The organism is Sporosarcina sp. E16_8 (assembly GCF_017347095.1).
In the GTDB taxonomy this organism is placed as follows: Bacteria; Bacillota; Bacilli; order Bacillales_A; family Planococcaceae; genus Sporosarcina.
The window spans coordinates 1-57,671 of sequence record NZ_JADPRZ010000019.1; the positions used below are offsets into that span (position 1 = coordinate 1).

Sequence of the window (57,671 nt, forward strand, 5' to 3'; positions counted from 1 at the left end):
AAGAGGTCACACCCGTTCCCATCCCGAACACGGAAGTTAAGCTCTTCAGCGCCGATGGTAGTTGGGGGTTTCCCCCTGCAAGAGTAGGACGTCGCCGGGCACCATGGATAACACAAAACGAGATGATTCTAAAGAATCATCTCGTTTTGTGTTATCAGCATGTTTTTTTAAAAAAATCAAAGCACAAATGCATAGAGAAAATGTAGTCATTACCAGCGAGTGGGTAATGATTTTTTGTTTGTCTAGACTCCAGTGCCTAGCCCCTCGAGTCGCTTTTGTCCTGTAGTAAAGGCAAAAACACCTTTACTACAGGTCTTTCAGCGCTTGTCGGGGCTAAACAGGCGCTTGCGCTTTTGTTCTTAGTCGTGATTAGTTTAACTGAAAGTGAGCCGGAAACATACTAGTCCAAATGAAGACTATTGAGCCTCCCTTACCAGTATATTGTGTAAGTAAATGGTTAATCGACAGACGTTGGTTGTACTGGTTATATGATCGGTCTGAGATACTATATAATAGAAGGAAAGGAAGCGTGATTTACAATGAAAGATCCTAGTCGGCCGCTAATTGAAGCGTTAATTAAATTCAAAGAAGCAGATCCGATTTCATTCCACGTGCCTGGGCATAAGGGGGGAATACTTTCTGGTTTACCGACCGAGTTACGAGCGGCTCTTCAATATGATTTCACTGAGCTAGAGGGTCTTGATGATCTTCATGAGCCGAGTGGTGTAATTGAAGAGGCGCAGCGAAAGCTGTCATTACTCTACGGTTCGGATCAGAGTTTCTTTCTTGTGAATGGTTCAACGGTGGGGAATTTGGCGATGGTTTATGCGGCGTGTCGTGCGGGTGAAACGGTTATTGTTCAGCGCAATGCACATAAGTCGATTTTCCATGCCATTGAGCTGACTGGCGCAAGGCCGGTGTTTGTGTCACCGGTTTGGGATGTGTCTACAAAAACAGCGGGGGGCGTGACGGCTGTGCAAGTCGGTGAGGCACTCAAGGCTAATCCTGACACCAAGGCTGTTATTCTTACATATCCGACGTATTATGGCCTAGCAGGGAACGAACTGGAAGAGACTATCAATCTTTGTCATACATATGGAGTTCCGGTCTTGGTAGACGAGGCACACGGTGCGCATTTTGTTGTAGGAGAACCATTTCCTCGTTCGGCGCTTCAGATGGGGGCGGATGTAGTTGTACATTCAGCACACAAAACACTGCCTGCGATGACGATGGCTTCTTTTTTACATGTACGCTCAGATTTTATAGCTACAGAAAAAGTTGCCCGTTATTTAGGGATGCTACAGTCCAGCAGTCCATCTTATTTGTTGATGGCCTCACTAGATGATGCACGAGCCTATGCGGAGTCTTATAATGAAGAAGATAAAAAATACTTCGCGGAACAGCGGGTGGCTTTTATTAAACAACTAAAACTCATTCAAGGACTTCAAACGGTTGAAACGGATGATCCGTTAAAGCTCATTTTGCGAATTAAAGGTTATTCCGGTTTTGATATACAAAAAAGGCTGGAAGCGGAAGGGATATACGTGGAAATTGCAGATCCTTATCAAGTGCTATTCGTGTTACCGTTACTTAAAGTGGAATCGACCTATCCCTTCGATGAAATTCACGAGAAAATGAAAACTGCGGTTGCTTGTTTGAATCAATTGGATAAGATAATAAGTACAGTAGAAGCACCATCACTTGGAGAGGGACTATCTTGTCTGGCTTACACGTTCGAGGAAGTGGCGAATATGGAGGTGGAGTGGATTCCTTATGTAGATTCTGTAGGTCGTGTGGCGGCTGCTTCCATTATTCCCTATCCGCCGGGTATTCCGCTTTTAATCGCCGGAGAGATTGTAAAGGATAAGCATGTTCACACTCTTGGAGAGTTGCTTCAAATGGGGGCGAAGTTTCAGGGCAAGATTCGAATTAATGAAAAACAGATAGTTGTAGTAAAGAATAGAGTGGAGGAATAACATGATACAGAAAGGTGTATTCATCACATTTGAAGGGCCTGAAGGGGCTGGAAAAACAACAGTCATCAAAGAATTATATAAACGTATGGAAGAACAAGGATTGAAGGTTATTCTTACGCGTGAACCGGGTGGAATTCGTATTGCGGAGAAAATCCGTGAAATCATCCTCGATAATGATCATCAGGAAATGGATGCGAAGACGGAAGCGCTTCTCTATGCAGCTGCAAGAAGGCAGCATCTCGTTGAAAAAGTAGTTCCTGCACTTGAGGACGGAATGGTTGTCTTATGTGATCGTTTCATTGATAGTTCACTAGCCTATCAGGGGCATGCGCGCGGACTTGGAATCGATGAGGTTCTATCTATTAATGAGTTTGCTATCAGCGATACGATGCCGGATCTGACGGTCTTTTTTGATATCAAACCAGAACTAGGACTAGCGCGAATTGCGGCAAATGATAAGCGTGAAGAAAATCGATTGGATAATGAAAGTATCCAATTTCATCAACATGTTTATGAAGGTTATCAGGAGCTCATCCGCCGTTACCCAGAACGGATTCGATCAACGGATGCTTCGCTCTCTAAAGAGCAAGTAACGGAAAATGTTTGGGAAATCATATGCTCCCGACTCATTAAATAGACTGATTCATGATATAATGGTTGGAAAGCGGAAAAGGGGAGATTATCGTGAAATTGATTGTGGCAGTTGTACAGGACCAAGACAGTAACCGGTTATCTACGGCTTTGACCAAAGGTGACTTCCGAGCGACGAAATTGGCTAGTACGGGAGGATTTTTAAGGTCGGGGAATACGACGTTTCTAATTGGTACCGATGAAGCCCTCGTTCCGAAGGCACTTGAACTTATTCGAGAAAATTGCCGTTCACGAGATCAAATGGTAGCTCCAGTTTCTCCGATGGGTGGAAATGCAGACTCTTACATTCCTTACCCGGTTGAGGTCGAGGTTGGCGGTGCCACCGTATTCGTCCTTCCAATTGAACATTTCCATCATTTTTGATGTTTTGACGAATAAGAGGTGAACCTAAGTGAAAGTCAATAGTGACTATCGGTCAGGCCTCGATAAGATGAGGAACGACCCTTTACATTCATCTCAAGGTGGAGCGCGGTTTGGCCAAATGGTTGTAAAACAAGAGCAGCGCCTCCAAGGAGAGCAAGTTACTAAGCTCCTCGGCGATATTTCATCAGCAGGCGACAGAATAGCCCGTTCACGCAATTTGCGTGATATGGCTAAATTTAAAATGCTAGTTCGACGTTTTCTTAAAGAAGCCGTTGAATCAGGAATGGGACTTAAACAGTCTCATACATGGAATCGTTTCGGTGAGGGACGCAGGTTGAAAATTGTCGAAACGATAGATGAGAGGCTTATTGAGTTGGCAGAAGACTTGTTGAATGAAGAAAAAACATCTGTCGATCTATTAGCTAAAATTGGTGAGATTAAAGGGTTACTCATCAATCTATACATGTGATTCCGTGTTTTCTGTCGTTTAAGAAACACGGTTTTTTTGAACACGGAGGTGTGTGCTTATGCAAGATGAAATGAATAACCGGCTTGTAGTTGAGCAAAAAAAAATAACTGAACGATTAAGTTCTTCCTATAAAAATGGGCGAATTGGACATGCATATATGTTTGACGGTGAACGTGGAACAGGAAAAGAAGCAGTTGCACTTTTTTTTGCCAAACTCCTTCTTTGTGCTAGTCCTGAAAACTTTGTTCCATGTGAAACATGCCATTCTTGTCGCCGAGTGACGTCTAGTAATCATCCAAACGTAACGCTTATTCGGCCGGATGGGCAGGATATCAGAAAAGAACAGATGTCCAATCTCGTTTATAGCATGACAAAAAAGGGTTACGAGGCAGGTAGGAAAATATATATCATTTCCAGGGCAGATAGGATGAACGTTGCTGCGGCAAATACGCTTCTCAAGTTTCTTGAAGAACCTGAAGGTGATGTAACGGCAATTCTTTTAACGGATTCGTATCAATCGATATTACCGACGATCCAATCACGTTGTCAGCGCTTATCTTTTCTACCACCATCTAGAGAAATGATGATTAGTGAGCTAGTCGAAAAGGGTATTACGTCTTCAATGGCAGCGACAGTTACGATGGTCACAGCTAATCTGGATGAAGCTTTTCGACTTGCCGGAGATGATCAATTTGCACACATGCGAAAAACAGTGTTAAAATTGGTTGAAGCATCGGATAGACATGTCCATGAAGCGTTGTTATTCATTCAATCGGAATGGGCCCCTTTATTTAAAGAGAAGGAAGAGACTGAGAGTGGACTGGATTTACTGCTTTATGCTTACCGAGATGTGGTGGCATCCAAAGCAGGTTTGCAGTCAACAGCGGCATTTCCTGATCAGCAAGAACTAATTAGAGGCCTTTCGATGAAGATGACATATAGCCGGTTGTCTGCTAATATGGAGGCAATATTGCAGTCGAAAAAGCAATTGCACGGCAATATGAATCGCATGCTTTTAATGGAACAATTGGTGCTCAGCATGCAGGAGGGGTTACTTGTTGTATAAAGTTGTAGGTGTCCGTTTTAAGAAAGCGGGTAAAATATATTATTTCGATCCACTTGAATATACGCTCGACGAAGGTGACTATGTCATCGTTGAAACAGCACGTGGAATTGAATACGGTAAAGTTACAGGTAAGGTAAGAGAAGTCGGTGAGAATGATGTTGTATTGCCACTCAGAAAGATCATTCGTCCGGCGCAAACGGAAGACCTCGAAAAAGTAGAGGAGAATCGTCTTGAGGCTGAACGGGCTTTTAGTACAGGTGTAGAAAAGATTATAGAACATGCGCTAGAGATGAAGCTGGTTGATGTCGAGTATACATTCGATCGAAACAAGATTGTCTTTTACTTTACGGCTGAAGGCCGAGTTGACTTTCGAAATCTTGTTAAAGATCTTGCCTCGATATTCCGAACACGTATTGAACTGCGACAGATTGGTGTACGTGACGAGGCGAAAATGCTTGGTGGCATTGGACCATGTGGTCGAATGCTTTGCTGTTCGACATTCCTCGGTGATTTTGAACCGGTTTCGATAAAAATGGCAAAAGATCAGAACTTATCACTTAATCCATCAAAAATATCAGGTTTATGTGGACGTCTTATGTGCTGCCTGAAATATGAGAACGATGATTACGAAGAAGCGAAAGCGCTTATGCCAGACGTAGGAACACGCGTCCAAACACCTGAGGGGCCTGGAAAAGTAGTTGGTTTGAATCTACTTGAACGCCTTCTACAAGTAAGCATGGCAGAGCAGGATCTGGTACTAGAGTATACGTTGGAAGAAATAATGGAACAACAAAACAATATGGCTCAATTGATTAAATAATGAGGTGGGATAGTTGAAAGAAAAGAGTTTTCTGGATAGGGTTATGGAATTCGAGCAAGAACTCGAATCTATGCAAAAGCAATTCCGCGAATTGATTGGATTCGTCGCGCAGATGACGGAAGAGAACCATTCGCTTCAACTCGAAAACCATCATTTGCGCAAGCGGCTTGAAGAAATAGACAAACAAATTGATGAAGAAGCACAGACAATCAATACAAGGCAACATCGGAAGAAAACGAATAAAATAGACGTTGGAGAAGGCGTTGATAATTTAGCGCGCCTATATAATGAAGGATTTCACGTCTGTAATGTCCACTACGGTGGTATTCGTAAAGGGGAAGACTGTCTGTTCTGCCTCTCATTCTTAAATAAACAAAACGTGTAAAGCCAGCCGATCCTATTGCAACGTAGGCATCGGCTTTTCTTTTATTGTAGGCGCACTCGTGGTGAACTTAAGTTGTGTTCCTTAATTCCGCGCCTTACGCATTTCTATTATGGAGGAAAGTATTATGGATGAAATTTTACAGGATGATGAACGACTTGATTACTTATTAGCGGAAAGTCTGCGGATTATTCAAAGTCCGTCAGTATTTTCATTTTCTTTGGATGCGGTATTACTAGCGCGATTTGCATATGTCCCGCTACAACAGTCCGGGAAAATTGTAGATATATGCGCAGGTAACGGAGCAATTCCGTTGTTTTTAAGTGCCAGAACAAACGCTACTATTATTGCCATTGAATTACAGGAACGGCTTGCAAATATGGCGGAAAGAAGTGTCCAGTATAATGGATTGGAAAGTAGGATCCAAATCATTAATGGCGATGTCATTGGTATTGCGGAAAAAATCGGCTATGAAAAATACGATACAGTAACATGTAACCCTCCCTACTTCCCAGCGCACGAGGCAAGTGACAAGAACTTGTCGGAGCATATGGCAATTGCCAGGCATGAAATCCATCTAACACTTGAGCAGGCCATCCAGTCGTCAAGCGAATTGTTAAAGCAGGGCGGCAAAGCGGCGTTTGTCCACCGGCCAGGGCGTTTACTCGACATTGTCACTGCAATGCGCGCAAATCGACTGGAGCCGAAACGGATACAGTTTATTTATCCGAAAGAGGGTAAAGAAGCAAATACCTTGCTGATTGAGGCGATTAAAGACGGTAAGCCGGATTTAAAAGTATTACCTCCTCTCTATGTGTATGGTGCTGATAATGAATATACGGAAGAAGTGAGGCTCCTCCTTTATGGACAAAATGGGTGATCACTTATTTTATGTATTAGAATGCAAGGATGGGTCCTACTATGCTGGTTACACGAATGATTTGGAAAAGCGTATTCGTGTACATAATGAAGGCAAGGGCGCTAAGTATACGCGTGCAAAACTACCTGTGCAATGTATTTACCACGAAAAATTCGAAACGAAACGCGAAGCTATGCAGGCAGAGTATCAATTTAAACAACTGAAGAGAAATGCAAAAGAGATTTATATTGGAAAGGGGCAAAACGTAAATGAAGTCACAGAAAAGTGCTGAACCAGGTGGCGGAAAACTGTTTCTGGTTGGGACACCAATCGGTAATCTTGAAGATATGACATACCGAGCGATTCGTATCCTTAAAGAGGTCGATATGATTGCGGCAGAAGATACGCGAAATACAATCAGATTATGTAACCATTTTGAAATTAAGACATCGTTAACGAGTTATCATGAACATAATATTGAAGTCGGCGGAGAAAAGATTTTGGCAATGCTGGCGGATGGAAAGACAGTTGCACTCGTGAGTGATGCAGGTATGCCATGCATTTCTGATCCAGGAGCGGACATTGTAGCCAAGGCAATTAGTGCGGGGTATGACGTAGTTCCTGTTCCAGGTGCGAATGCAGCAATCAGTGCGCTAGTTGCCTCTGGGCTAGTACCGCAACCATTTATGTTCTTTGGATTTTTATCACGACAGAAGAAGGCCCGGAACATTCAATTAGACGATTTAAAACAACGAGAAGAGACGGTCATTTTGTATGAGGCACCTCATAGGCTAAAGGAAACCTTACGTGCGTTACAAACGAGCTTCGGTGGGACACGCTCTATTGTCCTTGCAAGGGAATTGACAAAACGTTTTGAGGAATTTCTTCGTGGAACGCTTGAAGAGGCTGTTTTATGGGCAGAATCAAACGAAATACGTGGCGAGTTCTGTATTGTTATCGAAGGCAGTGACGGGGTTATTGTGGAAGAGAAAGAGGAGTGGTGGAACGACTTAGAAATCCGTGATCACGTGACAGAATTGATGGAAAGAAAAGATCTTCGTTCAAAAGAGGCAATCCGTGAAGTAGCAAATTCTCGTGGGTTGAGCCGCCGCGATGTTTATAAAGAATTTCATGTTGAAGATGAATAAACGGCATTTGTTTTTAGCTTAGGAAACAATAAAACCATGTACTGTGGATAAGCTGCAATATAGAGATTTCACGTCCAGACTCCAGCGCCCAGAGGGTTGGGTCATAAGTCAGTCCGTCTGTGTGACAAAGAACGCCGCTTCGCCAGCCTGTCTTATGCCTGTCGCATCTGATCAGGCGCTTGCGCTTTTGTTCTTTTCAATGTAAAAAATCCAGAACGGTTAACCGGTCTGGATAGTAGTAGTATAAACTTACTTTTTCAAGCTATCTTCAATTTCAGTGATGAGTTGTTTTGCGCCTTCGGGGCTCAAAATTAACTTACCGCCAATAAGACTCAAATTATCATCAGACACATCGCCCGTAATCGAGCATGTCATATTCGGCATATATTTCTTTAGGATGATTTTATCTTCATCAACGTAAATTTCCAAAGCATCTTTTTGTGCAATACCAAGCGTACGGCGTAATTCAATTGGAATTACTACACGTCCAAGTTCATCGACTTTTCTTACAATACCAGTTGATTTCATTATATTAACTCCTCTCATACATTTAGTTTCGTCAAAATTCGACAAAATTCTCTTAACAACTTTTATCATACCAAGTCTTCCAATTAACGTCAATGCCACAAGCTTAAAACTATGAGAAAAATAGTAGTTATTTAAAAAGAAGCGCTTAAATTCGACAAGAATAGACTAATAGACATGAAAATAACGATGACGTTAGCTATTGTCGAGGAATATCATTGTATCGCGAGTAGGCTTTAGATAGAATAGATAATACATACTTATACACTGGAGGAATATTCGTGGCTGATAAGAATAAGACTTTTTATATTACAACGCCTATTTATTACCCAAGCGGCAAATTTCATATTGGTACCGCATACACAACTGTGGCTTCTGACGCGATGGCTCGTTACAAACGACTGCGCGGGTATGATGTCCGTTTCCTTACTGGAATGGATGAGCACGGTCAAAAGATCCAGGAAAAAGCGCAAGAAGCTGGACTACCACCTCAGGAATTTGTAGACGGTATCGCAGAGACAGCGAAAAAGGTTTGGAATACAATGGACATTTCATATGACGACTTCATCCGTACGACGGAAGAGCGCCATAAAGTCATTGTTGAAAAGGTCTTTAAAACATTCCTTGATAATGGCGATATTTATAAAGGGGAGTACGAAGGATGGTATTGCCTGCCTTGTGAAACATACTTTACGGAAGGGCAGCTTGAAAATGGCAACTGTCCTGATTGTGGACGCCCTGTCAAAAAAGTGAAGGAAGAATCATATTTCTTCAATATGAAGAAGTATGCCGGAAGACTACTGAAATTTTATGAAGATAATCCAAAGTTTATCGAACCGGAATCGCGTAAAAATGAGATGATTAATAACTTTATCAAACCGGGGCTGGAAGACTTATCTGTTTCCCGTATGTCGTTTGATTGGGGAATAAAAGTTCCGGGGGACCTGAAGCATGTCATTTATGTATGGGTCGATGCGTTGACAAACTACATCACGGCGCTTGGCTATCAGTCAGATGACGATTCGTTATTCAAAAAGTATTGGCCGGCGGATGTCCATGTTGTTGGAAAAGATATCGTTCGTTTCCATACAATTTATTGGCCGATTTTCTTAATGGCACTTGATTTGCCGTTGCCGAAGAAAGTATTTGCACATGGTTTCATCATGATGAAAGACGGGAAAATGTCGAAATCTAAAGGTAACGTTGTCTATCCCGAAATGCTTGTTGAGCGCTACGGACTTGATGCGACACGTTATTTCCTTCTTCGAGAATTGCCGTTCGGGCAAGATGGTGTATTCTCACCCGAATCATTTGTAGAGCGGACGAATTATGATCTAGCAAACGACCTTGGAAACTTATTGAACCGATCAATTTCGATGATCAATAAATATTTCGACGGGGAGATTCCGACACAAGCTCTTGTCGCTACAGACTTCGATGACAGCTTGACAAACTTCATGACAACTACGGTTGGAAAATACGAAGCGTCAATGGAGAAGATGCAGTTTAGTGCTGTCCTTGGCGATTTATGGGCTCTTATATCACGGACCAACAAATACATCGATGAGACGTCTCCGTGGGTACTGGCGAAGGATGAGGCGGATAAAGGTAAACTAGCGTCTGTGATGATGCATCTAGCAACGTCACTCCGTCACATTGCTGTATTATTGCAACCGTTCATGACGGAAGCGCCTAAACAGATCATGACGCAACTGGGGCTGGATGAAAAACTGCTTGCTTGGGATACGCTAGGCAATTTCAACGCCATTCCAACTGGCACAAAAGTCGTAGAAAAAGGTGTTCCAATCTTCCCACGCCTGGATGCGGACGTTGAAGTAGTTTATATCCGTGATCAGATGGCAATTACTGCACCGGCTGAAAATACGCCTGCTGAGCAACCTGCAAAAGTGGAGGTTGAAGAGGCAGTAGCAGCTGAGATTTCAATCGATGATTTCCTAAAAGTCGATTTACGCGTTGCGACAGTAACTGCTTGTGAAAGAATTCCGAAAGCAGATAAACTGCTCAAGCTCCAATTGGATATGGGCTATGAGCAGCGACAAGTTGTATCAGGCATCGCAGAACATTACGAACCCGAGGCACTTGTCGGACAGAAAGTAATTGTTGTTGCTAACTTGAAACCTGTAAAATTACGCGGGGAGCTATCCCAAGGCATGATTTTAGCAGGAAAATCGGATGGTATTTTGAAACTTGCATCAGTTGACCAGTCACTTGAAAATGGTGCACAAGTTAAATAACAATAGAAACGGCGTCCCTCATGGAAACGCCGTTTTTCTTTTTTATAAGTAATTCCCTATATAGAATATATGTCTAAAAGTAGGAACTGAGCGAAGGCTCCTTACAAGGGGAAGCCGAAGTGGATTTGAAGGAACTCTTTATGTAACTAATATAGAAAGCGATAGAAGTCTTAATTTGTTCGATTAAAACAAAACGATTGTGAGGCGAAAATAATGTTTATAGATACACATGTCCATTTAAATGCAGACCAGTATGAAGAAGATATAGGTGAAGTGATTCAACGTGCCCAAGAGGCCGGCGTTGTCAAGATGGTGGTTGTCGGATTTGATCGCAAGACGATTTTGAAGGCGATGGAACTGACTGAACAGTATGCTTTCATTTACGCCGTTGTCGGTTGGCATCCCGTAGATGCAATTGATTGCACGGAAAAAGACTTGGAATGGATTGAATCACTCGCCGCACACCCTAAAGTGGTCGGTATTGGGGAAACAGGACTTGATTATCATTGGGATAAATCACCGCGAGATGTGCAGCAGGAAGTGTTCAGAAAACAGATTCGGCTTGCTCAGAAAGTGAACCTGCCGATTATTATCCATAACCGGGACGCAACGGCGGATGTCGTTCGTATCTTGAAAGAAGAAGAAGCTGAAAAAACAGGAGGAATTATGCATTGTTTTGGTGGAAGTGTCGAGACCGCAAAAGAGTGCATAAATATGAATTTCATGATTTCATTGGGGGGGCCTGTTACGTTTAAAAATGCAAAGGCGCCAAAACAAGTTGCAACGGAAATTTCGCTTGATCATTTATTAATCGAAACAGATGCGCCTTACCTCGCACCTCATCCATACCGTGGAAAAAGGAATGAACCGGCATGGGTGACGCTTGTAGCGGAAGAAATAGCGAGACTAAAAAGTATTCCTGTTGAAGAAGTTGCAAAAAGAACGACAGCAAATGCTTTGAATATATTTAACATAACATGAATAAGATGTTAGGTGGTTTTCCATAATTTTCATATAAGGGGCCCCCTAATTTTGTTATGCATCAAAGCCAAACGGGTTGACATGACGAAGAGTACCCTTTATAATCAGCCGAGTGATGAAGGAGGAGTTTTTTTCGTGCCAAAAAATACCATGAAAAACCTGTTCTATAAGTCATTGAGGAGTAAAAAAGTAGCGATTACCGCAGTTTTGCTAACGCTATTTGTTACTGTTATTTCACTTGTTCTCTTTGAAGGAACAAAAAAATCGATCACGCTGGACGTGAACGGTGAAGAACTTAACATTAAAACGCACGCACATACAGTTGGCAACCTGCTTTCCGAACAGGAAATTGAAGTTGCCAAACATGATCTAGTAATGCCCTCAGTGAATACACCTATCGAAGATGGTCTATCGATTAAGTGGGAACAGTCGCAACAAGTTGTAATAAATGTCGATCAGGATACCAAATCCATTTGGACGACTAATCATAAGGTTAAAGAGGTGCTTGCTGAAGCGGGTATTGAAATTTCCAAGAATGATGTTGTAAACCCAGTGCTGGATGAACGGCTAGGGAAAGAAAATAGCATTACCGTCCAAAAAGCTTTTGAAGTTACGTTGAATGACGGCGGGGAAGAAAAGAAGGTCCGGTCAACTTCGACTACGGTCGCTGACTTTTTAAAGAGAGAGAACATTCATTTGAATGATGACGATCGTCTGAATAGAAAGGCAGATGGGTATCTAAAGCCTGGTTCTATAGTGGAGGTCGTACGAGTGGAAAAAGTCACCGATGTAGTGGAAGAACCGGCGAACTTTGCAGTTGAAACACGCAACGATCCATCTTTACTGAAAGGGCGCGAAAAAATCGTCCAGGCGGGAAAAAAAGGAACGGTTTCACGGAAGTTTGAAATTGTTAAAGAAAATGGGAAAGAAGTTTCCCGTAAGTTGCTAGAAGAGAAGTCAATTAAAGAACCACAAACAAAAGTCGTTGCAATCGGCTCGCGGGTGATGGTTGCAAGTGCATCAGTAGGGATGTCTAATTCGAAAACTGTATCGCGTAATGATTCATCTGCGGAAGGCGGGGAGTTCTACGTAACCGCTACGGCCTATACAGCGCATTGTAATGGCTGTTCTGGAATTACACGTACAGGTATTAATTTACGTGCGAACCCCAACTTGAAAGTCATTGCAGTCGACCCAAGCGTTATCCCGCTCGGTTCTAAAGTGTGGGTTGAAGGATACGGCTATGCAGTCGCAGGGGATACAGGCGGCGCAATCAAAGGCAAGAAAATTGACCTGCATGTACCGACAAAAAGCGATGCCTATAAATTCGGCCGACGCCAAGTGAAGATTAAAATCATCGATTGACATATACATCCGCAGGACTGAAATTAGTCCCGCGGATTATTGTGTTAGAGCTTGCTTCTGCTGAAGTAAGCTCAGCCTCCGGTGTGTGTCCCAAATGTTGAATTGCGCCGAGGCCTAATTGATCACCCACCCATCTGTACATCCGCTTGCGGTCAGAGTAGAATTAGGGGAAGAATGCAATGGGAATGAGGATTTTTGTGAACATTAAGGAAATTATTGTTGTTGAGGGCAAGTCAGATACAGTCGCCGTAAAACGGGCAGCGGGTGCAGATACGATCGAAACGAACGGTTCTGCAATTGACGAGTTAACACTCACGCGTATTCGTCATGCACAGGAAACACGAGGCGTCATCGTATTCACGGATCCCGACTATCCTGGGAGAAGAATCCGTGCCATTATTGAAGAGCGTATTCCGGGCGTTAAACACGCTTTTCTTGAAAAGAAGCTGACGATTGCCAAAAATGGATCGGGGCTTGGGATTGAGCATGCGCATGATGAGCATATACGGGCGGCGCTAAGTGCGGTTTACACAGTGGATGACCAGCCTGTTGTTGATATTCCACTAGCTGACTTGATGACGGCTAGGCTTATCGGGCATCCCGATGCAAAAAGGCGGCGTGAACGCTTAAGCGAGCTGTTGCAAATCGGTCAAGTGAATGGCAAAGGATTAAAGAAGCGGTTGGAAATGTTCCGAATTGGATATGATCGATTGGGAGAAGTATTAAAGGTTCTAGACGAGGAGGAAACGGAAAAAAATGAATAAAGATATCGCGACTCCGGTCAGGACGAAGGAAATTCTCGCTAAATACGGTTTTTCGCTCAAAAAGAGTTTAGGTCAAAACTTCTTGATTGACCCCAATATTTTACGTAATATCATTTCGCACGCAGGTTTATCCGAAAAAACGGGTGTTATTGAAATTGGACCAGGAATTGGTGCACTAACAGAACATCTTGCAAGAAGCGCGGGGAAAGTGGTCGCTTTTGAAATTGACGGACGCCTCCTTCCTGTATTGGAAGATACCCTGTCGCCTTATGATAATGTAACAATCGTTCATCAGGACATATTGGAAGCTGACCTTCTACAAGTAATGCAGGATCACTTCGCGGATTACGAGGATGTTGTTGTCGTTGCAAACTTGCCTTATTATGTGACGACGCCAATTATCATGAAATTCTTGCTCGGCAAAGTTCCGGTAGCAGGTATGGTAGTGATGATGCAGAAAGAAGTGGCAGATCGCATTACAGCGGTTCCTGGGACAAAAGCATACGGTTCTCTGTCCATTGCAATTCAGTACTATATGGATGCGGAAGTGGCTATGATTGTACCGAAGACGGTATTCATGCCGCAACCAAATGTTGAGTCAGCTGTTCTGCGTTTGACGAGAAAAGAAACAGCACCAGCAAAAGTAATAGATGAAGACTTTATGTTTGTAGTGTCTAGGGGTTCGTTTGTCCAGCGCAGGAAGACAATCTTGAACAACTTGCAATCGTCACTTCCGAATGGCAAGTTGAAGAAAGAAGTGATATTGAAAGCTTTCGAACAAATCGGCATGGATCCTGGCCGACGCGGGGAAACACTGTCAATAGAAGAGTTTGCCAACCTGTCAAATGTCTTGTATGAGGACTTCTTTGAGGAAAAGAAAAAAAGACAGAGTTAGAACGATTTTAGTAGATAAATACCCTTTTTTCTAATAAAAAGATTGACAAAGTAGACAAGCAATTGTTAAAATGAAGATTTTAATTGACAGAAACTTTTAAAAGTGTTATGCTTATACTTAGTGAGGTGTAAGCGACGTGCCAAAAACATTAGCGGACATTAAGAAGTCATTGGATTCTCATCTGGGAAAACGTTTGCACTTAAAAGCAAACGGTGGACGGAAGAAGACAATCGAGAGAGCGGGAGTGCTGCGAGAAACATATCGTGCAGTATTCGTAGTTGAACTTGACCAGGACGAAAATGCGTTTGAAAGAGTATCTTACAGCTATGCAGATATTTTAACCGAAGCGGTTGAAATAACAATTCTTGAGGGTGCAGATCCTACTGCATTCATTATCAAATAATTACGGCATTTATGATTTAATTCATTTTTAAACAACATCTGTGCGAGCATTCTGAAATTGAATGTCTTGTACGGGTGTTTTTTTATTCATTTGGTTCATACTACGATTGTCAGCCAAAAGGAGGAAAACCGAATGGCGAGAAAACGTGGCATAATGTCTGAAGGCTTGAAAGTAGAAATTGCGAAAGAGCTTGGATTTTATGATGTTGTGGAGCGAGAAGGTTGGGGCGGCATCAAATCACGCGACGCAGGCAATATGGTGAAGCGAGCAATTGAAATGGCCGAACGAGGAGTAGCACAAAAGAAATAACGCTATGAATTACCCATTATCCAACTAACAGGCTGACAAAAGAAGAGCTGGATCCGGGGGCATCAAAACATCCGGTTCAGCTCTTCTTTTCATTGCTTAAAAATTTGTAGTTATAGATATGATAGATTGTGTTTATGCTTGATAGGCGTTTTTAAATGGTCGGTCGCGTATCCACATTTGTTATGAAAACGAGGCTTTCAAAAATCAGTTACCCAAATATTATCATTTCACAGCGCAAATAATTCACCCTATGGTAAAATAGAGGGACACAGACTAGCTGGAAGGGAGGGAGCCGGATGCTTTATGAAAAGGCACCTGCAAAAATCAATTTAACACTCGATGTACTACATAAGCGCCCGGATGGTTTTCATGAAGTCGAAATGATTATGACCACGGTCGATTTAGCGGACAGAATCTGGCTTCGTCCGACAGATAACGGAAAAATTATCATCAAGGCATCAGAACGGCATGTACCCAATGACCGAAAGAACTTGGCTTATCAAGCAGCTGAATTGTTACAAATTGAATGTGGGATTACAAATGGTGTTGAGATTACGTTAGAAAAAAGTATTCCAGTCGCTGCTGGGCTAGCGGGCGGAAGTTCGGATGCCGCTGCTACATTACGGGGATTGAATAGGCTATGGGATTTAAGGTTAAGCGTCAAAGAACTTGCGAAGCTCGGTGCGCGGATTGGTTCGGATGTTTCATTCTGTGTACACGGTGGAACAGCACTCGCGACAGGTCGCGGGGAAATAATCGAAACTTTGCCAGCTCCACCAAACTGTTGGGTTATCCTTGCCAAACCGGCAATTTCGGTTTCGACAGGAGATATATATGGAAATCTAGACTTATCTACGATTGATCATATCGATACGTTAGGCATGATTGAAGCATTACGAGCGGGAGATTACGATGAAATGTGCATGTCGGTCGGGAATGTCTTAGAAACCGTCACAATGGATCTGTATCCGCAAGTAGTCGTTCTGAAAGAGCAGATGAAAAGGTTTGGTGCGGATGCGGTTTTAATGAGTGGTAGCGGCCCGACGGTTTTCGGTCTCGTTAAACACGAATCCAGGGTGCCGCGAATTTATAATGGGCTAAAAGGGTTCTGTCCAGAGGTATATGCGGTTAGAATGGTCGGTGGACATACAATTCTTGATTAAACACGTACGATTGTGGTAATGTACATTAAAATATTCGGATTTAGGAGATGATACTATGAAGTGGAAAAGGAGCGAGCGGCTTGTAGATATGACTAGCCAATTGTTGGAATCACCACATGAACTTATTCCACTGACCTTCTTCTCCGAACGTTATCAAGCAGCAAAATCCTCAATTAGCGAGGATTTGACGATTGTAAAAGAAACGTTTGAGGAAAAAGGCACAGGGAAACTGGTGACGGTTTCCGGAGCGGCGGGAGGAGTGAAGTTCATCCCGAAGATGGCAGAACCTGACGTTCGTGAAGTGATGTCGATTCTAATGGAGAAACTTGGTCATTCGGATCGATTGTTGCCAGGCGGTTATTTATTCATGACGGACCTTCTTGGCAATCCGCGCATTATGGATCGCGTAGGTAAAGTATTCGCTTCAGCGTACGCGGAGACAGACATTGACGTGATTATGACGGTCGCGACAAAGGGAATCCCGATTGCCCATGCAATTGCGCGTCATCTGAATGTCCCAGTCGTTGTCGTGCGCCGCGATAGCAAGGTGACTGAGGGACCAACAGTGAGCATCAATTACGTATCTGGTTCAAACAGGCGTATTCAAACAATGGTATTATCGAAGAGAAGCATGCAAAGTGGGCGTAAGGTCCTCATTACAGACGATTTTATGAAGGCAGGCGGTACGATGCTTGGCATGAAGAGTCTTCTCGAAGAGTTCGGTTGTGAGCTGGCGGGTATTGCCGTTCTAGTAGAATCCGATCATGCCGGAGAGATTCTGGTCGATAACTACCTATCTCTCGTCAAGCTTCATGCAGTAAATGAAAAGAATGGCACCATCGAGTTAGAAGAAGGAAACTATTTTGTGGAAGGTGGAAAATAATATGAATTATGTAGCGACAGAAAATGCACCACAGGCTATTGGACCTTATGCACAAGCGGTTAGTGTGAACGGAATGGTATATACATCCGGACAAATTCCATTGACGCCGGAAGGATTGCTTGTTGAGGGGACTATCGAAGACCAAACACACCAAGTGTTTGCTAATTTAAAAGAAGTGCTGAAAGCAGCAGGTTCATCTCTGGATAAAGTAGTCAAAGCGACTGTTTTTATTAAAGATATGAATGAATTTGTTGCTGTCAATGACATTTATGCACACCATTTCGGGGCTCATACACCTGCACGATCAACTGTTGAAGTTGCTAGACTACCGAAAGACGTAAAAATTGAAATAGAAGTTATTGCTCTAGTAAGCGAATAACAGATACCCACCCAAATACCACTTGGGCGGGTTTTTTATTTGTGTGTCATTCGAAATGTTTAAATAATTGTGATTATAAAGAAGGGAAACGCTTACTTTTGTGGAATATAGTCGTCATGCGCTGTAAAGACAAAAGGAGTGGTAAGAGATGGAAGTAACAGATGTGAGGTTGCGGAAGATGGAAACGGATGGAAGGATGAGGGCGATTGCTTCGATTACGATTGACGATGAATTTGTCGTACACGATATTCGGGTTATCGATGGAAATGAGGGATTGTTCGTAGCGATGCCGAGTAAACGGACACCTGATGGGGAGTTTCGTGATGTAGCACATCCGATTAATACAAGTGCTCGAACAAAAATCCAAGATGCGGTAATGGCGGCATACCACCTGTCCGCAGAAGAAGTAGTATTTGAAGGGGCTGGCGCATGATGTGGCGTCCTCGTTTCCATTCATGCTTATCATGAAGTAATATAGACCGCCAGTGGTTAAAAGGGTAGTTTTTTCTTTGCTTAAGAAACGATAAAGTTTTGTACTGTGGATAGTTTACAACGATAGAAGTTTCACGTATAGACTCCGAGTACCTAATTCTCGGAGGCCTGCAGAATGTGGGTTACGCAGCGAAGGGAGATTAAACTACATTTCTCTTTGTTGCCACGTGACGTGGCAAACTTAGGCTGTGTTCACTTGCAGATGTCCTGCGCTTTGTTTTACATGGGGATTTTGTGGTTTTCAAAAGCGAAGAAAAAAAGAAAAAAATAATGATAAAAGATTGTAATCAACTTGTCAAGAGTTATGAGGTTGAAAAATAGCCCGTTTTCAGCTATAGTCAATAGTGAAAACATTAGAGGGGGATTCGCCTTCATCCCTCATTCACGGGGGCTATTAAATGACAAATACATATGCCGTTGTCCTGGCTGCAGGGCAAGGTACACGGATGAAGTCCGATTTATATAAAGTGCTGCATCCCGTTTGTGGAAAACCAATGGTCGAACACGTAATTGATCATATACGCGGTCTTGGTATCAGTCGAATTGTTACGATAGTTGGACATGGTGCAGAAACGGTAGAAGAAACGCTTGGGGAGAAAAGTGAATATGCCTTACAGCAAGAGCAATTAGGTACAGCACACGCTGTCCAGCAGGCTGAGAGGCTTATTGGTGACTTAGATGGCACTACGATGGTTGTATGCGGAGATACGCCGCTCATTCGCTCTGAAACGATGGAGGCATTGATTGCGCATCATAAGGCAACGGGCGCAAAAGCAACAATTTTGACGGCTTATGCGGATGATCCAACAGGATACGGGCGCATTATCCGGGGAGAGAATGGTCAAGTTCTCCGAAATGTTGAACAGAAAGATGCAACTCCCGAAGAGCAAAAAGTAACGGAAATCAATACAGGGACCTATTGCTTTGACAATCGGACACTTTTCGAAACGTTGAAAAAAGTGAAAAATAATAATATGCAGGGAGAATACTATCTCCCAGATGTAGTTGGTATTTTGCAATCCGAAAGTGCGCTCGTTTCAGCATACGTGACGGGGGATTTCAGTGAGACACTTGGTATCAATGACCGGGTAGTCTTGGCAGAAGCAGAGTGTGTCATGCGCAGACGTATTGCTGAAAAGCATATGCGTAACGGTGTTACTATAATCAACCCTGAAAACACCTATATAAGCGCGGAGGCTGAAATTGGCCGAGATACAGTTCTTCAACCTGGAACGATGATTGAAGGGCATACTGTTATCGGTAACAAATGCGTAATCGGACCGAATAGCCAGATTGTTAATAGTGTAATTGGTGATCGTACAACCGTGCATTCATCTGTTGTTTTGTCTAGCAGAATTGGATCGGTTACGGCAATCGGACCGTTTGCACATATCCGCCCGGATTCTAATCTTGGTGATAGTGTGAAAATCGGTAACTTTGTAGAAGTGAAAAAATCGACACTAGGTGAAGGCAGCAAAGTGTCACATTTGAGTTATATAGGTGATGCCAAAATTGGATCGCATGTAAATGTGGGGTGCGGTACAATTACCGTCAATTACGACGGCAAGAATAAACACCTTACAACGATTGAAGACGATGCGTTTATCGGGTGTAATTCCAATTTAGTCGCTCCGGTTACAGTTGGAAAAGGTGCATATGTAGCAGCTGGATCGACAATTACTAAAAGTGTGCCAGAAAGTTCACTTGCAATTGCACGTGCGCGCCAGGAGAATAAAGAAGGATATGCAAACAAACTAAATCTCAATTAAACAGGGGGAACATGATGGCTAATCACTATCCTAACGATAAACTAAAGATATTTTCTTTGAATTCGAACCAAACACTTGCGGTGCAAGTAGCGGAAAAAATCGGACGCCCACTAGGCAAATGCTCGGTCAAGCAATTCAGTGACGGGGAAGTCCAAATCAATATCGAAGAAAGTATCCGTGGCTGTGATGTATTCGTCATCCAGTCGACATCGTACCCTGTCAATGAAAATTTGATGGAACTTCTTATTATGATTGACGCTTTGAAACGCGCATCAGCACGCACAATCAATGTTGTTATGCCTTATTACGGCTACGCGCGCCAAGATCGTAAAGCACGTTCACGTGAACCGATTACAGCGAAACTTGTTGCGAATTTACTTGAAACAGCGGGAGCGCATCGCGTCATTGCAATAGATCTGCATGCACCACAAATCCAAGGTTTCTTCGATATACCAATCGATCATCTCGTAGCTGAGCCAATCCTTACAGAATACTTTAAAGGAAAAGGCTTTAACATTGATGAACTTGTCATTGTATCACCGGATCACGGCGGTGTAACGCGTGCGCGTAAGATGGCGGATCGCATGAAAGCCCCTATAGCGATTATTGACAAACGTCGCCCACGTCCAAATGTTGCTGAAGTGATGAATATTGTAGGCAATGTTGAAGGGAAAACAGCAATCCTAATTGATGATATTATCGATACAGCAGGGACAATCACAATTGCGGCGAGCGCATTAATCGAAAGTGGAGCAAAAGAAGTGTATGCTTGTTGTACACATCCAGTGTTATCAGGACCAGCAATCGAACGAATTGACAATTCCCAAATCAAAGAATTGGTTATTACAAATTCAATTGAGCTTCCGGCAACGAAAACATCTCCAAAAATCAAGCAACTTTCCATTGCTTCATTGCTTGCAGAAGCAATCGTGCGTGTGTTCGAAGAGAAATCTGTTAGTACATTATTTGAGTAAATTGAATTTAGATGTTTCATGTCGCTTGTCATTGGGTATTTATTAATCAACACAACTTTTTTTAAAGAAGGGTGATTAAATAAAATGAGTACAACTATACAATCAGAAGCGAGAGTACCATCAAATCAATCAACACTAACTGAATTACGTAAAGAGGGCTATGTTCCAGCAGTCGTCTACGGTTATAAAACAGAAGCGACATCGATTTCAGTAAAAGAGAGAGATTTACTGAAGACATTACAAATAACAGGCCGTAATGGCGTTATTAAACTTAATATTGACGGGAAGGACATTAATGTTGTCCTAAACGATTATCAATCTGACGTCTTAAAAGGTGAAATCCAACATGCGGACTTCCTTGCTATCAATATGACAGAAGAGCTTGAAGTAGATGTACTGGTACATCTTGTAGGCGAATCTGTAGGCTTGAAAGAAGGCGGAGTACTTCAACAGCCAAACCGTGAAGTGACTATCAAAGTTAAACCTTCAGACATTCCGGAGACATTCGATATTGATATTTCAAACCTTCAAATTGGAGAATCGATTACAGTAGCTGAAATTCGTGCGAAATCAAAATATGAAATTTTAAACGAAGATGATCATGCACTCGTTCTAATTTCTTCACCGCGTACAGCTGCGGAAATGGAAGAACTTGAGAGTGAGGCATCTGAATCAGTAGAGCCTGAAGTAATTGGTGAGAAGAAAGAAGCGAAGTAATACAAACATGAGCGCACGGAAATCCGTGCGCTTCTTTTCTATTTCAAAGGTAAGCAGTTATAAGTTTTTTTATAGCTTGGAATCTATAAAATCACGTACTATGGATAAGCTGCAACATAAGGATTGCACATCCGACTCCAGCGCCTAGAGGCTCGGAGGTCCACAGGATGTGGGTCACGCAGCTGGGAGGGATTGAACTTCATCCCTCCTTGTTACGACAGGCCGTCGCGCACTTAGACTGCCTTTTTTGCACTCTTTAAACCCGTTTTATTTGTAACGGTGCCTCATACTCTTTGTAATTACTTAGTGTAAAAGGAAGATGAAATCTATGAAAATGATAATAGGACTCGGAAATCCGGGTAAACAATATGAAAAAACACGTCATAATGTGGGGTTTCAGGTCATTGACGAGCTTAGCGCACGTCTGCCAATCACTGCAGTACAATCGAAATTTGGCGGCATGTATACGGTTGTCCATCGTCCAGAAGGAAAAGTAATGCTTGTAAAGCCACTTACGTATATGAACCTTTCGGGTGAGTGTGTCCGTCCATTGATGGATTACTTCGATATCGACGTAGAAGATATCGTTGTTCTGTATGATGATCTTGATATTGCTCCTGGGACAATTCGACTGCGTCAAAAAGGGAGTGCAGGTGGCCATAACGGCATGAAATCACTTATTGCACATCTTGGCACGGATCAGTTCAATCGAATCCGTATCGGTGTTGGACGTCCTATCGGTGGTATGAAAGTAGCTGATTACGTTCTGGCACCTTTCGGCAAAGATGAAAAACCATTAATTGAAGACATGGTGAAAAAAAGTGCATCCGCATGTGAAGCGTGGCTGAGCAAACCATTTAATGATGTCATGAACAACTTTAATGGTGTATAAGGAATAATAAAGCCGTCTTACGCCTATACTTTGAGAAAAGGGGCGGAGACAAAATGGCGATCCGTTATACTTGCAGGCATTGTGAGACTGAAATTGGTACACTTCCGTTTGAATCTGCGAAGGAGACTATCCTTCTGCTGCAAAAGATGGACGAAGAGGAAGTTGAGCATTTTCTGACGTATGAAAAAGACGGGGCATTGACGGTAAGATGCATATGCGAACATTGTGAGCAATCGCTCCAACGATTCCCGGACTACTATACACTTAACAAATGGCTTCAATAAGATGTACGCTTTGGCGCTAGATGCGTCCAAAGCTTTTTCTGTTTTTTTGTCTAAAGGTAGTTGTGTTGAAATAAAGAAAACCATTGAATTCACCGCGGCGTTATGGATATGCCTCCCGCCCTAAGCAAGGTGGATTTGCCACAAGCCCAAGGCCTTCAGCTACCCTGTGTCCAGTTACTAACACAATTTACGTTGTTCAAATTGTGACAGCAACTGGCATCGACAGGCGCCTTCATTGGGCTTATAGAGGTATTTGTTTTCCCAATATATGAATATAGTTCGGACTTGGCGCAATTGAATGGCCTAGCCCTTTTTGAACGCCTACTATTATTATGAAAGCAAGGATGTGTAGCATTGGAATCACTTATAGATTTGTTTTTACAAGAGAAAGAGATTGACGAACTAGTGGGAGAGTTGGAGGCGGGGATAGACCGTCAACTTGTCGCAGGATTGTCAGGTGGGGCAAAGTCAATCCTTTTCAAAGTGCTTCAGCAGTCGAGTAAACGGCCCATTCTTATTGTATCCCCGAATTTATTGCAAGCACAGCGTACATATGAAGACCTCGTCAAAATGTTGGGCGAGTCGCTCGTCCACCTTTACCCTGCAGAGGAACTCATTGCTGCGGATTTTTCTGTTTCGAGCTATGAACTTCGCGCCCAGCGTATCGATACGTTAGATCATATGGTACGAACTGGGAAGGGGATTTATATCACGCCGATTGCAGGCATGAAAAAACTATTACCAGAAAAAGAACGCTGGCTATCCAATTTATTAACAACGAAAATAGGCGCAGAAATTAATATGACAGAATGGCTTGAAAGACTTGTATCGATGGGTTATACGAGACAATCAATGGTAACGGCGCCAGGTGAATTTGCGTTGCGCGGGGGTATCCTGGATTTGTATCCACTGAATTTGGAAGAACCGGTGCGGATTGAATTATTCGATACAGACGTCGACTCCATTCGCACATTTTCGGCTGAAGATCAGCGTTCAACGGGTAAGTTGGAAGACGTGTCAATTCTTCCTGCGACTGAATTTGTTTGGCAGGCTAAAGATCTAATGATCATAGCTGAAAAACTGGAGCATGCACTTGGTGTTAGTTTGAAGAAGATGAACGATGCGGAAGCGAAAGAACAGTTAACCATTAATATGACAAGCGATATTGCTTTAATGAGGGAAGGATCCACTCCAGAAAATATGTTGAAATATGCATCATTTTTAGCTGGAACGACTTCCCTTGAAAGTTATTTCCCAAGTAACGGAATCGTTTTATTTGATGAAATCGGACGGGTTCTTGAAGTTGTTGCATCACTTGAGTCGGATGAAAAGGAATGGATGGTTGGCCTTCTTCAAGAAGGGAAGATTGTTCATGATGCAAAAACATCGTTTTCATTCGAAGAGGTGCATGGAGCATTAAAGCAACGAAAAGTGTATTTTTCTCTTTTCGTCCGCTCCGTTCCAGGAATTGTTGTGAAGAAGACAGTAACGTTTTCTTGTAAACCAATGCAGCAGTTCCATGGGCAGATGAGTTTATTGAAAAATGAAATAGAACGGTGGCACCAAGGGCGTTTCAATATTTTCATTATCGCAGACGGCAATGAGCGGATGCAAAAGGTTCAATCGATTCTTGAGGATTATGATATGCAATCTGCTTTGTCTGGAAAACCTTCAGCGGCAGGCGGCATAATTGTTATAGACGGTGATTTGTCTGCTGGCTTCGAGCTTCCGTTTCAACGGATGGCGGTTATAACAGATTCTGAACTCTTCAAAGGGACGCCGAAACGGAAAGCGCGTCCGCAAAAGATGACAAATGCAGAGCGTATCAAAAGTTACTCGGAGATCAAGCCAGGTGACCATATTGTTCACGTTAATCATGGGATTGGGAAATATTACGGGGTTGTAACGCTTGAAGTAAGTGGTATTCATAAAGATTACCTCGACATTCGGTACCGTGGTGAAGATAAGCTGTTCGTTCCCGCTGACCAGATAGATTTGATCCAGAAATATGTCGCTTCCGGTGAAAAAGAACCGAAACTGCATAAGCTAGGCGGCACAGACTGGAAGAAGACGAAAACTAAAGTTATTGCAGCTGTTCAAGATATCGCGGACGACCTGATTGAATTGTATGCCAAACGGGAATCGGAAAAGGGACACGCTTTTGCGGCGGACGACGACATGCAAATGGCATTTGAAAATGCGTTTCCTTACGATGAAACCGATGATCAGCTCAGATCCATTGCTGAAGTGAAGGTGGATATGGAAAAAGAACGTCCAATGGACCGATTGTTATGCGGGGATGTGGGCTATGGTAAAACGGAAGTCGCAATCCGTGCTGCATTCAAGGCTGTATCAGACGGCAAGCAGGTAGCGTTCCTTGTGCCCACGACAATTTTGGCGCAACAGCATTACGAAACAATGAAAGAGCGCTTTTCCGGATTTCCAGTTGAAGTTTCCCTCTTAAATCGTTTTCGGAAAAAGAAGGAACAAACCGAGACGTTGAAAAGATTGAAAGCGGGAACTGTCGACGTTATCGTTGGTACACATCGCCTCCTATCTAAAGATATCGCCTACCATGATCTTGGTTTACTCGTTGTCGATGAAGAACAGCGATTTGGCGTAACGCATAAAGAAAAACTTAAACAGTTAAAAACACATGTCGACGTGCTGACCTTGACGGCAACGCCAATTCCACGGACTCTCCATATGTCGATGCTTGGTGTTCGTGATTTATCCGTTATTGAAACGCCGCCGGCAAACCGTTTTCCTGTCCAGACTTATGTCATGGAACAAAACTTTGCGCTCGTCCGCGAAGCTATTGAAAGGGAGATGGGCCGCGGTGGGCAAGTATTCTACTTGTATAACCGAGTGGAAGATATGGAAAGGAAAGTCGATGAAATCAAGCAGCTTGTGCCTGAAGCACGTGTTGGATTTGCCAATGGTCAGATGGGCGAATCGGCACTTGAGTCGGTGATTTTAAGTTTCCTTGAAGGGGAATATGATGTTCTTGTAACGACAACAATCATTGAAACGGGTATTGATATTCCGAATGTCAACACACTTATTGTTCAAGACGCTGACCGCATGGGTTTATCACAGCTCTACCAACTACGTGGGCGCGTTGGACGTTCGAATCGTGTTGCCTATGCCTACTTCCTTTATCAGCGTGACAAGGTGCTCACAGAGGTTGCGGAAAACCGTCTTCAGGCGATTAAGGAATTTACGGAACTTGGCTCGGGCTTCAAAATTGCGATGCGCGACTTGTCGATCCGTGGTGCGGGTAATTTACTTGGTTCCCAGCAACATGGCTTCATAGACTCGGTCGGATTCGATCTTTATTCTCAATTGCTGCAAGAAGCTGTCGAGCAGAAGCAGACAGGTATCGTAAAAGCGGATATACCAGACTTGGAAATTGCATTACCGCTTAATGCGTATATTCCAGATGAGTATGTACGTGATGGATTCCAAAAAATTCAAATGTACAAAATGGTCAAAGCGATTGAAAATGAAACGGACTACAATGAACTTGTCGATGAAATGACAGACCGATTCGGTGATATGCCGCTCGAAGCTGACTTGTTACTACGTGTTGCGCGGGTAAAAGCTTGGGGACGTATCGCAGGTGCTGAATCCATCAAGAAACAACAAGCGCTTATTGAAGTTCGCATATCGCCTGAAGGAACTGCAAAAACAGATGGAGCTAAACTTGTATCCGATTCAATGGCATTTGGTCGTGCAGTTGGGTTCACGATGGAGAACGGCTGTCTCATCATGAGGATTGATGAGCGCCATACGGGGAAACAGACAGCATTCGATGTGCTTGAAGAAATGATGAGGATTCTTCATTCATCTGTAAAGGAAACTGTTGTTAGTGATTCCGTCTAAAGGGTATGTTGCATATTTTGTCCATACTTGATGCATACTACAAAGGAAACGAAGTTAACGTTCAATTTTGTGGAAAGTGAGGCATCATGTATGAAGGCAACGGGAATCGTCCGCAGAATCGACGATCTTGGCAGGGTAGTTATCCCTAAAGAGATTCGAAGGACACTAAGGATTCGTGAAGGGGATCCACTTGAAATTTTTACCGACCGGGATGGCGAAGTGATTTTGAAGAAATATTCGCCGATATCAGAGCTCGGGCAATTTGCAAAAGAGTATGCGGAAACATTGTACGAAACACTAGGCACGCCTGCACTCATTAGTGACAGGGATGAAATGATTGCCGTGTCCGGGTTATCTAAAAAAGATTATTTGAATCGCCAGTTGTCGCCTGATCTTGATGAAATCATGACAGGCCGTAAAATCATTACAGAAAAACTCGAAAAGGCGATTGAATGGGTACCTGGACAAGTGGAGCAGGTGAAGTCTTATTGTATTGCGCCCATTATTTCTGCCGGAGATACGATTGGTGCTGTTTACTTGTTATCAAAGGTGCACTTTATCGGTGAAACCGAAATGAAAGCGGCGGAAACAGCTGCCCACTTTTTAGCGAAGCAGATGGAACCATAAAAACAGCCCACTTGGACCGGATATAGACGGTTTAGGTGGGCTGTTTTTTTAGTTTTGGAGAAGCATTGTTGAATTTTACGCTAGCGTTGTTAAGTTCTGAGGACAATACGGACACTTATCCGTATTTGGAAGTTCTTTATACAAACAACATGTCACCCGTTTATAATTTGCCATTGCATCTAATGCTCGTTGATTGTTCAAGTATTGTTTGAAAGGGGAACGACGCATCGCAGGTTTCCATGTTTCATCTACCAATAAGATATCCAAATCAGGTTGCGCAAAAGATGAATTTTCTTGAAGTACCATCGTGTACATCCATAAGACGTATCCCCATATGTTCTCCCACAAAATTAACTTCGCAATTTTCGCATGCTTGCTTAAATAATCAACGACAGGGTGCCCGAAAGTCTCAAGAATAAAGCGGATATCTTCTTCACGATTTTGTACTACCCTAAAGCCAGAAGACGGAACAGAAAAAAGGATTGTATCATTTTCGATGAATAACGACACATCTTGCAAATCGCCAGCCCACAGTAAATTATGTTCGCATATTAAATGCAGTTGGGCAGTTATGAAAAAACCGTGCCTTCTCATATAGACAGATGTGGCAACAGTTTTTGTTGGAGCATCTGACAAACGTTGAACCATTTCAAATAGCTTGCTGCTTCCAGATTCGGTTAACATATCTGCAACCGATAAAAATGTGTTTGGCTGTTCACCAATATGTACACTGAAACGTTCCAGTGCAGCTAGGTGTTCAGCCTGTAAATTAGGCACCAGTATTTCCTCGAAGTTCTGACACGATGCAGCGGCCACGACCATAAGGAACGCAGTGCGGTGTGCCGAAAAGTGGATCCGTTGAAACTTGGCATTCCATTCCAAACACAGCACGGACTAAGTCGCAGGTAATAATATCTTCTGGTTTACCTTGTGCATGGACACCACCGTCTTTAATGGCAACAATATTGTGCGCATAGCGAGAGGCTAAATTTAAATCGTGCAGCACCATGACAATCGTACGACCTTTTTGTTCGTTTAATTCAAATAGCAGATCAAGAATTTCAATCTGATGTGTCATGTCGAGGTATGTTGTTGGTTCATCCAATAAAATGACGTCTGTATCTTGAGCGAGTGTCATTGCAATCCATGCACGCTGCCGTTGACCACCTGATAGTGTGTCGATCGATTGATCTCGTAGATCACTTATCCTAGTCGCTGTCATTGCAGCTTCTGTTTTCTTCGTATCCTCTTCAGTCCATCTCGAGAGCCACGATTGGTGTGGATAGCGTCCTTGTTTTACAAGATCATGTACCGTCAACCCTTCAGGCGATACGGGACCTTGCGGAAGAATGCCCATTTTTTTTGCAACATTACGCGAAGATAGTGAATGGATATCCTTGCCTTCAAGTAAGATAGAGCCGTCAGAAGGTTTTAAAAGACGGGCAATTGAGCGGAGTAACGTAGATTTACCACAGCCGTTGCTACCGACGAAAACAGTGATTTCACCTTTTGGAATCGATAAATTCAGGTTTTCGAAGAGGAGATTATCTTGATAGCCAATCGACAGGTTTTCGGCTTTTATTGAGGTATGCATTGGAATGCCTCCGTATCTATAGTAAATCTAAATGATTTTCATTTTCAATTAGAGATAAGCATAGCATATTTAGCTTCCATCTGAGAATGATAATCATTTATTTCGTAAAAAACTTTACAAAACTGTACAATCAAGTTTAAACTACTAAATGAGAATGATAATCAATAAGTGAGTAAATGGAGGAATGTTTAATATGAATAAATCTTTGAAATTACTGCTTGTTTTAGCGCTTTTTGCAGTATTGTTAGTCGGTTGCTCTTCGAAGAAAGATGAAGATAAAGCGGTAGACAAGGGGAAAACAGAAGGAAATATAACAATTACAGGTGTTAACGGTGAAGTGACACTTAAAGAGCCTGCGAAAAAAGTCGTTGTTTTGGAATGGACATATGCAGAAGATTTATTGGCAGTAGGTGTTCAACCTATTGGAATGGCAGATATAGAAGAATATCATAATTGGGTGAATATTGATGTAGAGTTAAGCAAGGATGTAGCGGATGTCGGAGGTCGCCAAGAACCGAATTTAGAGGCGATTGCTGCATTAGAGCCAGACTTGATCATCGGTACAAGCTTCCGTCATGATGGAATGATTGCAGATTTGGAGAAAATTGCGCCTACGGTCATTTTTAATCCCTATCCTGAGGATGAAAAAATGGATTTGTATCAAGAAATGATAACAACATTTAACGAAATTGCAAAAGTCGTTGATAAAAAGGATGAAGCGAAACAGGTGTTAGCTGACTTGGATAAAAAATATGAACAAGCGAAAACAACTATCGATAATGCTGGTTTGAAAACGAAAGATGTTGTCTTAACACTTGCTTACACGGGACCTCAAGCACCTGAAGTTCGTGTATTTACACCGAATTCAATGGCTTCAATTATGTTAGAGAAAATCGGTTTGAACAACATCCATATCCCGGACCAATTTGAACTTTACGGCTCTAGTACGTATAACGTGGAAGGGTTAACGAAGTACGAGGATGCAAATTATTTGTATATCGTTCAAGCCGACGACAATATTTATGAAAAACAGTTAAAAGATAATGCAGTTTGGAAGAATTTGAATTTCGTGAAAGAAGATCGTTTGTATGATCTGGGTGGGGATACTTGGTTATATGGAGGTCCTCTCTCGGCAGAAACATTGCTTAACAAAATTACAAGCACGATGGTAAGTAAGTAATGGCAAAAAAGACTTCAGGAAAACGATCCTTTGTAGTCATGATTATCGGATTGTTCCTGTTAGTTTTATTGTCTTTTATTCACTTAACACAAGGTCAAGCGGATTATACGGTTGCTCAATTAGTAAAAGAAGTGTGGACTGAGGGGCGCGTGCAGGACATCGTGCTCTCTCTTCGACTTCCGCGTTTAGTAATTGGGATTCTTGCTGGTGGGGCCCTTGCGGTGGCGGGGGCTGTATTGCAGACGTTGACGAATAACCCATTAGCATCTGCAGGCACACTAGGAATTAATGCGGGAGCGTATTTTTTCGTCGTTGTTTCGATGATTTTCTTTCCATCGCTACTCGGTAATTTCCCGTTTATTGTTGCATTGGCGGGTGCTGTACTGTCATCTGTTCTCGTTGTGATGCTAGCAGGCAAGCAAATGGAGCCCGTGCGTGTTGCGCTGACAGGGATGATTATTTCGTTATTATTTGCGTCAATGACAGGTTCTTTGCAGCTATTATTCGAAAATCAGACGAACGGTCTTTTTTTATGGGGCTCGGGGACACTTGTTCAATTAAATTGGGACGGTGTATCGTTTGCGGGGCCGGTTATCATTGTGTTCTTCGTCCTCGCATTAGTATTGGCAAAGCCGTTGGATACGTTATCGTTGGGTGAAGATATCGCGTCGTCTCTTGGACAGAATGTTAGGTTTGTTAAATTACTCGCATGGGCTGTTGCAATTGTCCTTGCGGCTACAACAGTAAGTGTTGTCGGACCAATCGGTTTTATCGGATTAATGGCCCCACATATTGTTCGGATGCTTGGTGTTCGCGGGCATTTGAACATTCTCCTCCAGTCATTTTTATGGGGAAGTGTCATGCTGATCGGAGCGGATGTGTTAGGGAGATTGATTCAACCTGGACAAGAAGTTCCGGTTGGTGCAATGACCGCGTTAATTGGTGGTCCGTGGCTGTTGTATTTGGCATGGAAAACCGCGAAAACGCATAGTCGAGGCGACCGTCAAATGGGTGGTACATCGAAACCGGTGAAACTGTCGGTTGTCATCACAATCGTTGTTGCACTCATAGTTGTTATTATTTCATTGGCTTTATCATTTAATGGCACTGCATGGACGACCGAATGGTTGAAACCTGTTGTGTGGAATTTCCGAGTTCCGCGCGTGTTAACGGCGTTCATTGTCGGCGTTATGCTCGCGGTTGCGGGGGTATTATTGCAGGGGGTATTACGAAATCCATTGGCGGATGCAAGTATTTTAGGTGTCACATCAATGGGTGGTGCTGGGGCGATGATGCTTCTCGTGTTATTTCCCGCCATTCCAGTTAACTATATGCCGCTTGGTGCGGTGGTGGGGGCTGCCATCGCACTTGGTATTATTTTAGGAACATCGTGGAAAAATAACTTCCAACCGATGCTCGTTGCACTTATGGGGATTGCAATTTCCGCGTTCGGTTCAGCCGCCACACAAGTACTCGTCGTGAAAGCGAAACTCGCTGTAGCGGCTGCGCTCGTCTGGCTATCGGGAAGTACGTACGCAAAAGGATGGGACGATGTACAGCTAGCCGTTTTATTATTTGCATTGTTTATCGGACCAGCCATTTATTTGACGCGCAGCTTGGATACATTGACGTTCGGGGATGATGTTGCCGCAGGTCTTGGACTTTCTGTGAAGTCGACTCGTGTTTGGGCATTGATTGTTGGTGTCGCGATAAGCACGGCAGCCGTTTCAATTGTTGGGACGATCGGTTTTGTTGGGCTTGTTGCACCTCATATTGCACGTAGATTGGTTGGTTTCCGTCATCTGCCTTTGCTTGTCGTATCAGGATTATTAGGTGGGCTACTTCTTGTCACCGCCGACTTTGTCGGAAGAATTTTAATCGCGCCGAAAGACATTCCGAGTGGGTTGATTGTCGCGCTGATCGGTACACCCTATTTGCTATATCTCCTACGGAAAATGAAATGAAAAGAGTTATAAACTATTAACAGGCTTAAGAGTTTCCTCGTCAATATCCTATTAGAACACAAAAAGCATCGCACTTAGCGATGCTTTTTGTGTTGATTATAGAAAGAGGGTTTAAATAATTAATGTTGAATTTGACAGTGATAGGAAGTAATTGGGAGGCCGTGTTTAAGTTATTAATAAAAGTCATGTCAAATTTCTTTTAGGTGGGATAAAATGAGTTTTATAAAATCAAAGAAGATCTTCCTAATTGTTTTAGTAGTAGTAATTGGTGCAGGAATTTTGTTTTCAAGGGATGATAATGCATTAGTAATTACTGAAGTTGAGAATAGTTGGGTTATCACCAATTTGTATCATATCGAACTATTTGATGATAAAAAAGCAGTAGTCTTTTTTGAAACTATTGACGGTTCAGAAAGGGAAGTGTATCTAGAAAAAACAATTTTTAAATGGCATGAGAGACGCGGTTATATGCATGAACCAGAGGGGATAGATGAACCTCTTCATTTATCATTTTCAGAATCCCCATTTAAAAATGAGGAAGATTTAGAACTTGTGGTAATAAGGGTATATGATACGAAAATAAATAATGTCGAAATTAGAACAACTAAAGGTTTACTAAAAAACATAAAAATACAGCCCAAGCGTGTAGGGAAGACTGTGGGATTTGGACTGGTCAGAATAGACGATAAGGACATTTTAGAAGCTGAATTTGTTTCTTACAATGCTGAAGGGAAATTTTTATATTCGGTTAAACTAGAAAGCTAAATTAAATTAAGTTGATGCCTCAAGGCAATTAAGTTTCTCATAGTATTCGGAACATTCGTACCTATCAATTTAGAATTGACGTATAATGGAATTATATAACTCATTCTTGCTACCTCTATTAACTTTATTAAATTTAAGTGTTTTGTAATTAATTATCGGTTTTTTTCTTGTAAAGAAAAACAATAGATTTCAGGAGGTATTCATCGAGTGTAAAACTACCCTGTACTAATCAGAATTAAACTTTGATTGTAAAGGGGTAGTAAGAATGAAAAGTCAGACTTTCCGTTTTCTTTGGATTGGTCAGTCAATGGCCAATTTGGGTGATATCTTTTATATTGTGGGGCTTATTTCAATTTTATATGCTTCGACAGAGTCGCCGTTTGTATTAGCATTGGTACCGTTTTTCAGTATGTTTGGTCGTTTTAGTAGCGGTATGATTTCCCCATTATTGTTAAATCGATATCCACTAAAGACACTGCTTGTTTATTCTCAAGTGAGTAAGACATTATTATTGTGTTTGCTAGCGCTTATCTTAGTACTTCACATAACGTCGAGCATATTCGTTATAATAAGTTTCGTATTTATGATAGCTTTTTTAGACGGTTGGGCAGCGCCAGCGAGCCAAGCAATGTTGCCGCGTTTGGTGCCGAAAAATGAACTTGTGAAAGCCAATAGCTTCTTCTCCATCATTTACGAAACAGTAAATTTAGGTGGATGGGCAATTGGAGGGCTACTTGTTGCATTTTTAAGCGGTCAAAATGTTGTTTTGATTACGGTGGTATTGTATTTGGTAGCTTCTTTACTGATGACTAAAATTGTTGACCCTACCGAATTTCGTAGAAAAGCTTCCGAAGGTCGTAAGAGTGGTGAGCTAAAAGAAGGTTGGCAAATAGTCTGGAGTAATCCACTGTATAAGAGTCTTTATGTGCTTACCGTATTTGAAGCCATTGCAAATGTTGTATGGATTGCCTCTATACTTTATGTCTTCGTGACGGAAGTACTTGGTGAAACTGAAGCTTGGTGGGGATATATTAATACATCATTTTTTATAGGTATGGTCGTTGGTGGGATCATTTGTTCTCGTTTTACCTTGGTTTTCGAGAAAAACTTAAAGTTTGTTTTGATTACTTTTTCTTTTGGAATCAGTATCCTGACACTTCTTTTTGGTTTAACGACAATTGCTTGGTTGTCCCTTATCTTTATGGGACTTAATGGGGTTTTTCAACAACTAAAAGCAATTGCTGCGAACACATTTCTTCAAAAGTCAGCAAGTCCTGAAGAACTTCCTAAAATTTATGCTGTAGAAAGTGCCTTAGTGTCGTTATTATTTGCGGTTTCCTCTTTACTGTTTGGTGCACTTGCTGAAATATGGGATGTGCGAATCACATTTGTTATTTCAGCAATATTGTTAGGGGCGGCAGCAATTTATGCTGCGATTCAACATCGTCGTTTTTATGTAAAGGAATCATCGAACAATCAATAACGGTGAAAAGCGCGAAAAAGGAGCTAAAACCATAGCGGTTTTTAGCTCCTTTTGCCGTGTTATATATGTTGTAGTATTGAATTCGGTGTCAGTTACTGCCACAATTCAATGGGCTCATATGATGTCAGTAACTGGAACTGGAATATGTATGTGAACCCAGCGTAGGCGCATTACAGGGGTAGCCGAAGCCCTAAGCGCCGAAGCGTTATTCAAAGGAATCGTTTATTCAACTCATATAGTTAATTATTTGTATTCAGAGGATGGTATTTTGTCGAGTCACTGTATAGCCCGGATCCCCTGATACCTATTCAGTAATGTATCCAGCTCTTGACTGCATGCGACGACAACCGGATGACTCAAACCAAAAACATTTGCCTTCGCATACATAGCATTTCTTTTTAATTTTATTAGTACCGATAGAAATCGCTTTTTGGGAATTGTTTTTACCATCCGTGGTCCCTCCTTATTTACTTTTTTCATTATTTCTATTTTCTTGATATAATTTACAGTAAGATACTTACAAATCTTATACCTATGTCTTTCCCATAAAGTTGAACAACTAAACCTATTCTTGATTTAAATATGAATAGTCGATGTTTTTTTGGAATCTAGCCGTTATTCATTCATGATATAATGGGTGTACTATGCACGAAAGAAAGAGGCACGGATATGGCGCAGCAATGGGACATGAAAACGTTTATGAAAGGCGCTTCGATTCTGACGATCTCTGCAATTATTGTGAAATTGCTTGGTGCGGTTTACCGGGTTCCGTTTCAAAACCTTGTCGGTGACAAAGGGTTTTATATTTATCAGCAAGTGTATCCGTTCATTGGCGTATTTATTGTCTGGACGTCGTATGGTTTTGCGGTAGCTGTATCGAAACTGCTCGCGGGAAGTACGAGTCGTGGTGAGGCGAAAGCGATGATGCGTGTGGCATTTACCTATCTAGTTTTATTATCAACAACCTTTTTTGTTCTATTAACTATTTTTGCACCATTTTTCGCACATTCCATGGGCGATGCTGAGCTCGTTCCTCTCCTGCGGGCAGGCGCGTATATCGTTCTGCTAATGCCAGCGTTAGCAGTTTTGAAGGGTTCATTCCAATCGGAGGGGCGGATGGTACCTGTTGCCGTTTCAGGTGTTGGAGAGCAGGCTTTCCGTGTAACGGTCATCCTCATTGGAACATGGATTGCAGTACGATCAGGTGCTTCGCTCTACGCAGCAGGTGAAGTGGCGATGTGGGGCGCGGTTGTCGGGGAAAGTGCTGGTGTTATCATACTTGCGCTCTATTTTCGGAATACGTTCAGAGGACCATTAGAAAAAGTGGACACGTGGCGAGTGGTGAAAGAATTGACGGTTGTCAGTTTGGGGGTCAGCGCAAGTTCACTTATTCTCCTGATGTTTCAATTGGTCGATTCATTTACGGTTTATAATATCCTGCTATCTAATGGTTTTGCGGCGGATGCGGCCATGGTGACGAAAGGTGTCTATGATCGTGGGCAGCCGCTCGTGCAAATGGGAATTCTGATTGCTTCGACATTAGCGCTTGCCATTGTTCCGCTCATCGCTCATCACTCGACAAAGAATGAGGGGCGAGGGGCATTGCCGTTTATTCGACTAACATTCCGGACTGCTTTTCTATTTGGATGGGCGGCTGCAACAGGACTTGCGCTTGTTTTACCTTATGTAAATGAAATGCTGTTTGAAACACGTGATGGCTCTGTGGCACTCATTATTTTCTCGCTACAAATTCTTTGGTTGTCGCTAATTTTACCACTAACGGCAATGCTTCAAGGGGCAGGGAAAGTGAAAGTACCAACGCTCATGCTTATCGGTGGCTTGGTTATAAAAATATTTGCCAATCAACTCCTGGTTCCCCTATGGGATGTCACGGGGGCGGCAATCGCGGGCAATATTGGTTTTGCAGCTATTACGTTAGGGTTACTACTCTACTTTAAAAAGGTGTGGCCAATTTGCCTTGCACCAACACGGTTTTACGGATGGGTGGTAGGGGCAACCATCCTCATGATGGCGGTTGTCTTACCTTGGATGATCATTGCGGACGGGTTTTTATTCGACAAGTTGCCGGTGCGTATTGAGGCAACACTTATCGCATTAACATCCGTTTCGGCGGGAGCAGCTGTTTTCCTTTTCGTCGTTATGAAATCACGTATAATGGCAGAGAAGGAATGGTTTCTTCTTCCATTCGGAAAACGTTTAGCTACATTGCAATTACGACTTACTAAAAGAAAAGGTGAATAATATGCATCAGTTAACAATTATTGGTCTCGGCGCGGGTGACCTTGACCAATTGGCACTTGGGACATATCGAAAGTTGAAAGAAGCAACCTGCATTATTGCACGTACGGATCAGCACCCCGCTGTCGCGGAGTTAAGAGCGGAAGGTATTATTCTGACAAGTTTCGATGAAATTTATGAAAAACACGATTCATTCGAGCACGTATATGATGAAATCGTAGATCGGCTGCTAATTATGTGTGCAGAACAACCGGTAACCTATGTTGTACCGGGACATCCGCTCGTCGCAGAACGGACCGTGCAGTTATTAGTCGAGAAAGAACGTGAAGGTCTAATCCAAATGGAAATTGCGGGGGGAAATAGTTTTCTTGACCCGATTTTTGCGGCGCTACGTATTGATCCGATTGAAGGGTTCCAGCTACTCGATGGTACGGATATGAAACGCGATGATGTCCAGATGAGGCAGCATATTCTAATTGGACAAGTGTACGATGCGTTCGTGGCATCTGAAGTGAAACTGTCATTAATGGAAAAGTACGCCTACGATCATCCAGTGACGGTTGTTACGGCCGCGGGCTCTACGGGCGAGCAATTGATGACAGTTCCGCTATTTGAACTGGACCGTGTCACTGAAATTAACAATTTGACTACCGTTTATGTACCTCCTGTTGCCGAAAGGGAAGCGCGGCTGAAAGATTGGTCAACGTTCAGGGAAATTATCGCTGCACTGCGCGCTCCGGACGGCTGCCCGTGGGATCGTGAACAGACGCATGCATCGTTGAAACGATATTTGCTTGAAGAAGCGCATGAGCTACTTGAGGCGATTGATAATGAAAATGATGACGCAGTAATTGAAGAGCTTGGCGATGTATTGTTACAAGTATTCCTTCATGCTCAAATTGGCGAAGACGACGGTTATTTTGCCATGGAAGATGTGCTTCAATCGATAGGATCGAAAATGATTCGCCGCCACCCGCATGTTTTTGGAGAAAAACATGTGTTGGATTCGGAAGAAGTCCTCCAAAATTGGCAGGACATTAAGAAACAGGAAAAACCGTTAGCTGAATCACTTTTAGAAGGTCAAGAACGTCCTTCTTCATCACTTCTCACGTCACTTAATTATCAAAAAGAGGCGGCAAAGGTTGGGTTTGATTGGCCAACGATTGACGGTGCTATGGAAAAGTTTGATGAAGAATGGATGGAGTTCCGCAAAGAACTAGAGGGCGGAACGACATACAGTCAAATGGACGAACTAGGTGACGTTCTGTTCACAATCGTCAACATTTCACGCTTCCTCAAACTATCTCCAGAAGAAGCAATGGTCCACGCCAATCAAAAGTTCAACAGGCGGTTTTCATTCGTTGAAAAGAGTGTAAAAGATGGACATGGTAAGTTCACTGACTATACACTTGATGAACTTGAAGAGTTTTGGAAACTAGCAAAAAAAGGGGAAGATAATCATGAGACTCGATAAATTTTTGAAAGTATCCCGGCTGATCAAGAGACGGACGCTTGCCAAACAGGTAGCTGATCAAGGGCGTATAACAATCAATGAAAAAGTGGCGAAAGCGTCATCGGTTGTAAAAGAAAGCGATGAATTGGCCATCCGTTTTGGTCAGAAGATTGTTACGGTAAAAATAAACATGTTGAAAGATACGACGAAAAAAGACGATGCAGCCTCAATGTACACAATTTTGAAGGAAGAGAAGCTTGAAAAAGTGGAACCGGAATTCATGGACGATGAAGATTGAACAACATGACAGGGAATTTTCCTGTCATGTTTTTTTATGTCCCAGCATAAGATAGCTGTGAACGTACAAGCAAAGGGGGAAGCATATAATGCAATTTCAAACTGACAGTCCTACGTACGCAATTCCATCAGGAGACCATGTCGTCACTATGCGCAACAGAAAACGGATGGATCTCACATCGGTAAAATCAATTGATCGCTTCGATCAGGAAGAATTTCTCGTTCGAACATCGCAAGGATTATTGCAAATCCGGGGAGAGGAACTGCGCATTGTTCATCTCGATGTCGATAAAGGACTTCTAACGCTAGAAGGAACGGTCGGCACTATTCAATATGATGAAGAAGAGTCAGGTTCAAAAGGTTTCCTCCATAAATTGTTTGGATGAGTCTATCCGTTCAATTTCTTAGCCTGCTTGCTATGATTGGGACGGGCATTGTTGCTGGGGCATTCATGGATATGATTGGAACAAGTACCGCGCACGCCGGGAAGAAATCGATTATTCGAAAGCGTGCGGTTTGGCTTGAAGTCATTGGATGGGTACTCGTCGGGTGTTGGACGTTTTACATCCTTTATCTCGTCAGGGATGGGGCGTGGCGGATATATGATCCGGTTGCACAGATTAGTGGAATGTTGCTATACGTAACATTTTTTTATAAGCCGTTCCGGTTTTTCGGGAGGATCTTGTTTGTGTTGTTAATAAGGCCGCTCTTGTTCCTCGTGCGTCTAATAGTGTCGATTATCAGTCTAGTCATTCGTTTTATTGTGAAAGTCTTTGCAGTCCTCTTTACACCATTTGTTAAAATATACCGTATCATTTCCAGAAAACTCTTTAAAAGAAGAGTGAAATGATATATAATTTATGGACTAACAAATTGTAGTATGTGAAGAGGGGAAGTGCAGGACGTGGAACAGAAGCAGCAGAGGAAATCGTCCGATAGGGTCGCATCGATTCAAACTGAATATGTCCGCTCACTTCAAAAGAAAGAGACTAGGAAGAATGCGCGGAAAGTCCGTTTATATCGTAGACTGGCTGTGTTTGCTATTGTTGCAGCTGTTACTCTAGGTGGTCTGACGAATATGTTCATCAACCAGAAACAGACGTTGGCAGCGAAAGAGCTGCAAAAAGTCGAGGTGCTGGCCCAGCTTGAAGGGGTACAGGAAGAACAAGAAATGCTGAAAAGACAACTTGTGAAATTGAATGATGATGACTATATCGCAAAGCTTGCACGCAAGGAATACTTCCTGTCTGAAAAGAGCGAAATAATTTTTTCAATACCCGAAAATAAGAAAAAAACAGATGAACAAGACAAAGGAAAAGAGTAGTCTTATTGACACTCTTTTTTTATTGGCTATAATGGAAGTAAGGATCCTGCAATTTGCAGGGCTCATTAATACGGTTGCAAGGCTCCCAGCGCGGGGCCCGCTTAAATTTTAAGGAGGAGCATTTTTTTTATGTCAATTGAAGTAGGCAGCAAGCTAGAGGGTAAAGTAACAGGAATCACAAACTTCGGGGCGTTTGTTGAGCTACCGAATGGCTCAACAGGCCTGGTCCATATTAGTGAAGTGGCGGACAATTATGTCAAGGACATCAACGATCATTTTAAAGTCGGTGACATGGTTGAAGTGAAAGTGATGAACGTCGGTGCAGATGGTAAAATTGGGTTATCGATTAGAAAAGCGAAACCTGAATCTGAACAGCGTCCAGAACGTCCTCAGCGCCCGCAACGTCCGCGTCAAGGTGGTGGCCGTCCTGCTATGGATCGCCCAGAGAACTTTGAACAAAAGATGGCAAAGTTCATGAAAGATAGCGAAGAGCGTCTCTCTACTTTGAAAAGAGCGACAGAATCGAAACGCGGTGGCCGTGGCGCAAGCAGAGGGTAACTTGCTAGCTGTTTCAATTCATGAAAAAGTGTACGAATAGTATAAAGAAAAACAGCGAACTAAGGGAAATGATCCTTGTTCGCTGTTTTTTGGTTCTGTTTGTGCGGATAATTGACATGGCAAATAACGAAACTATCACGGGAAATTGCATAAACCGCCACACCTCACCAAACAATTGTGTGTTTTTTCATTTCAGAAAAAAAGCAGTCCCTACATCGTGAATTCACGATGTAGGGACTGCTTTTTTAAAAAATAGTGTCTAGTTCCTGGACGGATGTTTCTTCATTTCATTAATGGCGGCAGAGGGGTTCGAACCCCCGACCTCACGGGTATGAACCGTACGCTCTAGCCAGCTGAGCTACGCCGCCTTCGTATATTCTAGTAAGCACCTGTTTCCGCTTGATCAGAACAACAATACTTATAATACAAGTGAATCAATGCAGTGTCAACCCGTCATAGGAAAAAAGAAAAACAGTTCGGAATGAGTCGAAACATTTTGTTTTCTTGTTGTCATGAACAGACAATTTCTTTCCATTTGCCTATGTATACTCAAGGCATAGCAGACATAGGGGGAATGAGAAATGAAACTAATTGAACATTTAGCACGTCCAGTGGGCCATCCGATTGGTATGTATGTCGAGATGATTGGAAAACGGAAAATGCATTTTTTAGTTGCGACTCTATTCTTGTTTGGATCTTTTTTCTTGTCGCAAGCCGTCCTGTTCGATGCGGCGGTTCCTTTTTTCTTGCCTGTTTGGGCGCTCGCACGGGCCCGCTTCAGAAAGCATCTCATATGGGTGTTCATTGGTGGAATGTTCGGGAGTGCATTCCTTGGTCTGGGACAAGCCGTTATCCATCTATTGATGCTTGCCTTGTTTAACGCGGTTATTAAATATCCGCTAATGCGAAAATCAGTACCGCTAACAGTGGCGGGATGTATTATCGTTGTTCAAGTGTTGTGGCAGTTCATTATGCATGTCGGGCAACCACCAGTAAATGTTCAATTATATATCGGTTTTGAAGCGGTTCTTGCATTGTTCATGACTTTTTTCCTCTTTGTCGCATTTCCTGCCGCAGACAGAATCTTCTTTGGTAAATGGACGCCTGAACGTCTTGGGGCAGCTTGCCTTGTCGGGGCGCTGGCTACAACTGGCATGAACGGACTTATGTTAGGTCCTGTTTCGGTTTCAGGTACACTCATTCATCTGACAATTTTGCTTGCAGCACTTGTGGGAGGACTTCCATTTTCAACAACAATCGCAATGATCATCGCTGCTATTGTGGGGATAGCAGAATTGTCCTTCACGGGAATGATGGCGGTGTATGGTATGACAGGTTTCTTTGCGGGCACACTCCGCCGTTTTGGAAAAATCGGTATTGTGTTAGGTGGGGCCTCTGTATCGGTATTTTTCCTTATGTATGATTTGACCTTGCCCCTTGATACTTCACACTTTATAACAATTGCTACTGCAACAATTATTTTTTTACTAATCCCTTCGAAAAGACTAGAGCCGATTAAGCGCATTTTTTATCCGGAGAATACAGAGACTACTGAAAAACAACAAAAGTGGTTAGCGGAACGGCTCGACGAACAACTAGCTGATTTCCAGAAGTTCTCTGAATTTATGTCGACACTTGTTGGCGACCGATTTTCACCCCACGATAATCCAGATGTATTGCCACAGCAGGTTATACCAAAGATTTGCCAGTCTTGTTTCCGTTATTCCAAGTGTTGGGAAGGTGCAGATAATGATATGGGTGGGCTTCTTAGTGAATGGGAAGTGACCTATTCTATGACGAAGAAAGCTAAGCGTCACCGTGTTGAGGAAAAAATTAAATATAAGTGCATCCGATTCAATGGATTGGTAACGGAACTTGAGGAACAAGCTGCCAGTCGTTTATTGACAGGACAACTTCAGCATGGTCGAAAAATGCTTGCCCTCCAGTTGCGTGATATGAGCACCCACCTGGATAAAATCATGAATGAAGTAAAAGAGGATTTGACTGTATATAAGCCTGCCGAGGAAGAGTTGGCGAAACGGCTTCAAGAAAAAGATATTGAGTACTTCCAGATTGATGTTTTACCAGGGGGTAGGGGAGCACGTCGCATCATCTGTTGTATTCCCGAGAAAAGATCAGACTTTGAAACAGATACAACAGTTGCCGAAAGGTTTATTCTGCCGATTCTTGAAGAAATGTACGATGAGCCGTTCCGGGTCGCCAAGTCTGCCGTCTTACAAGACCCATTTCCGCATATCCAACTAACGTTTGGTTCGGCGGTTCGTTTTACCCTTGACTATGGTATTGCTGCAACAGCAGGAGGCGAAACATTCCACGCAGGTGATGCATATGAAGTGTTCCCAATTCACGAAGGGCTGACGGCAGTTTTGTTGTCGGATGGAATGGGCCAGGATCTAAATGCATATCGTGAGAGTCGAAAGGTAATTCGTTTGATGCGAGAATGTTTGGACCGGAAAATGGATCCCGAAACAGCTATGCATACCTTGCATTATATGATGTCTTTAAACGGGCTGGATGATATGTACGCCACGCTCGACCTGGCCCTCGTTGACTTGCAAGACGGTCGGATTTGGTCTTGGAAGGCTGGATCGATGAGCACGTATATTAAACGCGGCGACGATTTTTTAAGACTGGATAGCAAATCGGTCCCCGTCGGATTTCTTCCATCCTTTTCTGTGGAGGCAAAAAATGAAGAGTTAAAGTCAGGAGATATTATACTTATGTTAACGGACGGTATCTTTAATGGTGATGTTCCGCTTGAGAAACAAGAGCAATCGTTATACAGCACACTTGAAAAGTACGGAGGGTTCGAATGTGACAAAATTGCGGATCGTATTATGCATGAAATGGAGCGGAAGTTTGGTGTAATTGGAGACGATCGAACTGTGTTAGTTATGAAAATCGACCATGTTCTGCCCAAGTGGTCAAGTTTCACACCTCATTCACAAACTATTTCCCGGGAAAGGGTCGTCGGATGAATATGTAAGTGAGTGAGTGAGTGAGTCCCCTCCTTTAGATATTCTATGGTAAAATTTGAGTAAGCGTAGATTAGAAAAGGGGAAGGAGCGGAGCAATGGATAAATTTAAACAGACGATATTCCGTTTCATCAAGGAATGGTCACTCATCGCTCCGGGGGACCGTATTTTAATCGCCTGTTCGGGTGGAGTAGATTCAGTGGCGCTTTTACATTTCATGGCTTCAAATCAAGACGAAATGGAGATCGAAGTTGCCGCAATTCACGTAGATCATAAATTACGCGGAAAAGAGTCCGCGGCAGATGGCGTATTTGTGGCAAGGCTGTGTGAAGTGTATGGAATTCCGTTTTTCGGCGGAAGTGTCCCGGTTCCGGCTATTATCGAGAAAGACGGCGGCAATGTTCAAGCCGTCTGTAGGGATGGGCGATATGCATATTTCAAGGAAATCATGACAAAGCATGGTTATAGCGTTTTAGCAACGGCACATCATGCAGAAGATCAGTTGGAGACGGTCTTGATGCAAGTAACGAAAGGCAGTCAGCCACTGGGGATGTCGGTGAAGCGTGAAGTTGAAGGTGGATTCCTCATTCGACCTTTCCTTCCGGCTATGAAAGCGGACCTCTATTCATATGTTGGGAAGCGCGAATTACAATTTCGTGAAGATCCAAGTAATGAAAGTGATGCCTATTTGCGTAATCGTTATCGTCACAAAATTATTCCGTTTATTCTTGATGAAAATCCAGGTGCCGCTGAAAATGCAGTAAGAATGTCAGGTTATCTACAGCAAGATGAAGAATTGCTTGAAATGCTGGCTCAGGAACGTTTTGATGAAATTACTAAGTTCACAGAAGCGGGCCTGCCTGTCGTCGACGGAAATGCTTTTTCTTTCATGCACCAAACTTTACAAAGGCGGATAATTACACTACTATTGAGGTATCTTTACAATGGGGAAAATATGCCCGTAAAATATAATTCCGCGCTAATAAGTCAACTGTTACACCATCTATCTTCGCAAAATGGGAATGTATCTATTCACCTTCCACGCGGTTACCGATTCATTCGGGAATATGACGTGCTAACGTTCGCTCGTGATAAACCAATTGAAGAAGTGGAGTTGCAAAAAGTGTTGCTGAAAGGCGTTTGGACCAGTTGGGGAAATGATTTTCAGCTTTATTGGAATGAAGTGAGTAATATCGATACAGAATTACTCATGGATACAGATGACATCATGTATTTTGACTTGCCTCAATCTGCGCTTCCCCTGTCTATCAGGAGAAGAGAGGATGGGGATCGAATCTTGTTACAAGGGATGACACATCCAAAACGTCTATCCAGGTTATTTATCGATGAAAAGGTTGGCATGACAGAACGCGACCGATTGCCGGTAATCATTACAGCGCATGGTGAAGTTTGTGCGATTCCAGGAGTACGGTACGGTGTGGCATTTTCACGGAACGAGACAGATCAGAATAAGTACATAGTTAGTACAAGAAAGTTATAATTGAACTGCATGAAAGAGGAGGAATTTCGATGTTGGGGAAAGATATCGAAGAAGTACTTATTACAGAAGAACAGATTCAGGAAAAAATCCGTGAACTTGGTGCGGTATTGACAGAAGAGTACCAAGACAAGTACGTACTTGCGATTGGTGTGCTTAAAGGTGGATTGCCTTTCATGAGTGATCTCATTAAGCGTATCGATGCTTACATCGAACTCGATTTCATGGATGTTTCAAGTTACGGAAATGCAACGGTTTCATCAGGAGAAGTAAAAATCGTCAAAGACTTGAACACAAGTGTCGAAGGGCGCGACGTGCTTATCATCGAAGACATTATTGATAGCGGGAAGACATTAAGTTATCTCGTTGAACTGATGAAATACCGAAAAGCAAATTCTATTAAAATCGTCACTCTCCTTGATAAGCCAACTGGCCGGAAAGTAGACTTAAAAGCGGATTACGTTGGTTTCGACGTACCGGATGCGTTTGTTGTCGGCTACGGACTTGATTATATGGAGAAATACAGAAACTTACCTTATATTGGTGTGTTGAAAAAGGAAATTTATTCTTTCTAAAAAAATGTAGGAAAATCTTTTAAAGGATCGTGGAATTCTACCTTAATGATAAGAGGGGATTAGCTATTGAACTTAATAAGTCGCCTAGGCTTCAGCGCTTAGTGACTTGAGTCATAAGTTAGTTCGTCTGTGCGGCTACGCCAACCTTTCTTATGCCTGTCGGCTCTGAACGGGCGCATGCGCTTTTCCGTCAAGGCATTTCCTTTGTAGGATGAAACAGACCTATGATAAGATTTACACTAGTTTTCTGTCTAATGAAATGAGGAGGCTTGGGATGAATCGAATACTTCGATACTTTCTATTATACGGACTGATATTTCTTGCAATCATGGGGATATTCAGTTCACTAAACAATACAGACCCGAAACAGAAAAAGATTCGGTACGATGAATTTATTACTGCGTTGGAAGATGGAAAAGTAACATCAGTAAGTTTACAGCCAGTTCAGCTTGTCCTTGAAGTGAAGGGGAAAATGAAAGGTTACAAAGATGGTGAAGAATTCGTTACGAATATAATGAACGATACGGCAACGCAGGAAGATATCCGTTCACTTGCTTCGCAAACTAAAACAGACATCACAATATTACCAACTCCTGTTGCGAGCGCGTGGGTATCATTCTTTACGGGTCTTCTACCGTTCATCATCATCTTCATCTTGTTCTTCTTCCTGTTAAATCAGGCGCAAGGCGGAGGAGGCGGCGGTGGTCGTGTTATGAACTTCGGTAAGAGTAAGGCGAAGCTTCATACGGATGATCGCAAAAAGGTGCGCTTCACAGATGTGGCAGGCGCAGACGAAGAGAAAGCGGAACTTGTGGAAGTTGTTGACTTCCTAAAAGATTCACGTAAATTCGTTGAAGTCGGTGCACGTATTCCTAGAGGGATCCTGTTAGTTGGACCTCCTGGTACAGGTAAAACATTGTTGGCGCGTGCGGTTGCAGGTGAAGCGGGTGTTCCGTTCTTCTCAATCTCAGGTTCCGATTTCGTAGAGATGTTCGTTGGGGTCGGGGCATCCCGTGTACGTGACCTTTTCGAAAATGCCAAAAAGAACGCACCATGTATTATCTTTATCGATGAAATCGATGCGGTCGGTCGCCAACGTGGCGCAGGTCTAGGTGGCGGACACGATGAACGCGAACAAACATTGAACCAACTCCTTGTTGAAATGGATGGTTTCGGTGAGAACGAAGGGGTTATCATCATTGCGGCGACAAACCGCCCAGATATTCTTGACCCTGCACTACTTCGTCCTGGACGTTTTGACCGTCAGATTACAGTTGGTCGTCCGGATGTCAAAGGAAGAGAAGCAGTTCTTCTAGTTCATGCGCGTAATAAGCCGTTTGACGATACTGTCAACTTGAAGGCACTTGCACAACGTACACCAGGATTCTCTGGCGCAGACCTTGAAAACTTATTGAACGAGTCTGCACTTGTTGCTGCAAGACGTAATAAAACGAAAATTGACATGTCGGACATCGACGAAGCAACGGACCGTGTTATTGCGGGACCTGCGAAGACGAGTCGCGTCATTTCGAAAAAAGAACGCGATATTGTAGCGTTCCATGAAGCGGGTCACGTAGTTGTAGGGCTAATGCTCGATGACGCTGAAATCGTTCATAAAGTAACAATCGTCCCTCGCGGACAGGCGGGCGGTTATGCCGTCATGCTTCCGAAAGAGGATCGTTACTTCATGACGAAACCTGAACTTCTTGATAAGATCGCTGGACTTCTTGGTGGTCGTGTAGCGGAAGAAATCGTTCTCGGCGAAGTTTCAACTGGAGCTCACAATGACTTCCAGCGTGCAACTGGTCTGGCTCGTTCGATGGTAACTGAATACGGAATGAGTGATAAGCTCGGACCGATGCAGTTCGGTCAGGCTCAAGGGCAAGTATTCCTTGGTCGCGACTTTAACTCTGAACAGAACTATTCTGAAGCGATTGCATATGAAATCGACCAAGAAATGCAACGTATCATCAAAGAACAATACGCTCGTACAAAAGAAATCCTTTCTGGGAAACGTGAGTTGCTTGATTTGATTGCAATGACGCTCCTTGAAGTCGAAACACTTGATGCAGAACAAATTAATCATCTAAAAGATCATGGCACGTTGCCTGATCGTCCATATGGTCGTTATGGCTTGGACAATAAAGATGGAGAAGTTAAGAGTGTGGATATTTCGAAAGAAGGAGATGACACAGTCATTTCTGATGCAACAGGAGCACCTACGGACCCAGCTGTCGGTGATTTACCGAAAGAGTACAAAGTGGACCAGGCTCTTAAATCAATTAACGAAGAACGCAAAGACTGAACGCCTAATAAGAGCTGACTGTTTCTTTTGAAGCAGTCAGCTTTTTTCTATGCACTGATATGTGGTATGATGTGTTGGAAAATGACGAAGTTAGTGAGGAAACCATTATGCTATTAGTGATAGATACGGGTAATACGAATATTGTCCTTGGCGTCTATGAACAGGGGCAACTTAAACATCATTGGCGCATGGAAACTTATAGACATAAGACAGAAGATGAATATGCGATGCAAGTGAAATCTTTATTTTTGCATGTTGGGCTCTCTTTTGACGATGTAACGGGCATTATCATTTCATCAGTTGTGCCGCCAGTCATGTTTCCTTTGGAGCAGATGTGCAGGAAGTATTTCAATCAAAAACCGCTTATTGTTGGTCCTGGCCTCAAAACAGGATTGAATATCAAGTACGAAAATCCCCGTGAAGTCGGTGCGGATCGGATTGTCAATGCAGTTGCCGCTGTTCATGAATATGGAAGCCCGCTGATCATCGTTGATTTTGGCACAGCGACAACCTATTGTTATGTGAATGAAAAAGGTGAATACATGGGTGGAGCAATTGCACCAGGTATAGGGATTTCAATGGAGGCTTTGTTCGACCGGGCATCTAAATTGCCGCGAATCGAACTGACAAAACCAGATCATGTTGTAGGGAAAAGTACGGTAGCTGCTATGCAAGCCGGGATTGTTTATGGTTATGTTGGGCAAGTTGATGGTATTGTAGCCCGCATGAAAGCGCAAAGTAAGGAAGAACCAACTGTCATTGCTACTGGAGGGCTTGCGAGTTTGATCGCAAGTGAAACGACGGTGATTGATGTCGTTGACAACTTCTTGACGCTAAAAGGGCTTCATCTAATTTATGAACGAAACATGTAAAAGGAGCAGATAATAAATGAATGATTACTTAGTAAAAGCACTCGCGTTCGACGGAACAATCCGGGCGTATGCGGCTCGCTCGACAGAAACGGTATCAGAAGTTCAACGTCGTCATGCAATGTGGCCGACTGCAACGGCAGCTTTAGGGCGCTCAATGACAGCGGCGGTCATGATGGGTGCCATGTCAAAAGGCGAGGATAAACTGACAATAAAAGTTGATGGCAATGGACCGATTGGTTCGATGATTATCGATGCCAACGCGCATGGCGAGGTTCGGGGTTATGCGTCCAATCCGCAAACGCATTTTGATTTAAATGAGCAGGGTAAACTGGACGTTAGGCGTGCAGTTGGAACGGACGGCTTGTTGTCGATTGTTAAAGATCTGGGGCTTCGTGATTTCTTTACGGGGCAAGTTCCGATTGTATCGGGTGAAATCGCTGAAGATTTCACGGAGTACTTTGTTGTTTCGGAGCAGGTACCTTCTGCAGTGGGACTTGGTGTGCTGGTTAACCCTGACAATACAGTGAAAGCTGCCGGTGGTTTCATTATTCAAGTTATGCCTGGCGCAACGGAAGAAACAATTGTGGAGTTGGAAGGGCGTATTGCTAACGTTGAACCGATTTCGACGTTGATTGCGCGTGGTCTTACTCCTGAGGAGATTCTTGGAGAGGTTCTCGGCGTGGAAAATGTGGAGGTTCTTGATCGGATGGCTGTTTCATTCTCATGTAATTGCTCGAGGGAACGATTTGGAAATGCGATTATTGGTCTTGGGGAGCGCGAAATTCGAGACATGATTGAAGAGGATGGACAAGCGGAAGCACACTGCCACTTCTGTATGGAAACATACGTATATCCAAAAGAAGTTTTAGAAGGTTTTATCGATGAAATACAATCGGAAGCCTGAAGAAATGCATAGTTCGCAGAAACGAAAGCTGAAGACGAAACCGCTCATCCTGTTGATTGGAGTTCTTTTAGCTTTCAATATCTTCTGGTTTGTTGGGTGGCTTATACAAGACAAACCGAAGCAGACAGATGAAGAAGTGGCTTCGGTAGCCGGTAAGTCTATTACGAGAGAACAGTGGATGTCTGCAATGGAAAAGGAAGTGGGACGCGAAACTCTTCTTGACCTTGTGAATGAAAAAGTGATGGCAGTAGCTGCAGAGCAATACGGGATTGATGTATCTGATAAGGAAATTGATCTTGAAATTGCGCTGATTCGTTCTGTGGACGGTCGTTCTCATTCTGGTCAAGATGAGAAGGAAATGCGTCAGAAAATCCGTTCCAATCTCATCCTCGAAAAGGTATTAACGAAAGATATTGTTGTGAAAGATAATGCGGTAAAGAAACAGTATGAGGAAAATACTGCACTTTACAACATTTTAACCGCTTACAGAACCGCTATAATTGTCGTTCCAACCAAAGTGGATGCGGAACAGACGATTGAAGAACTTTCAAAAGGTTCAAGTTTTGACGTCCTCGCAAAAGAGCGATCGACGGATTTGGCTTCGGCAAGTCTTGGTGGGGATTTAGGTTATATCAACGAATCGACTGATTCAATCGACAAGGCAATCGTAAAGACTGTATCCGATGCGCGTGAAGGCTCGACGAGTGGGGTAATAACCTTGAGTGATGGTACATATGCTGTTACTCATGTAAGTGAAGTAGTTAAAGGCCAGTCGTTTAAATTTAAAGAAGTAAAAGATCATATCAAGCGTGAAATCGCACTTGAGCAGCTTCCGCAAACAGTTAGTCCGGAAGCGTTTTGGAAAGAATTCGATGCTAAGTGGTTTTACGGTAAATAATAGAAAGCTGTTTGGAAGCCGAGATAAATTGGTGTTTCCGGACAGCTTTTCTTAATAGGTAGATAGTATAAGTTTATCCACATGGATTGGTGTCTAGACTTTAGGCGGCCTTCCTTTAACTTCGGTCTTGCCGAAAAGGCATAGTACGCCTTTATCTTCAAGACTTTCGGAGCTTGTCTAAGCTAAACATGCCTTGCGCTTTTCCTATTTAAGCTTAATAAGCCTGAAAGTATAGGGGAAAGAATCCATATAGTGGGCATTCAATTGTTGACAATGTTCACATAATGGTAGTAATATTAATAGTATAAGACATATCAAAATAGTAGGAATTGGGAGATGAAATATATGACGTTAGTTGGAAACTCTATTGCAGATCTTGTTGGGAAAACACCCCTTGTTAAAATGAACAGAATGACAGGTGCGGATGATGCGGATATATATTTGAAACTGGAGTACATGAATCCGGGATCAAGTGTTAAAGATCGTATTGCGCTCGCGATGATCGAAGCGGCTGAAAAGTCCGGAGATTTAAAAGAGGGAAGTACGATTATTGAACCGACAAGCGGTAACACGGGAATCGGTCTAGCGATGATCGCGGCGGCGAAAGGGTATAAGGCTGTTTTGGTTATGCCGGATACGATGAGTACAGAGAGACGTAATCTACTTCGTGCTTATGGCGCTGATCTTGTGTTAACGCCGGGTGCTGAAGGCATGAAAGGTGCTATCGGAAAAGCGGAAGAGCTTTCGAAGGAAAATGGCTGGTTCATGCCACAACAATTTAACAATGAGGCAAATCCTGAAATTCACCGCTTAACGACGGGTCCGGAAATTGCGGATGCGTTGGATCGCGTGGATGCGTTCATTTCTGGAATTGGAACGGGTGGTACGATTACAGGTGTAGGTAGCGTTTTGAAAGAACGTTTTCCAGAAGTAAGTATCATCGCTATTGAACCGACAGACTCGCCTGTGCTATCAGGTGGAAAGCCTGGTCCGCATAAAATTCAAGGAATTGGTGCAGGGTTCATTCCAAAAGTTCTCAATACTGATATTTATGATGAAATCATCCAAGTAACGAACGATGAAGCGTATGATACAGCAAGACGTGCAGCACGCGAAGAGGGTATTCTCGGTGGTGTTTCATCAGGGGCGGCAATCTTTGCAGCACTACAAGTGGCGAAGAAGCTTGGTAAAGGGAAGAAAGTCGTTGCAATCCTTCCGTCGAACGGCGAGCGTTACCTGAGCACGCCACTTTATCAATTTGACGAAGAGTAATAGGGTGGGAGGGGAAGAGGCTGAGATGCTTCTTCTTTTTTTGTTGGAATTTGTTTGTAGTAGTTGGATTTGTGGTGTTATATGATCGTTTGCTGTGGGTTTATGATTGGTTAGCGAGTTATATGATTGGTTGCCATGGGTTTATGCTTGGTTAGCGAGTTATATGATCGTTTGCCATGGAATATGCACGATTTATGATGGTCCTTCAAATAAAAAGACGTCATCTGCTTCTCTTTTTATAGCGTAAAATGGCTTTCACGCGGTAAGATGAAGATATTAATTGTTATCGGGAGGAAACTGGGATGAACAAACAAAAGATCGCTTATACGACATCGGCAATGACGAAAGAACAGCTTTTCTATGCTTATAAAGAGTTGGCGCATGAGCATGATAGCCATATCCTCCTTGAAAGTGGACGTGGTGGAGCGTTATGTATGGCGGGAATTGATCCACTTGTTACGTTACGAGCATTAGGTGGCGACAAATTACAACTTATCTGGCGTGATGGTACGGAGGAAGTAAGAGAAGGAAATCCCCTTGAATTGCTAAATGCTTTTGTTAAGTCCTATGAAATGGAATCTATTCCTGGACTGCCAGACTTCCAAGGCGGTGCGGCAGGATTTATCAGTTACGATTATGTTCGTACATATGAAAATATTCCAGTCGATACACTAGACGATCTCGATACACCTGATTTGTTCTTCTATTTATTCGACCGCTGGGTAGTGCTTGACATTAAGACTGAAATGGCTTATTTCATGACACTTCCGAACTGTGGATTGGAACCAGCGCAGTTGGAAGTCGAATGGGTGGCTGCGGCTTCGGAAGGGCTGAGCAAGCAAGTCTTCACGCCGGGAAAAGCGACGGAAGTGTTGGTAAGTGAAGGTGGTCTTGCTGTATCTGTGACAGGACCGCAGTTTGAACAGATGGTTCGAGACGTGCAGGCTTATATTACTAGCGGGGATGTTGTTCAAGTCAATCTTTCAGTGAGGCAATCAAAACCGCTGTCAGCACATCCGCTAGATATGTACGAAGCACTTCGATCATTTAATCCTTCACCTTATATGGCTTCAATTGGTTCACCAGATTTTGCTGTCGTATCTGGTTCACCCGAACTGCTTTTAAAGAAGCGTGGAGATGAACTAAGTACACGACCAATTGGTGGAACGAGGCCAAGGGGGAAAGATGAAGACGAAGATGCGACGCTTCAAGAGGATTTATTGTCGAATGAAAAAGAGACTGGCGAACATATTATGCTAGTAGATCTAGAGCGGGAAGACTTTGAACGTGTTTGTGCACCTGAAACGGTGGAAACCGATGAATTCATGGTTGTGGAGAAATATTCACATGTTATGCACCTTGTATCGAACGTTCGTGGAACGGCGACAGAAGGTATTTCGAATGCAGAAATCGTTAAAGGTGTGTTCCCGGGAGGTTCGATTACGGGTTCACCGAAACTCCGGACGATGGAAATTATTGAAGAACTTGAGCCGACAAGAAGAGGATTATACACGGGATCTATTGGCTGGTTCGGCTTTAACGGTGATTTCGAACTGAATATCGTCATAAGAACTGCCTATATCAAGGATGGTATTGCACATATTCAAGCAGGCGCGGGTCTTGTTGTTGATTCAGTACCGAATGCGGAGTATGTAGAATCATTGAATAAAGCAAAAGCGCTTTGGCAAGCAAAGGCAATGGCTGAAAAGTAAGATTGGGGGATTCGGTATGTGGTGTTGGATGAATGGTGAATTCCTGCATGCGGAGGAGTTAAAAATCTCCCCGTTTGATCATGGATTTCTATACGGCGCCGGATTTTTTGAAACCTTCAGGACATACGACGGCAATGTGCTCTTGTATGATAAACATATGGACAGATTGCATACGGCGCTCACAGAGTACCGTATTGCGATGCCTTATGATGAAACCGAAATTCTCGCAGCTGTACGCAAGCTAGATGACTTAAATGGCGGACAGGACGGCTATTTTCGGTTAAACGTTTCAGCGGGTGTCCATGATATCGGTCTTGCACCCTCTTCATACGCATCGCCGAACGTGATTTTATTCAGAAAAGAATTGGCTCCGACTGTTCGTGGTACGGAAAAGAAGGCCGTTTGGCTTGAGACAACCCGTAATAAACCCGAAAGTATTGTGCGCCATAAATCGCATAATTTCCTTAATAACGTGCGGGGGCGGCTAGAGCTGCCTTCATTGAAAGAGTTGGAAGGTCTTTTCGTGACAGTGGAAGGTTTTGTTGCGGAAGGCGTTACGTCAAATATCTTTTGGGTGAAGGATGGCGTGCTATTTACACCAGCTATCGAAACAGGAATTCTGCCGGGGACGACACGTGCGTTTATTATTGAATGCGCTAGGGTTGCGGGAATTACAGTGAATGAAGGGTTTTACGGTAAAGAATATGTAGAGGACGCGGACGAGTTATTCGTCACGAACGCAGTGCAGGAACTTGTGCCACTATCTATGGTTGAAGAAATCTCACTACCAGGGGCAACAGGCGCTTATTATAAAATACTACATGAATTTTATATACAGGCAATAGATGAAATGGAAGAAGGTTGCTGTTGATGGAATTGGCTCGTGCACGTGATAGCTATCAGTTCAGGAATGCGGAAATGGATTTTAAGAAAGAAACGGTTATTATGGGTATTTTAAATGTCACGCCGGATTCGTTCTCAGATGGTGGAAAATACGGTCGCATCGACGCTGCGCTTAAACGCGCGGAAGAAATGCTTCGTGACGGGGCCAAGATTATCGACGTGGGCGGGGAATCGACACGTCCGGGGCATATCCCGATTTCATTGGAAGAAGAGCTCGAACGAACAATTCCTGTTATCAGGGCTTTGACAAGAGAGCTTGGATGTACGGTGTCGATTGATACATATAAAGCGGGTGTCGCGGAAGAAGCGATACTTGCGGGCGCGCAGATTATAAATGATATATGGGGAGCGAAACGTGAACCGTATATTGCGGACGTTGCAGCGAAGCACGGCGTTCCGATTATATTGATGCATAACCGTGAGAAGGCAGAGTATGAGGGTAGTTTCATGGATGAAGTTATCGCTGATTTGCAAGAAAGTGTCGGGATTGCAGTTGCGGCAGGTGTAACGCACGACAATATCTGGCTCGATCCAGGTATCGGCTTCGCGCGCAATGCCATTCAAAACATCTGGACGATGCAAGGGCTCGATCGGATTTCTGAAATGGGCTACCCGGTTCTTCTTGGGACTTCGCGGAAGTCGTTAATCGGCAACGTGCTCGGATTGCCTGTCGAGGAACGGTTAGAGGGAACAGGTGCAACGGTTTGTTATGGAATTGAACACGGCTGCCACATTATGCGGGTTCATGACGTGAAGGAAATAGCACGAATGGCGAAAATGATGGATGTACTGACGGGGAAAACCGATTTCGAACAATAGGAGGATGCGCAATGGATTATATTCATCTGAATGAATTAGAGTTTTACGGGTATCACGGGGTGTTGCCTGAAGAAACGAAACTAGGCCAGCGTTTTCGTGTAACGGTGTCACTTGCGACGGATCTTTCGGAAGCGGGAAAAACGGATAATCTGGATAAAACGGTGAATTATGCGGAAGTATATAATGTATGTCAATCGATTGTTGAAGGAGAACCGGTAAAATTGATTGAGGCGGTTGCTGAAAAAATTGCAACTGCTGTATTAGTTAAGTTTGTGGATAAAGTGACAGGTGTTCGTGTGGTACTCATAAAACCAGATCCGCCGATTCCTGGCCATTATGCATCGGTGTCAGTTGATATTACGAGGGGGCACTTCCAGTGAACGTAGTCTACCTGTCGATTGGTTCGAACATCGGCGATAGGTACCATCACCTGAGGGAGGCGGTGCGGGCACTTCATGTACACGAAGGGCTAACAGTTACTTCAGTTTCATCGGTTTATGAAACGGTGCCTGTCGGCTTTACGAATCAAGCCGATTTCCTCAACATGGTCGTATGCGTAGAAACGGGTTTAGCAGCACATGATCTTCTGGAGGTTTGTAAAAATATTGAACATGGACTCGGTCGGATTCGTACTATAAGGTGGGGTCCGCGGACTGCAGACCTTGACATTTTATTGTATAATAACGACAATATAAAAACAGAGAACTTGATTGTACCGCACCCGAGAATGCATGAGCGGGCCTTCGTTCTTATTCCGCTTCTTGAAATCGCTCCTTTAATGGCCAGTCCAATGGTAGATACGGGTGTTATTCTTTGGAAGAAGGTTAATGGGGTCAATGATTTATTACAAGGTGGCGAATGAAGTGTCTCTGGTCGTCTAGTCGGTGAATATAGGTGAATAGCTTACGAACCGAATGCATGTGAGAAAATCAATGTATGCCTGCTTCACTTCGGACGTCTTATGGCCATAAAAGGCGAATATGTCGTAGTTCGTGAAATGCGCAACCACCCTCCTTGGTATATGAAGGGGATTCGTGGCAACGCGGAAATATGTAACATGATTAATACAATGGAAACAGCTGAGGCCTAACTAATCTAATGAACGGCTTTGCCGATGAAATGATGGAACGCGAACAAGTGGCGTTTGGTGTAAGTGCTGTTTGAATCAGATGATCCAGGCCGCCACGTATTGTGGTGGCTCTTTTTTGTGAATGAATCGAACAGTGTAGACAAGTAAAGCGTGTCCGGGCGGCGCAAATTGTGTACAATAGATGCATGCTATCTAATGCAGCGGATAATAATGGAGGAGTGAAAGAAATGTCACACTTAGATGAAATGAACGACCAGCTTTTGGTGAGACGTCAGAAGATGGAAGATATACGGGAGAGTGGATTAGATCCATTCGGTTCAAGATTTGAACGTACACATCTGTCGAATGAAATCCGAGAACAGTTTGAAGAGATTTCAAAAGAAGACCTTGATGAAACGCCTCGTGAAGTAACAATTGCAGGGCGTATCATGACGAAACGTGGAAAAGGAAAAGCTGGATTTGCTAATCTGCAAGATCTTGGCGGCCAGGTTCAAATTTACGTAAGACAAGATGCAATCGGTGAAGATGCTTATAAACTCTACAATAGTATAGATCTAGGGGATATTATCGGGATTACAGGGACAATCTTCAAGACTAAAGTTGGAGAACTCTCTATTAAAGCGACTGAATTCACGTTCCTTACAAAAGCGCTGCGCCCGTTACCTGAGAAATTCCACGGTCTGAAGGATATAGAACAACGTTACCGTCAGCGATATTTAGATTTGATTGCAACAGAGGGTAGTAAAGAGACGTTCATTCTAAGAAGTCGTATCATCCAGTCGATGCGTCGTTATTTAGATGGACAAGGTTTCCTTGAAGTTGAAACGCCGATGCTACACGCAATTGCGGGGGGAGCTTCTGCACGTCCGTTTATCACGCATCACAATGCACTCGACATGGAACTATATATGCGTATCGCAATCGAACTCCATTTGAAACGCCTCATTGTAGGTGGGCTTGAGAAGGTTTATGAAATTGGACGTGTTTTCCGTAATGAGGGAACCTCGACGCGCCATAATCCTGAATTCACGATGATAGAACTATATGAAGCGTATGCGGATTATAACGATATTATGGCGTTGACAGAAAATATGGTCTCACATATTGCACAAGAGGTGCTAGGTAAGACGGAAGTGCAGTACGGGGAAGATTTGATTAATTTAGCGCCAGGGTGGACTCGTCTACATATGGTTGATGCAATTAAACAATATACGGGCGCCGACTTCTGGAAGGAAATGACAAAGGAGGAAGCCCGTACACTCGCTAAAGAACATGGAGTAGAAATTAAGGCAACGATGGAAGTAGGGCATGTGCTGAATGAATTCTTCGAACAAAAAGTAGAAGAGCAACTTGTGCAGCCGACATTCATCTATGGGCATCCGGTTGAAATTTCGCCGCTTGCTAAGAAAAACCCGGAAGATGGTCGTTTTACAGATCGCTTCGAATTGTTTATTGTACGTCGCGAACACGCGAATGCATTTACAGAGTTAAACGATCCAATCGATCAGCGTGAACGTTTCGAATCACAACTTGTTGAGAAAGAACAAGGGAATGATGAGGCGCATGATATGGATGATGACTTCATTGAAGCACTTGAGTATGGGTTACCACCAACTGGGGGTCTTGGAATCGGAGTCGATCGACTAGTTATGC

General features: G+C 43.1%; 57 protein-coding genes, 1 tRNA gene and 1 rRNA gene (1 of these 59 running past the window's edge). 54 read left to right on the forward strand and 5 right to left on the reverse strand.

Going from position 1 to position 57,671, the window contains the following annotated elements:
- The 11 genes from rrf to rsmI form a co-directional block, all read left to right on the forward strand.
- Positions 1-100: ribosomal RNA gene (gene rrf, locus I2484_RS12215) — 5S ribosomal RNA — on the forward strand; the annotation flags it as partial.
- 439 nt (positions 101-539) lie between these two features.
- A complete protein-coding gene (locus I2484_RS12220; protein WP_207151306.1) occupies positions 540-1,976 on the forward strand; it encodes an aminotransferase class I/II-fold pyridoxal phosphate-dependent enzyme in 1,437 nt (478 codons plus the stop codon).
- Between the two features lies 1 nt (position 1,977).
- Positions 1,978-2,613 carry a dTMP kinase gene (gene tmk / locus I2484_RS12225; protein WP_207151307.1) on the forward strand — a complete coding sequence of 212 codons (636 nt, stop codon included), beginning with the start codon at positions 1,978-1,980 and terminating at the stop codon, positions 2,611-2,613.
- A gap of 47 nt (positions 2,614-2,660) precedes the next feature.
- Positions 2,661-2,990: a cyclic-di-AMP receptor gene (locus tag I2484_RS12230; protein WP_179393560.1), complete on the forward strand. Its 330-nt coding sequence runs from the start codon at positions 2,661-2,663 to the stop codon at positions 2,988-2,990.
- Positions 2,991-3,018: 28 nt separating this feature from the next.
- Entirely contained in the window at positions 3,019-3,459 is a 441-nt protein-coding gene (locus I2484_RS12235) for a YaaR family protein (protein ID WP_067213763.1), read from the forward strand.
- Positions 3,460-3,517: 58 nt separating this feature from the next.
- Positions 3,518-4,525, forward strand: coding sequence for a DNA polymerase III subunit delta' (gene holB, locus I2484_RS12240; protein WP_207151308.1), 1,008 nt, complete (start codon positions 3,518-3,520; stop codon positions 4,523-4,525).
- Positions 4,518-5,345 carry a PSP1 domain-containing protein gene (locus I2484_RS12245; RefSeq protein ID WP_207151309.1) on the forward strand — a complete coding sequence of 276 codons (828 nt, stop codon included), beginning with the start codon at positions 4,518-4,520 and terminating at the stop codon, positions 5,343-5,345. The genes holB and I2484_RS12245 overlap by 8 nt, the downstream gene beginning before the upstream one ends.
- 70 nt (positions 5,346-5,415) lie before the next feature.
- Positions 5,416-5,730 carry an initiation-control protein YabA gene (locus I2484_RS12250; protein WP_481886407.1) on the forward strand — a complete coding sequence of 105 codons (315 nt, stop codon included), beginning with the start codon at positions 5,416-5,418 and terminating at the stop codon, positions 5,728-5,730.
- 124 nt (positions 5,731-5,854) lie between these two features.
- Positions 5,855-6,607 carry a tRNA1(Val) (adenine(37)-N6)-methyltransferase gene (locus tag I2484_RS12255; protein WP_207151311.1) on the forward strand — a complete coding sequence of 251 codons (753 nt, stop codon included), beginning with the start codon at positions 5,855-5,857 and terminating at the stop codon, positions 6,605-6,607.
- Positions 6,591-6,878 carry a GIY-YIG nuclease family protein gene (locus I2484_RS12260; RefSeq protein WP_207151312.1) on the forward strand — a complete coding sequence of 96 codons (288 nt, stop codon included), beginning with the start codon at positions 6,591-6,593 and terminating at the stop codon, positions 6,876-6,878. Before I2484_RS12255 ends, I2484_RS12260 begins: the two co-directional genes overlap by 17 nt.
- On the forward strand, positions 6,856-7,734 hold the full coding sequence (gene rsmI, locus I2484_RS12265; RefSeq protein WP_207151313.1) for a 16S rRNA (cytidine(1402)-2'-O)-methyltransferase: 879 nt from the start codon (positions 6,856-6,858) through the stop codon (positions 7,732-7,734). Before I2484_RS12260 ends, rsmI begins: the two co-directional genes overlap by 23 nt.
- A 249-nt stretch (positions 7,735-7,983) precedes the next feature.
- Here rsmI and I2484_RS12270 read toward each other — a convergent pair whose 3' ends face one another.
- Positions 7,984-8,262 (reverse strand): AbrB/MazE/SpoVT family DNA-binding domain-containing protein, encoded by a 279-nt coding sequence (locus tag I2484_RS12270; RefSeq protein WP_186673315.1) that lies wholly within the window; start codon positions 8,260-8,262, stop codon positions 7,984-7,986.
- Positions 8,263-8,540: 278 nt separating this feature from the next.
- Here I2484_RS12270 and metG point away from each other — a divergent pair, with 278 nt between their 5' ends.
- The 18 genes from metG to spoVT all read left to right on the forward strand — a co-directional run bounded on the left by metG (position 8,541) and on the right by spoVT (position 27,296).
- Positions 8,541-10,514 carry a methionine--tRNA ligase gene (metG, locus tag I2484_RS12275; RefSeq protein WP_207151314.1) on the forward strand — a complete coding sequence of 658 codons (1,974 nt, stop codon included), beginning with the start codon at positions 8,541-8,543 and terminating at the stop codon, positions 10,512-10,514.
- Between the two features lie 213 nt (positions 10,515-10,727).
- On the forward strand, positions 10,728-11,495 hold the full coding sequence (locus I2484_RS12280) for a TatD family hydrolase (protein ID WP_207151315.1): 768 nt from the start codon (positions 10,728-10,730) through the stop codon (positions 11,493-11,495).
- A gap of 135 nt (positions 11,496-11,630) precedes the next feature.
- Positions 11,631-12,860: a ubiquitin-like domain-containing protein gene (locus I2484_RS12285; protein ID WP_207151316.1), complete on the forward strand. Its 1,230-nt coding sequence runs from the start codon at positions 11,631-11,633 to the stop codon at positions 12,858-12,860.
- Between the two features lie 197 nt (positions 12,861-13,057).
- The gene (rnmV, locus tag I2484_RS12290; RefSeq protein WP_207151368.1) at positions 13,058-13,624 is read left to right on the forward strand and encodes a ribonuclease M5; all 567 of its coding nucleotides are present in this window, start codon (positions 13,058-13,060) and stop codon (positions 13,622-13,624) included.
- Complete coding sequence (rsmA, locus tag I2484_RS12295; RefSeq protein ID WP_207151317.1) at positions 13,617-14,519, forward strand: 16S rRNA (adenine(1518)-N(6)/adenine(1519)-N(6))-dimethyltransferase RsmA; 903 nt, start codon at positions 13,617-13,619, stop codon at positions 14,517-14,519. The genes rnmV and rsmA overlap by 8 nt, the downstream gene beginning before the upstream one ends.
- A gap of 136 nt (positions 14,520-14,655) precedes the next feature.
- Positions 14,656-14,922, forward strand: coding sequence for a biofilm formation stimulator Veg (gene veg / locus I2484_RS12300; protein WP_067213752.1), 267 nt, complete (start codon positions 14,656-14,658; stop codon positions 14,920-14,922).
- Positions 14,923-15,054: 132 nt separating this feature from the next.
- Positions 15,055-15,231 carry a small, acid-soluble spore protein, alpha/beta type gene (locus I2484_RS12305; RefSeq protein WP_207151318.1) on the forward strand — a complete coding sequence of 59 codons (177 nt, stop codon included), beginning with the start codon at positions 15,055-15,057 and terminating at the stop codon, positions 15,229-15,231.
- A 296-nt stretch (positions 15,232-15,527) separates the two neighbouring features.
- Positions 15,528-16,394, forward strand: coding sequence for a 4-(cytidine 5'-diphospho)-2-C-methyl-D-erythritol kinase (gene ispE, locus I2484_RS12310; protein ID WP_207151319.1), 867 nt, complete (start codon positions 15,528-15,530; stop codon positions 16,392-16,394).
- A gap of 55 nt (positions 16,395-16,449) precedes the next feature.
- Positions 16,450-17,277, forward strand: a complete 828-nt coding sequence (purR, locus tag I2484_RS12315) for a pur operon repressor (RefSeq protein WP_207151320.1) — start codon at positions 16,450-16,452, stop codon at positions 17,275-17,277.
- Between the two features lies 1 nt (position 17,278).
- A complete protein-coding gene (locus I2484_RS12320; protein WP_186673332.1) occupies positions 17,279-17,656 on the forward strand; it encodes a RidA family protein in 378 nt (125 codons plus the stop codon).
- 148 nt (positions 17,657-17,804) lie between these two features.
- Positions 17,805-18,089, forward strand: a complete 285-nt coding sequence (gene spoVG, locus I2484_RS12325; protein ID WP_186673333.1) for a septation regulator SpoVG — start codon at positions 17,805-17,807, stop codon at positions 18,087-18,089.
- Positions 18,090-18,546: 457 nt separating this feature from the next.
- Complete coding sequence (gene glmU, locus I2484_RS12330) at positions 18,547-19,917, forward strand: bifunctional UDP-N-acetylglucosamine diphosphorylase/glucosamine-1-phosphate N-acetyltransferase GlmU (RefSeq protein WP_207151321.1); 1,371 nt, start codon at positions 18,547-18,549, stop codon at positions 19,915-19,917.
- 14 nt (positions 19,918-19,931) lie between these two features.
- A complete protein-coding gene (locus tag I2484_RS12335) occupies positions 19,932-20,891 on the forward strand; it encodes a ribose-phosphate diphosphokinase (protein WP_207151322.1) in 960 nt (319 codons plus the stop codon).
- Between the two features lie 84 nt (positions 20,892-20,975).
- Positions 20,976-21,608, forward strand: coding sequence for a 50S ribosomal protein L25/general stress protein Ctc (locus tag I2484_RS12340; protein WP_207151323.1), 633 nt, complete (start codon positions 20,976-20,978; stop codon positions 21,606-21,608).
- Positions 21,609-21,936: 328 nt separating this feature from the next.
- On the forward strand, positions 21,937-22,500 hold the full coding sequence (gene pth / locus I2484_RS12345) for an aminoacyl-tRNA hydrolase (RefSeq protein ID WP_207151324.1): 564 nt from the start codon (positions 21,937-21,939) through the stop codon (positions 22,498-22,500).
- 53 nt (positions 22,501-22,553) lie between these two features.
- Positions 22,554-22,784 (forward strand): anti-sigma-F factor Fin, encoded by a 231-nt coding sequence (locus I2484_RS12350; protein ID WP_207151325.1) that lies wholly within the window; start codon positions 22,554-22,556, stop codon positions 22,782-22,784.
- Between the two features lie 354 nt (positions 22,785-23,138).
- Positions 23,139-26,669 (forward strand): transcription-repair coupling factor, encoded by a 3,531-nt coding sequence (mfd, locus tag I2484_RS12355; protein ID WP_207151327.1) that lies wholly within the window; start codon positions 23,139-23,141, stop codon positions 26,667-26,669.
- 90 nt (positions 26,670-26,759) lie between these two features.
- Positions 26,760-27,296, forward strand: a complete 537-nt coding sequence (gene spoVT / locus I2484_RS12360) for a stage V sporulation protein T (protein ID WP_207151331.1) — start codon at positions 26,760-26,762, stop codon at positions 27,294-27,296.
- A 75-nt stretch (positions 27,297-27,371) separates the two neighbouring features.
- Here the strand turns inward: spoVT and I2484_RS12365 are convergent, their stop codons facing one another.
- Together I2484_RS12365 and I2484_RS12370 are read right to left on the reverse strand one after the other, a co-directional pair.
- Complete coding sequence (locus I2484_RS12365; protein ID WP_207151333.1) at positions 27,372-28,073, reverse strand: hypothetical protein; 702 nt, start codon at positions 28,071-28,073, stop codon at positions 27,372-27,374.
- The gene (locus I2484_RS12370) at positions 28,066-28,890 is read right to left on the reverse strand and encodes an ABC transporter ATP-binding protein (RefSeq protein ID WP_207151335.1); all 825 of its coding nucleotides are present in this window, start codon (positions 28,888-28,890) and stop codon (positions 28,066-28,068) included. Before I2484_RS12370 ends, I2484_RS12365 begins: the two co-directional genes overlap by 8 nt.
- A 193-nt stretch (positions 28,891-29,083) precedes the next feature.
- On the opposite strand from I2484_RS12370, the gene I2484_RS12375 reads away from it, so the two are divergent.
- The 4 genes from I2484_RS12375 to I2484_RS12390 all read left to right on the forward strand — a co-directional run bounded on the left by I2484_RS12375 (position 29,084) and on the right by I2484_RS12390 (position 34,282).
- On the forward strand, positions 29,084-30,070 hold the full coding sequence (locus I2484_RS12375; protein WP_207151336.1) for an ABC transporter substrate-binding protein: 987 nt from the start codon (positions 29,084-29,086) through the stop codon (positions 30,068-30,070).
- Positions 30,070-32,034: an iron ABC transporter permease gene (locus tag I2484_RS12380; protein WP_207151338.1), complete on the forward strand. Its 1,965-nt coding sequence runs from the start codon at positions 30,070-30,072 to the stop codon at positions 32,032-32,034. Before I2484_RS12375 ends, I2484_RS12380 begins: the two co-directional genes overlap by 1 nt.
- Positions 32,035-32,247: 213 nt before the next feature.
- Complete coding sequence (locus I2484_RS12385; RefSeq protein ID WP_207151339.1) at positions 32,248-32,799, forward strand: hypothetical protein; 552 nt, start codon at positions 32,248-32,250, stop codon at positions 32,797-32,799.
- 265 nt (positions 32,800-33,064) lie between these two features.
- A complete protein-coding gene (locus I2484_RS12390) occupies positions 33,065-34,282 on the forward strand; it encodes an MFS transporter (RefSeq protein WP_207151341.1) in 1,218 nt (405 codons plus the stop codon).
- Between the two features lie 276 nt (positions 34,283-34,558).
- On the opposite strand, the gene I2484_RS12395 is transcribed toward I2484_RS12390, so the two are convergent.
- Positions 34,559-34,732, reverse strand: a complete 174-nt coding sequence (locus tag I2484_RS12395) for an aspartyl-phosphate phosphatase Spo0E family protein (RefSeq protein WP_207151342.1) — start codon at positions 34,730-34,732, stop codon at positions 34,559-34,561.
- 219 nt (positions 34,733-34,951) lie between these two features.
- Between I2484_RS12395 and I2484_RS12400 the strand changes: the two genes are divergently transcribed.
- The 7 genes from I2484_RS12400 to I2484_RS12430 all read left to right on the forward strand — a co-directional run bounded on the left by I2484_RS12400 (position 34,952) and on the right by I2484_RS12430 (position 40,173).
- On the forward strand, positions 34,952-36,544 hold the full coding sequence (locus I2484_RS12400) for a putative polysaccharide biosynthesis protein (protein WP_207151343.1): 1,593 nt from the start codon (positions 34,952-34,954) through the stop codon (positions 36,542-36,544).
- A 1-nt stretch (position 36,545) separates the two neighbouring features.
- A complete protein-coding gene (yabN, locus tag I2484_RS12405) occupies positions 36,546-38,015 on the forward strand; it encodes a bifunctional methyltransferase/pyrophosphohydrolase YabN (protein ID WP_207151348.1) in 1,470 nt (489 codons plus the stop codon).
- A complete protein-coding gene (locus I2484_RS12410) occupies positions 38,002-38,292 on the forward strand; it encodes an RNA-binding S4 domain-containing protein (RefSeq protein ID WP_207151349.1) in 291 nt (96 codons plus the stop codon). The genes yabN and I2484_RS12410 overlap by 14 nt, the downstream gene beginning before the upstream one ends.
- 88 nt (positions 38,293-38,380) lie before the next feature.
- Positions 38,381-38,677, forward strand: a complete 297-nt coding sequence (yabP, locus tag I2484_RS12415; RefSeq protein ID WP_067213728.1) for a sporulation protein YabP — start codon at positions 38,381-38,383, stop codon at positions 38,675-38,677.
- Positions 38,674-39,141, forward strand: a complete 468-nt coding sequence (gene yabQ, locus I2484_RS12420; protein ID WP_207151350.1) for a spore cortex biosynthesis protein YabQ — start codon at positions 38,674-38,676, stop codon at positions 39,139-39,141. Before yabP ends, yabQ begins: the two co-directional genes overlap by 4 nt.
- A 54-nt stretch (positions 39,142-39,195) precedes the next feature.
- Entirely contained in the window at positions 39,196-39,615 is a 420-nt protein-coding gene (locus I2484_RS21840; protein WP_207151351.1) for an FtsB family cell division protein, read from the forward strand.
- 129 nt (positions 39,616-39,744) lie between these two features.
- Positions 39,745-40,173: a S1 domain-containing RNA-binding protein gene (locus I2484_RS12430; RefSeq protein ID WP_067213725.1), complete on the forward strand. Its 429-nt coding sequence runs from the start codon at positions 39,745-39,747 to the stop codon at positions 40,171-40,173.
- Between the two features lie 294 nt (positions 40,174-40,467).
- On the opposite strand, the gene I2484_RS12435 is transcribed toward I2484_RS12430, so the two are convergent.
- Positions 40,468-40,541: transfer RNA gene (locus I2484_RS12435), tRNA-Met, on the reverse strand.
- 213 nt (positions 40,542-40,754) lie between these two features.
- Between I2484_RS12435 and I2484_RS12440 the strand changes: the two genes are divergently transcribed.
- The 14 genes from I2484_RS12440 to lysS all read left to right on the forward strand — a co-directional run.
- Entirely contained in the window at positions 40,755-43,172 is a 2,418-nt protein-coding gene (locus tag I2484_RS12440; RefSeq protein ID WP_207151352.1) for a SpoIIE family protein phosphatase, read from the forward strand.
- Positions 43,173-43,267: 95 nt separating this feature from the next.
- Positions 43,268-44,671 (forward strand): tRNA lysidine(34) synthetase TilS, encoded by a 1,404-nt coding sequence (gene tilS / locus I2484_RS12445; RefSeq protein WP_207151353.1) that lies wholly within the window; start codon positions 43,268-43,270, stop codon positions 44,669-44,671.
- 29 nt (positions 44,672-44,700) lie between these two features.
- Entirely contained in the window at positions 44,701-45,243 is a 543-nt protein-coding gene (gene hpt / locus I2484_RS12450) for a hypoxanthine phosphoribosyltransferase (protein ID WP_067213722.1), read from the forward strand.
- Between the two features lie 274 nt (positions 45,244-45,517).
- The gene (gene ftsH, locus I2484_RS12455; RefSeq protein WP_207151354.1) at positions 45,518-47,548 is read left to right on the forward strand and encodes an ATP-dependent zinc metalloprotease FtsH; all 2,031 of its coding nucleotides are present in this window, start codon (positions 45,518-45,520) and stop codon (positions 47,546-47,548) included.
- Between the two features lie 107 nt (positions 47,549-47,655).
- Complete coding sequence (locus tag I2484_RS12460; protein ID WP_207151355.1) at positions 47,656-48,420, forward strand: type III pantothenate kinase; 765 nt, start codon at positions 47,656-47,658, stop codon at positions 48,418-48,420.
- 16 nt (positions 48,421-48,436) lie between these two features.
- Positions 48,437-49,324 (forward strand): Hsp33 family molecular chaperone HslO, encoded by an 888-nt coding sequence (gene hslO, locus I2484_RS12465; RefSeq protein ID WP_207151356.1) that lies wholly within the window; start codon positions 48,437-48,439, stop codon positions 49,322-49,324.
- On the forward strand, positions 49,302-50,222 hold the full coding sequence (locus tag I2484_RS12470) for a peptidyl-prolyl cis-trans isomerase (RefSeq protein WP_207151357.1): 921 nt from the start codon (positions 49,302-49,304) through the stop codon (positions 50,220-50,222). The genes hslO and I2484_RS12470 overlap by 23 nt, the downstream gene beginning before the upstream one ends.
- Positions 50,223-50,567: 345 nt before the next feature.
- Positions 50,568-51,494 carry a cysteine synthase A gene (gene cysK, locus I2484_RS12475; RefSeq protein ID WP_207151358.1) on the forward strand — a complete coding sequence of 309 codons (927 nt, stop codon included), beginning with the start codon at positions 50,568-50,570 and terminating at the stop codon, positions 51,492-51,494.
- Between the two features lie 302 nt (positions 51,495-51,796).
- The gene (locus I2484_RS12480; protein WP_207151359.1) at positions 51,797-53,206 is read left to right on the forward strand and encodes an anthranilate synthase component I family protein; all 1,410 of its coding nucleotides are present in this window, start codon (positions 51,797-51,799) and stop codon (positions 53,204-53,206) included.
- A 16-nt stretch (positions 53,207-53,222) separates the two neighbouring features.
- Positions 53,223-54,077, forward strand: coding sequence for an aminodeoxychorismate lyase (pabC, locus tag I2484_RS12485; RefSeq protein WP_207151360.1), 855 nt, complete (start codon positions 53,223-53,225; stop codon positions 54,075-54,077).
- Positions 54,077-54,928 carry a dihydropteroate synthase gene (folP, locus tag I2484_RS12490; protein WP_207151370.1) on the forward strand — a complete coding sequence of 284 codons (852 nt, stop codon included), beginning with the start codon at positions 54,077-54,079 and terminating at the stop codon, positions 54,926-54,928. Before pabC ends, folP begins: the two co-directional genes overlap by 1 nt.
- A gap of 11 nt (positions 54,929-54,939) precedes the next feature.
- A complete protein-coding gene (gene folB / locus I2484_RS12495) occupies positions 54,940-55,308 on the forward strand; it encodes a dihydroneopterin aldolase (protein WP_207151362.1) in 369 nt (122 codons plus the stop codon).
- Positions 55,305-55,790 carry a 2-amino-4-hydroxy-6-hydroxymethyldihydropteridine diphosphokinase gene (gene folK, locus I2484_RS12500; RefSeq protein ID WP_207151364.1) on the forward strand — a complete coding sequence of 162 codons (486 nt, stop codon included), beginning with the start codon at positions 55,305-55,307 and terminating at the stop codon, positions 55,788-55,790. Before folB ends, folK begins: the two co-directional genes overlap by 4 nt.
- 455 nt (positions 55,791-56,245) lie before the next feature.
- Positions 56,246-57,671: the 5' portion of a lysine--tRNA ligase gene (lysS, locus tag I2484_RS12505; protein WP_207151367.1), read on the forward strand. It continues 65 nt past the right edge of the window; only the first 1,426 of its 1,491 coding nucleotides appear in the window; its start codon is at positions 56,246-56,248; its stop codon lies beyond the right edge, outside the window.

What these genes read in the sequence shown, in the direction of transcription:
- ftsH (WP_207151354.1), top strand. Translation starts at nt 45,518, where the DNA reads ATGAATCGAATACTTCGATACTTTCTATTATACGGACTGATATTTCTT.
- yabQ (WP_207151350.1), top strand. Translation starts at nt 38,674, where the DNA reads ATGAGTCTATCCGTTCAATTTCTTAGCCTGCTTGCTATGATTGGGACG.
- I2484_RS12370 (WP_207151335.1), bottom strand. Translation starts at nt 28,890, where the DNA reads ATGCATACCTCAATAAAAGCCGAAAACCTGTCGATTGGCTATCAAGAT.
- folB (WP_207151362.1), top strand. Translation starts at nt 54,940, where the DNA reads ATGGATTATATTCATCTGAATGAATTAGAGTTTTACGGGTATCACGGG.
- I2484_RS12400 (WP_207151343.1), top strand. Translation starts at nt 34,952, where the DNA reads ATGGCGCAGCAATGGGACATGAAAACGTTTATGAAAGGCGCTTCGATT.
- I2484_RS12220 (WP_207151306.1), top strand. Translation starts at nt 540, where the DNA reads ATGAAAGATCCTAGTCGGCCGCTAATTGAAGCGTTAATTAAATTCAAA.
- folP (WP_207151370.1), top strand. Translation starts at nt 54,077, where the DNA reads ATGGAATTGGCTCGTGCACGTGATAGCTATCAGTTCAGGAATGCGGAA.
- I2484_RS12320 (WP_186673332.1), top strand. Translation starts at nt 17,279, where the DNA reads ATGAATTATGTAGCGACAGAAAATGCACCACAGGCTATTGGACCTTAT.
- I2484_RS12260 (WP_207151312.1), top strand. Translation starts at nt 6,591, where the DNA reads ATGGACAAAATGGGTGATCACTTATTTTATGTATTAGAATGCAAGGAT.
- hpt (WP_067213722.1), top strand. Translation starts at nt 44,701, where the DNA reads ATGTTGGGGAAAGATATCGAAGAAGTACTTATTACAGAAGAACAGATT.
- pabC (WP_207151360.1), top strand. Translation starts at nt 53,223, where the DNA reads ATGTGGTGTTGGATGAATGGTGAATTCCTGCATGCGGAGGAGTTAAAA.
- spoVT (WP_207151331.1), top strand. Translation starts at nt 26,760, where the DNA reads ATGAAGGCAACGGGAATCGTCCGCAGAATCGACGATCTTGGCAGGGTA.
- rsmA (WP_207151317.1), top strand. Translation starts at nt 13,617, where the DNA reads ATGAATAAAGATATCGCGACTCCGGTCAGGACGAAGGAAATTCTCGCT.
- I2484_RS12305 (WP_207151318.1), top strand. Translation starts at nt 15,055, where the DNA reads ATGGCGAGAAAACGTGGCATAATGTCTGAAGGCTTGAAAGTAGAAATT.
- tmk (WP_207151307.1), top strand. Translation starts at nt 1,978, where the DNA reads ATGATACAGAAAGGTGTATTCATCACATTTGAAGGGCCTGAAGGGGCT.
- spoVG (WP_186673333.1), top strand. Translation starts at nt 17,805, where the DNA reads ATGGAAGTAACAGATGTGAGGTTGCGGAAGATGGAAACGGATGGAAGG.
- I2484_RS12430 (WP_067213725.1), top strand. Translation starts at nt 39,745, where the DNA reads ATGTCAATTGAAGTAGGCAGCAAGCTAGAGGGTAAAGTAACAGGAATC.
- I2484_RS12410 (WP_207151349.1), top strand. Translation starts at nt 38,002, where the DNA reads ATGAGACTCGATAAATTTTTGAAAGTATCCCGGCTGATCAAGAGACGG.
- I2484_RS12375 (WP_207151336.1), top strand. Translation starts at nt 29,084, where the DNA reads ATGAATAAATCTTTGAAATTACTGCTTGTTTTAGCGCTTTTTGCAGTA.
- yabP (WP_067213728.1), top strand. Translation starts at nt 38,381, where the DNA reads ATGCAATTTCAAACTGACAGTCCTACGTACGCAATTCCATCAGGAGAC.
- I2484_RS12395 (WP_207151342.1), bottom strand. Translation starts at nt 34,732, where the DNA reads ATGGTAAAAACAATTCCCAAAAAGCGATTTCTATCGGTACTAATAAAA.
- pth (WP_207151324.1), top strand. Translation starts at nt 21,937, where the DNA reads ATGAAAATGATAATAGGACTCGGAAATCCGGGTAAACAATATGAAAAA.
- cysK (WP_207151358.1), top strand. Translation starts at nt 50,568, where the DNA reads ATGACGTTAGTTGGAAACTCTATTGCAGATCTTGTTGGGAAAACACCC.
- holB (WP_207151308.1), top strand. Translation starts at nt 3,518, where the DNA reads ATGCAAGATGAAATGAATAACCGGCTTGTAGTTGAGCAAAAAAAAATA.
- I2484_RS12350 (WP_207151325.1), top strand. Translation starts at nt 22,554, where the DNA reads ATGGCGATCCGTTATACTTGCAGGCATTGTGAGACTGAAATTGGTACA.
- I2484_RS12440 (WP_207151352.1), top strand. Translation starts at nt 40,755, where the DNA reads ATGAAACTAATTGAACATTTAGCACGTCCAGTGGGCCATCCGATTGGT.
- I2484_RS12255 (WP_207151311.1), top strand. Translation starts at nt 5,855, where the DNA reads ATGGATGAAATTTTACAGGATGATGAACGACTTGATTACTTATTAGCG.
- I2484_RS12380 (WP_207151338.1), top strand. Translation starts at nt 30,070, where the DNA reads ATGGCAAAAAAGACTTCAGGAAAACGATCCTTTGTAGTCATGATTATC.
- I2484_RS12270 (WP_186673315.1), bottom strand. Translation starts at nt 8,262, where the DNA reads ATGAAATCAACTGGTATTGTAAGAAAAGTCGATGAACTTGGACGTGTA.
- I2484_RS12470 (WP_207151357.1), top strand. Translation starts at nt 49,302, where the DNA reads ATGAAATACAATCGGAAGCCTGAAGAAATGCATAGTTCGCAGAAACGA.
- yabN (WP_207151348.1), top strand. Translation starts at nt 36,546, where the DNA reads ATGCATCAGTTAACAATTATTGGTCTCGGCGCGGGTGACCTTGACCAA.
- I2484_RS12480 (WP_207151359.1), top strand. Translation starts at nt 51,797, where the DNA reads ATGAACAAACAAAAGATCGCTTATACGACATCGGCAATGACGAAAGAA.
- I2484_RS12280 (WP_207151315.1), top strand. Translation starts at nt 10,728, where the DNA reads ATGTTTATAGATACACATGTCCATTTAAATGCAGACCAGTATGAAGAA.
- I2484_RS12390 (WP_207151341.1), top strand. Translation starts at nt 33,065, where the DNA reads ATGAAAAGTCAGACTTTCCGTTTTCTTTGGATTGGTCAGTCAATGGCC.
- I2484_RS12385 (WP_207151339.1), top strand. Translation starts at nt 32,248, where the DNA reads ATGAGTTTTATAAAATCAAAGAAGATCTTCCTAATTGTTTTAGTAGTA.
- ispE (WP_207151319.1), top strand. Translation starts at nt 15,528, where the DNA reads ATGCTTTATGAAAAGGCACCTGCAAAAATCAATTTAACACTCGATGTA.
- hslO (WP_207151356.1), top strand. Translation starts at nt 48,437, where the DNA reads ATGAATGATTACTTAGTAAAAGCACTCGCGTTCGACGGAACAATCCGG.
- glmU (WP_207151321.1), top strand. Translation starts at nt 18,547, where the DNA reads ATGACAAATACATATGCCGTTGTCCTGGCTGCAGGGCAAGGTACACGG.
- tilS (WP_207151353.1), top strand. Translation starts at nt 43,268, where the DNA reads ATGGATAAATTTAAACAGACGATATTCCGTTTCATCAAGGAATGGTCA.
- I2484_RS12460 (WP_207151355.1), top strand. Translation starts at nt 47,656, where the DNA reads ATGCTATTAGTGATAGATACGGGTAATACGAATATTGTCCTTGGCGTC.
- rsmI (WP_207151313.1), top strand. Translation starts at nt 6,856, where the DNA reads ATGAAGTCACAGAAAAGTGCTGAACCAGGTGGCGGAAAACTGTTTCTG.
- purR (WP_207151320.1), top strand. Translation starts at nt 16,450, where the DNA reads ATGAAGTGGAAAAGGAGCGAGCGGCTTGTAGATATGACTAGCCAATTG.
- I2484_RS12340 (WP_207151323.1), top strand. Translation starts at nt 20,976, where the DNA reads ATGAGTACAACTATACAATCAGAAGCGAGAGTACCATCAAATCAATCA.
- I2484_RS12250 (WP_481886407.1), top strand. Translation starts at nt 5,416, where the DNA reads ATGCAAAAGCAATTCCGCGAATTGATTGGATTCGTCGCGCAGATGACG.
- I2484_RS12335 (WP_207151322.1), top strand. Translation starts at nt 19,932, where the DNA reads ATGGCTAATCACTATCCTAACGATAAACTAAAGATATTTTCTTTGAAT.